At 56.5% G+C, this 54,375-nt stretch carries 64 protein-coding genes and 1 pseudogene (2 of these 65 running past the window's edge); 37 read left to right on the plus strand and 28 right to left on the minus strand.

Going from position 1 to position 54,375, the window contains the following annotated elements:
• The 13 genes and pseudogenes from ACWFVE_RS06355 to rho form a co-directional block, all read left to right on the plus strand.
• A protein-coding gene (locus tag ACWFVE_RS06355; protein ID WP_447528438.1) for a cobyrinate a,c-diamide synthase crosses the window boundary here: on the plus strand, positions 1-702 show its 3' portion. 615 nt of this gene lie to the left of the window's left edge; only the last 702 of its 1,317 coding nucleotides appear in the window; the start codon falls outside the window, past its left edge; its stop codon occupies positions 700-702.
• 91 nt (positions 703-793) lie between these two features.
• Positions 794-1,234, plus strand: a complete 441-nt coding sequence (locus tag ACWFVE_RS06360) for a YtoQ family protein (RefSeq protein WP_447528439.1) — start codon at positions 794-796, stop codon at positions 1,232-1,234.
• A 531-nt stretch (positions 1,235-1,765) separates the two neighbouring features.
• A complete protein-coding gene (locus ACWFVE_RS06365) occupies positions 1,766-3,049 on the plus strand; it encodes a hypothetical protein (protein ID WP_447528440.1) in 1,284 nt (427 codons plus the stop codon).
• Positions 3,050-3,150: 101 nt separating this feature from the next.
• Positions 3,151-3,654 (plus strand): superinfection exclusion B family protein, encoded by a 504-nt coding sequence (locus ACWFVE_RS06370; RefSeq protein ID WP_447528441.1) that lies wholly within the window; start codon positions 3,151-3,153, stop codon positions 3,652-3,654.
• A gap of 141 nt (positions 3,655-3,795) precedes the next feature.
• Positions 3,796-4,464, plus strand: coding sequence for a hypothetical protein (locus ACWFVE_RS06375; RefSeq protein WP_447528442.1), 669 nt, complete (start codon positions 3,796-3,798; stop codon positions 4,462-4,464).
• 416 nt (positions 4,465-4,880) lie between these two features.
• Positions 4,881-6,016 (plus strand): IS3 family transposase gene (locus ACWFVE_RS06380; protein WP_447528443.1). Its coding sequence is split into 2 segments (ribosomal slippage): positions 4,881-5,121 and positions 5,121-6,016, totalling 1,137 coding nucleotides; the frame shifts between segments, so codons are not numbered across the junction.
• Positions 6,017-6,242: 226 nt separating this feature from the next.
• Complete coding sequence (locus ACWFVE_RS06385) at positions 6,243-6,650, plus strand: hypothetical protein (protein WP_447528444.1); 408 nt, start codon at positions 6,243-6,245, stop codon at positions 6,648-6,650.
• Between the two features lie 475 nt (positions 6,651-7,125).
• Positions 7,126-7,278: a hypothetical protein gene (locus ACWFVE_RS06390; protein ID WP_447528445.1), complete on the plus strand. Its 153-nt coding sequence runs from the start codon at positions 7,126-7,128 to the stop codon at positions 7,276-7,278.
• Positions 7,279-7,567: 289 nt separating this feature from the next.
• On the plus strand, positions 7,568-7,894 hold the full coding sequence (locus ACWFVE_RS06395) for a hypothetical protein (RefSeq protein ID WP_447528446.1): 327 nt from the start codon (positions 7,568-7,570) through the stop codon (positions 7,892-7,894).
• 915 nt (positions 7,895-8,809) lie between these two features.
• Entirely contained in the window at positions 8,810-9,328 is a 519-nt protein-coding gene (locus ACWFVE_RS06400; protein WP_447528447.1) for a hypothetical protein, read from the plus strand.
• 245 nt (positions 9,329-9,573) lie between these two features.
• The gene (locus tag ACWFVE_RS06405; protein WP_447530506.1) at positions 9,574-9,711 is read left to right on the plus strand and encodes a hypothetical protein; all 138 of its coding nucleotides are present in this window, start codon (positions 9,574-9,576) and stop codon (positions 9,709-9,711) included.
• A 228-nt stretch (positions 9,712-9,939) separates the two neighbouring features.
• Positions 9,940-10,191 (plus strand): annotated as a pseudogene (locus ACWFVE_RS06410) (TIGR03643 family protein).
• A 324-nt stretch (positions 10,192-10,515) separates the two neighbouring features.
• Entirely contained in the window at positions 10,516-11,469 is a 954-nt protein-coding gene (gene rho, locus ACWFVE_RS06415) for a transcription termination factor Rho (protein WP_447528448.1), read from the plus strand.
• Positions 11,470-11,595: 126 nt separating this feature from the next.
• Here rho and ACWFVE_RS06420 read toward each other — a convergent pair whose 3' ends face one another.
• Complete coding sequence (locus ACWFVE_RS06420; protein WP_447528449.1) at positions 11,596-12,792, minus strand: DEAD/DEAH box helicase; 1,197 nt, start codon at positions 12,790-12,792, stop codon at positions 11,596-11,598.
• Between the two features lie 348 nt (positions 12,793-13,140).
• Here ACWFVE_RS06420 and ACWFVE_RS06425 point away from each other — a divergent pair, with 348 nt between their 5' ends.
• The gene (locus ACWFVE_RS06425; RefSeq protein ID WP_447528450.1) at positions 13,141-13,422 is read left to right on the plus strand and encodes a hypothetical protein; all 282 of its coding nucleotides are present in this window, start codon (positions 13,141-13,143) and stop codon (positions 13,420-13,422) included.
• Between the two features lie 55 nt (positions 13,423-13,477).
• The gene (locus tag ACWFVE_RS06430; protein WP_447528451.1) at positions 13,478-13,798 is read left to right on the plus strand and encodes a hypothetical protein; all 321 of its coding nucleotides are present in this window, start codon (positions 13,478-13,480) and stop codon (positions 13,796-13,798) included.
• Between the two features lie 15 nt (positions 13,799-13,813).
• On the opposite strand, the gene ACWFVE_RS06435 is transcribed toward ACWFVE_RS06430, so the two are convergent.
• Positions 13,814-14,314 (minus strand): hypothetical protein, encoded by a 501-nt coding sequence (locus ACWFVE_RS06435; RefSeq protein WP_447528452.1) that lies wholly within the window; start codon positions 14,312-14,314, stop codon positions 13,814-13,816.
• Positions 14,315-14,562: 248 nt separating this feature from the next.
• Here ACWFVE_RS06435 and ACWFVE_RS06440 point away from each other — a divergent pair, with 248 nt between their 5' ends.
• The 3 genes from ACWFVE_RS06440 to sugE all read left to right on the plus strand — a co-directional run bounded on the left by ACWFVE_RS06440 (position 14,563) and on the right by sugE (position 15,949).
• Entirely contained in the window at positions 14,563-15,114 is a 552-nt protein-coding gene (locus tag ACWFVE_RS06440; RefSeq protein WP_447528453.1) for a GNAT family N-acetyltransferase, read from the plus strand.
• 90 nt (positions 15,115-15,204) lie between these two features.
• Positions 15,205-15,510: an NIPSNAP family protein gene (locus ACWFVE_RS06445; protein ID WP_447528454.1), complete on the plus strand. Its 306-nt coding sequence runs from the start codon at positions 15,205-15,207 to the stop codon at positions 15,508-15,510.
• A gap of 121 nt (positions 15,511-15,631) precedes the next feature.
• On the plus strand, positions 15,632-15,949 hold the full coding sequence (sugE, locus tag ACWFVE_RS06450) for a quaternary ammonium compound efflux SMR transporter SugE (RefSeq protein ID WP_447528455.1): 318 nt from the start codon (positions 15,632-15,634) through the stop codon (positions 15,947-15,949).
• Positions 15,950-15,982: 33 nt separating this feature from the next.
• Here sugE and ACWFVE_RS06455 read toward each other — a convergent pair whose 3' ends face one another.
• From ACWFVE_RS06455 to ACWFVE_RS06465, 3 genes are all read right to left on the minus strand, one after another.
• Positions 15,983-16,525, minus strand: a complete 543-nt coding sequence (locus ACWFVE_RS06455) for a carbapenem self-resistance protein CarG family protein (RefSeq protein WP_447528456.1) — start codon at positions 16,523-16,525, stop codon at positions 15,983-15,985.
• Complete coding sequence (locus tag ACWFVE_RS06460) at positions 16,518-17,384, minus strand: SUMF1/EgtB/PvdO family nonheme iron enzyme (protein ID WP_447528457.1); 867 nt, start codon at positions 17,382-17,384, stop codon at positions 16,518-16,520. The genes ACWFVE_RS06455 and ACWFVE_RS06460 overlap by 8 nt, the downstream gene beginning before the upstream one ends.
• Before the next feature lie 165 nt (positions 17,385-17,549).
• On the minus strand, positions 17,550-18,230 hold the full coding sequence (locus tag ACWFVE_RS06465) for a class I SAM-dependent methyltransferase (protein WP_447528458.1): 681 nt from the start codon (positions 18,228-18,230) through the stop codon (positions 17,550-17,552).
• A gap of 422 nt (positions 18,231-18,652) precedes the next feature.
• Between ACWFVE_RS06465 and ACWFVE_RS06470 the strand changes: the two genes are divergently transcribed.
• The 3 genes from ACWFVE_RS06470 (at position 18,653) to ACWFVE_RS06480 (ending at position 20,693) form a co-directional block, all read left to right on the plus strand.
• On the plus strand, positions 18,653-19,570 hold the full coding sequence (locus ACWFVE_RS06470; protein ID WP_447528459.1) for an MBL fold metallo-hydrolase: 918 nt from the start codon (positions 18,653-18,655) through the stop codon (positions 19,568-19,570).
• A gap of 207 nt (positions 19,571-19,777) precedes the next feature.
• Positions 19,778-20,320, plus strand: a complete 543-nt coding sequence (locus ACWFVE_RS06475) for a GNAT family N-acetyltransferase (RefSeq protein WP_447528460.1) — start codon at positions 19,778-19,780, stop codon at positions 20,318-20,320.
• Entirely contained in the window at positions 20,259-20,693 is a 435-nt protein-coding gene (locus ACWFVE_RS06480; protein ID WP_447528461.1) for a GFA family protein, read from the plus strand. Before ACWFVE_RS06475 ends, ACWFVE_RS06480 begins: the two co-directional genes overlap by 62 nt.
• A 42-nt stretch (positions 20,694-20,735) precedes the next feature.
• Here ACWFVE_RS06480 and ACWFVE_RS06485 read toward each other — a convergent pair whose 3' ends face one another.
• Positions 20,736-20,987, minus strand: coding sequence for a LysR substrate-binding domain-containing protein (locus ACWFVE_RS06485; protein ID WP_447528462.1), 252 nt, complete (start codon positions 20,985-20,987; stop codon positions 20,736-20,738).
• A gap of 45 nt (positions 20,988-21,032) precedes the next feature.
• On the minus strand, positions 21,033-22,499 hold the full coding sequence (locus ACWFVE_RS06490; protein ID WP_447528463.1) for a mechanosensitive ion channel domain-containing protein: 1,467 nt from the start codon (positions 22,497-22,499) through the stop codon (positions 21,033-21,035).
• A gap of 195 nt (positions 22,500-22,694) precedes the next feature.
• Here ACWFVE_RS06490 and ACWFVE_RS06495 point away from each other — a divergent pair, with 195 nt between their 5' ends.
• Complete coding sequence (locus ACWFVE_RS06495) at positions 22,695-23,072, plus strand: VOC family protein (RefSeq protein ID WP_447528464.1); 378 nt, start codon at positions 22,695-22,697, stop codon at positions 23,070-23,072.
• A 127-nt stretch (positions 23,073-23,199) separates the two neighbouring features.
• The gene (locus ACWFVE_RS06500; protein WP_447528465.1) at positions 23,200-23,805 is read left to right on the plus strand and encodes a pyridoxamine 5'-phosphate oxidase family protein; all 606 of its coding nucleotides are present in this window, start codon (positions 23,200-23,202) and stop codon (positions 23,803-23,805) included.
• A gap of 74 nt (positions 23,806-23,879) precedes the next feature.
• Here ACWFVE_RS06500 and ACWFVE_RS06505 read toward each other — a convergent pair whose 3' ends face one another.
• Positions 23,880-25,148, minus strand: coding sequence for a glycosyl hydrolase (locus tag ACWFVE_RS06505; protein WP_447528466.1), 1,269 nt, complete (start codon positions 25,146-25,148; stop codon positions 23,880-23,882).
• Between the two features lie 193 nt (positions 25,149-25,341).
• On the opposite strand from ACWFVE_RS06505, the gene ACWFVE_RS06510 reads away from it, so the two are divergent.
• The 4 genes from ACWFVE_RS06510 to ACWFVE_RS06525 all read left to right on the plus strand — a co-directional run bounded on the left by ACWFVE_RS06510 (position 25,342) and on the right by ACWFVE_RS06525 (position 26,919).
• Complete coding sequence (locus ACWFVE_RS06510) at positions 25,342-25,473, plus strand: SDR family oxidoreductase (RefSeq protein WP_447528467.1); 132 nt, start codon at positions 25,342-25,344, stop codon at positions 25,471-25,473.
• Between the two features lie 46 nt (positions 25,474-25,519).
• On the plus strand, positions 25,520-25,918 hold the full coding sequence (gene fos / locus ACWFVE_RS06515) for a fosfomycin resistance glutathione transferase (RefSeq protein ID WP_447528468.1): 399 nt from the start codon (positions 25,520-25,522) through the stop codon (positions 25,916-25,918).
• 82 nt (positions 25,919-26,000) lie between these two features.
• Positions 26,001-26,423, plus strand: a complete 423-nt coding sequence (locus ACWFVE_RS06520) for a tetratricopeptide repeat protein (RefSeq protein ID WP_447528469.1) — start codon at positions 26,001-26,003, stop codon at positions 26,421-26,423.
• A gap of 10 nt (positions 26,424-26,433) precedes the next feature.
• Entirely contained in the window at positions 26,434-26,919 is a 486-nt protein-coding gene (locus ACWFVE_RS06525) for a DUF1456 family protein (protein ID WP_447528470.1), read from the plus strand.
• 86 nt (positions 26,920-27,005) lie between these two features.
• Here ACWFVE_RS06525 and ACWFVE_RS06530 read toward each other — a convergent pair whose 3' ends face one another.
• Positions 27,006-28,445: a hypothetical protein gene (locus ACWFVE_RS06530; protein ID WP_447528471.1), complete on the minus strand. Its 1,440-nt coding sequence runs from the start codon at positions 28,443-28,445 to the stop codon at positions 27,006-27,008.
• 291 nt (positions 28,446-28,736) lie between these two features.
• Between ACWFVE_RS06530 and ACWFVE_RS06535 the strand changes: the two genes are divergently transcribed.
• Positions 28,737-29,138 carry a DUF4019 domain-containing protein gene (locus ACWFVE_RS06535; RefSeq protein ID WP_447528472.1) on the plus strand — a complete coding sequence of 134 codons (402 nt, stop codon included), beginning with the start codon at positions 28,737-28,739 and terminating at the stop codon, positions 29,136-29,138.
• Between the two features lie 97 nt (positions 29,139-29,235).
• On the opposite strand, the gene ACWFVE_RS06540 is transcribed toward ACWFVE_RS06535, so the two are convergent.
• The 3 genes from ACWFVE_RS06540 to ACWFVE_RS06550 form a co-directional block, all read right to left on the minus strand.
• Positions 29,236-29,979, minus strand: a complete 744-nt coding sequence (locus ACWFVE_RS06540) for a class I SAM-dependent DNA methyltransferase (protein WP_447528473.1) — start codon at positions 29,977-29,979, stop codon at positions 29,236-29,238.
• Between the two features lie 107 nt (positions 29,980-30,086).
• Positions 30,087-30,548, minus strand: coding sequence for a carboxymuconolactone decarboxylase family protein (locus ACWFVE_RS06545; protein WP_447528474.1), 462 nt, complete (start codon positions 30,546-30,548; stop codon positions 30,087-30,089).
• 52 nt (positions 30,549-30,600) lie between these two features.
• A complete protein-coding gene (locus tag ACWFVE_RS06550) occupies positions 30,601-31,401 on the minus strand; it encodes a helix-turn-helix domain-containing protein (protein WP_447528475.1) in 801 nt (266 codons plus the stop codon).
• 177 nt (positions 31,402-31,578) lie between these two features.
• On the opposite strand from ACWFVE_RS06550, the gene ACWFVE_RS06555 reads away from it, so the two are divergent.
• Positions 31,579-32,001, plus strand: a complete 423-nt coding sequence (locus tag ACWFVE_RS06555) for an MAPEG family protein (protein ID WP_447528476.1) — start codon at positions 31,579-31,581, stop codon at positions 31,999-32,001.
• On the opposite strand, the gene ACWFVE_RS06560 is transcribed toward ACWFVE_RS06555, so the two are convergent.
• Positions 31,977-33,008 (minus strand): GlxA family transcriptional regulator, encoded by a 1,032-nt coding sequence (locus ACWFVE_RS06560; RefSeq protein ID WP_447528477.1) that lies wholly within the window; start codon positions 33,006-33,008, stop codon positions 31,977-31,979. The genes ACWFVE_RS06555 and ACWFVE_RS06560 overlap by 25 nt on opposite strands.
• Positions 32,998-33,567, minus strand: a complete 570-nt coding sequence (locus ACWFVE_RS06565) for an isochorismatase family protein (RefSeq protein ID WP_447528478.1) — start codon at positions 33,565-33,567, stop codon at positions 32,998-33,000. The genes ACWFVE_RS06560 and ACWFVE_RS06565 overlap by 11 nt, the downstream gene beginning before the upstream one ends.
• A gap of 195 nt (positions 33,568-33,762) precedes the next feature.
• Between ACWFVE_RS06565 and ACWFVE_RS06570 the strand changes: the two genes are divergently transcribed.
• The gene (locus tag ACWFVE_RS06570; protein WP_447528479.1) at positions 33,763-34,080 is read left to right on the plus strand and encodes an antibiotic biosynthesis monooxygenase family protein; all 318 of its coding nucleotides are present in this window, start codon (positions 33,763-33,765) and stop codon (positions 34,078-34,080) included.
• Between the two features lie 42 nt (positions 34,081-34,122).
• Here the strand turns inward: ACWFVE_RS06570 and ACWFVE_RS06575 are convergent, their stop codons facing one another.
• Together ACWFVE_RS06575 and ACWFVE_RS06580 are read right to left on the minus strand one after the other, a co-directional pair.
• Positions 34,123-34,725: a YqaA family protein gene (locus tag ACWFVE_RS06575; protein WP_447528480.1), complete on the minus strand. Its 603-nt coding sequence runs from the start codon at positions 34,723-34,725 to the stop codon at positions 34,123-34,125.
• A 3-nt stretch (positions 34,726-34,728) separates the two neighbouring features.
• Positions 34,729-35,550, minus strand: coding sequence for a DUF1206 domain-containing protein (locus ACWFVE_RS06580; RefSeq protein ID WP_447528481.1), 822 nt, complete (start codon positions 35,548-35,550; stop codon positions 34,729-34,731).
• A gap of 278 nt (positions 35,551-35,828) precedes the next feature.
• Here ACWFVE_RS06580 and ACWFVE_RS06585 point away from each other — a divergent pair, with 278 nt between their 5' ends.
• Positions 35,829-36,692, plus strand: coding sequence for a methylated-DNA--[protein]-cysteine S-methyltransferase (locus ACWFVE_RS06585; RefSeq protein ID WP_447528482.1), 864 nt, complete (start codon positions 35,829-35,831; stop codon positions 36,690-36,692).
• 3 nt (positions 36,693-36,695) lie between these two features.
• A complete protein-coding gene (locus ACWFVE_RS06590) occupies positions 36,696-37,223 on the plus strand; it encodes an O-acetyl-ADP-ribose deacetylase (RefSeq protein WP_447528483.1) in 528 nt (175 codons plus the stop codon).
• Between the two features lie 13 nt (positions 37,224-37,236).
• Here the strand turns inward: ACWFVE_RS06590 and ACWFVE_RS06595 are convergent, their stop codons facing one another.
• The gene (locus ACWFVE_RS06595; protein WP_447528484.1) at positions 37,237-38,157 is read right to left on the minus strand and encodes a glutaminase; all 921 of its coding nucleotides are present in this window, start codon (positions 38,155-38,157) and stop codon (positions 37,237-37,239) included.
• 154 nt (positions 38,158-38,311) lie between these two features.
• Between ACWFVE_RS06595 and ACWFVE_RS06600 the strand changes: the two genes are divergently transcribed.
• Positions 38,312-39,784 carry a cobyric acid synthase gene (locus ACWFVE_RS06600; protein WP_447528485.1) on the plus strand — a complete coding sequence of 491 codons (1,473 nt, stop codon included), beginning with the start codon at positions 38,312-38,314 and terminating at the stop codon, positions 39,782-39,784.
• Between the two features lie 22 nt (positions 39,785-39,806).
• Here the strand turns inward: ACWFVE_RS06600 and ACWFVE_RS06605 are convergent, their stop codons facing one another.
• Positions 39,807-40,244, minus strand: a complete 438-nt coding sequence (locus tag ACWFVE_RS06605) for a RidA family protein (RefSeq protein WP_447528486.1) — start codon at positions 40,242-40,244, stop codon at positions 39,807-39,809.
• A 177-nt stretch (positions 40,245-40,421) separates the two neighbouring features.
• Here ACWFVE_RS06605 and ACWFVE_RS06610 point away from each other — a divergent pair, with 177 nt between their 5' ends.
• Entirely contained in the window at positions 40,422-40,982 is a 561-nt protein-coding gene (locus ACWFVE_RS06610) for a hypothetical protein (RefSeq protein WP_447528487.1), read from the plus strand.
• Positions 40,983-41,014: 32 nt separating this feature from the next.
• Here ACWFVE_RS06610 and ACWFVE_RS06615 read toward each other — a convergent pair whose 3' ends face one another.
• Entirely contained in the window at positions 41,015-42,193 is a 1,179-nt protein-coding gene (locus ACWFVE_RS06615) for a vWA domain-containing protein (RefSeq protein ID WP_447528488.1), read from the minus strand.
• A gap of 3 nt (positions 42,194-42,196) precedes the next feature.
• The gene (locus tag ACWFVE_RS06620) at positions 42,197-43,051 is read right to left on the minus strand and encodes an AAA family ATPase (protein ID WP_447528489.1); all 855 of its coding nucleotides are present in this window, start codon (positions 43,049-43,051) and stop codon (positions 42,197-42,199) included.
• Positions 43,052-43,622: 571 nt separating this feature from the next.
• Here ACWFVE_RS06620 and ACWFVE_RS06625 point away from each other — a divergent pair.
• Entirely contained in the window at positions 43,623-44,237 is a 615-nt protein-coding gene (locus ACWFVE_RS06625; RefSeq protein ID WP_447528490.1) for an OmpW/AlkL family protein, read from the plus strand.
• 110 nt (positions 44,238-44,347) lie between these two features.
• Positions 44,348-45,169, plus strand: coding sequence for a TatD family hydrolase (locus ACWFVE_RS06630; protein WP_447528491.1), 822 nt, complete (start codon positions 44,348-44,350; stop codon positions 45,167-45,169).
• A gap of 72 nt (positions 45,170-45,241) precedes the next feature.
• On the opposite strand, the gene pepQ is transcribed toward ACWFVE_RS06630, so the two are convergent.
• The 8 genes from pepQ to ACWFVE_RS06670 form a co-directional block, all read right to left on the minus strand.
• The gene (gene pepQ, locus ACWFVE_RS06635; protein WP_447528492.1) at positions 45,242-46,540 is read right to left on the minus strand and encodes a Xaa-Pro dipeptidase; all 1,299 of its coding nucleotides are present in this window, start codon (positions 46,538-46,540) and stop codon (positions 45,242-45,244) included.
• 10 nt (positions 46,541-46,550) lie between these two features.
• Complete coding sequence (locus tag ACWFVE_RS06640; protein WP_447528493.1) at positions 46,551-47,462, minus strand: LysR family transcriptional regulator; 912 nt, start codon at positions 47,460-47,462, stop codon at positions 46,551-46,553.
• Positions 47,463-47,511: 49 nt separating this feature from the next.
• Complete coding sequence (locus tag ACWFVE_RS06645) at positions 47,512-48,594, minus strand: ABC transporter ATP-binding protein (protein ID WP_447528494.1); 1,083 nt, start codon at positions 48,592-48,594, stop codon at positions 47,512-47,514.
• Positions 48,591-49,607, minus strand: coding sequence for an ABC transporter ATP-binding protein (locus ACWFVE_RS06650; protein ID WP_447528495.1), 1,017 nt, complete (start codon positions 49,605-49,607; stop codon positions 48,591-48,593). Before ACWFVE_RS06650 ends, ACWFVE_RS06645 begins: the two co-directional genes overlap by 4 nt.
• A 6-nt stretch (positions 49,608-49,613) precedes the next feature.
• On the minus strand, positions 49,614-50,549 hold the full coding sequence (locus ACWFVE_RS06655; protein WP_447528496.1) for an ABC transporter permease: 936 nt from the start codon (positions 50,547-50,549) through the stop codon (positions 49,614-49,616).
• Positions 50,546-51,595: an ABC transporter permease gene (locus ACWFVE_RS06660; protein WP_447528497.1), complete on the minus strand. Its 1,050-nt coding sequence runs from the start codon at positions 51,593-51,595 to the stop codon at positions 50,546-50,548. Before ACWFVE_RS06660 ends, ACWFVE_RS06655 begins: the two co-directional genes overlap by 4 nt.
• Before the next feature lie 161 nt (positions 51,596-51,756).
• Entirely contained in the window at positions 51,757-53,328 is a 1,572-nt protein-coding gene (locus tag ACWFVE_RS06665) for an ABC transporter substrate-binding protein (protein ID WP_447528498.1), read from the minus strand.
• A gap of 399 nt (positions 53,329-53,727) precedes the next feature.
• Positions 53,728-54,114, minus strand: coding sequence for a glutaredoxin family protein (locus ACWFVE_RS06670; protein ID WP_447528499.1), 387 nt, complete (start codon positions 54,112-54,114; stop codon positions 53,728-53,730).
• A gap of 219 nt (positions 54,115-54,333) precedes the next feature.
• Here ACWFVE_RS06670 and mpl point away from each other — a divergent pair, with 219 nt between their 5' ends.
• Positions 54,334-54,375, plus strand: partial view of a UDP-N-acetylmuramate:L-alanyl-gamma-D-glutamyl-meso-diaminopimelate ligase gene (gene mpl / locus ACWFVE_RS06675; protein ID WP_447528500.1) — the 5' portion only. The gene runs 1,335 nt beyond the window's last position; the window shows 42 of its 1,377 coding nt (coding positions 1-42); the start codon lies at positions 54,334-54,336; the stop codon falls past the right edge of the window.

A 54,375-nucleotide genomic window follows, 5' to 3' on the forward strand; every position in this document is an offset into this window, starting at 1 on the left:
GGGGCCCGCGCCATCGCCGAAAGCGGCCTCGCCCAGGCGCTACTCGCCCAGCCCCCGGTAGCGTTCAGCGCGCCCATTCACGCGGGCACCGAGCCCCCGGTGGTACTGGCCGGGCGTACCATCGGCATCGCCCGGGACGCCGCCTTCAGCTTCATCTACCCGGCCAACCTGGAAGCGCTGACCCGGATGGGCGCTTCGCTTCGCTTTTTCTCACCGCTTGAGGATACCCGCCTGCCGGAATGCAACGCCCTATGGCTACCCGGCGGCTACCCGGAGCTTCACAGCCAGCGTTTGGCCGACAACATATCGCTCAAGGCGGAGTTGAAGCGCTTTTTCGAGCAGGACCGCCCCATACTCGCCGAGTGCGGCGGCATGCTCTACTGCATGCAAACCCTGGCGGGCCTCGGGCAGTCATCCCAGCCTATGCTCGGCCTGCTGTCCGGCCACGGCATCATGCGCGACAGGGGCGGCTGCCAGGGTATGCAGACCGCCGTGCTTCCCGAAGGCGAGATTCGCGGCCACGCCCACCACCGCTCCCGAGTGGAAGGCGCGCCCATGCCCGTGGCGGCCGCCCAACGCCAACGCCACCCGGCCCTGGGCGAGCCCATCTATCGCGAGCGCGGGCTAACGGCCACCTACCTTCACCTCTATTTTCCCAATAACCCTGCCGCCATCGCGAGGCTCCTGGGCGGGGCAGAGTAGGGGAGAGCCACCGGCGGCCTTCGCCGGTATGAAAGTGGAAGGTTTTTCCATAAAATAAGAGCTCCTTCCCAAACCCTTCCAGGGAGCACTCATGAGCTTTTACGTCTACCTCTCCGGCGAGATCCACACCGACTGGCGCGACGAGATTCAGCGCGGCGCCGACGCGGCGGGACTCGACATCGTCTTCACCGCCCCGGTCACCGACCACGACGCCAGTGACGCAGCCGGCGACCACCTGGGCAAGCCGGAAACCGGCTTCTGGCGCGATCACCAGTCGTCGAAAGTCAACGCCATCCGCACCCGCACGATGATCGAGCAGGCTGATTTGGTCGTCGTGCGCTTTGGCGACAAGTACAAACAGTGGAACGCCGCGTTTGACGCGGGCTACTGCTCGGCACTCGCCAAGCCCTACATCACGCTGCACGCAGAGGATATCGTTCATCCGCTGAAGGAAGTGGATGCCGGAGCGCAAGCCTGGTGCACCACCACCGAGCAGGTTGTGGAAACGCTAAAATACGTGCTGAAAGACTAAGCAGCCAGCGCCTCCCGCAACCGCACACCGCTAAGGTCTTGTGGGAGGGCGCTTAAGCGCGCGAATACTCAGCCACATAAGTAATTCAGCCACCCCGTAGCGCGGCGTAACGATTTGGCGAGGCACGAGCCAATGAGGCACCCGCGAAGCGTAGCGCCAGCTGCCCCGATACCGCCACAGACCACACTTACCGCAATCCCCCGTCATCCCTCCCAAAGCATCACCTACCTGAATTTCACGCAGGCCTATGACCTATTGCTGACCACTGTCATGAAATTACCACGTGACCGAAGGTGAATTTGTGAATAGAGTATGATTGAAATGAGCAAAACGAGCGGCACGCGAATAATTAATATGCTGCCTAATAGTTTTGAGAAGCTATTTGAAACAGTGAGTTATGATTTTTATTGAAGCTGTATAGCATCCATGAATGTGCTGGCGCGTTTATTGATGTTATGCAGCCGGCTATATAATCACTGTTAGGCGAAAACCCACCGTCCGAAGTGGCATGGACGAAATTTAGAGGCTACCGTGAATACCATTCTCTTGGTTGCAGTTATTATTCTAGCAGCAGTGTTTATTTTATTTTTTTTACTTCGCCGTAAAAATGCGAATGATTCCGCCGGCATAATTTCGCCGGAATGTGCCGACCTTACATCAGATAAAACCTTAGGAATGATAAGTGATCCTGGGTACAGTCTCACAATATTCGATGACAACGGGCTCAAAGTGCTTGAGTCAAGAGAGATAGAAAAAATACCAGCGCGGGCTTATATGGTTGATTCATCAAGTAGCGCAATTGATCGTGTCAAGCACCTTTCAGCCGATCTATTTAAAGGTGCGGGTAGCATTCCAAACAAGACTGTAGAAGTGATTTTCAAGCCTGAGATCCATCGAGGTTTAGTTGATGGAACGTACACTTTGATGAAAACAAAAACAGGAGAAGTCCTGGCAGATGCGGTTGATGCGTCAAATAAATTAGTCGGAAAAGCTCGCTTAATTCAAGGTGGAAAGGCGAAGCAAATTGCCGGAGGCGCCTTTCAGCTTGTAAGCATTGCCGTTGCTCAGTCACACTTAGCAGACATTGAAAGAAGTTTAAGCGCCGTCAAAGGCTCAATATACGAGATTCTTGAAAGGCAAGAGAATGAAGACAAGGCAAGGATTACTGGTGCATTTGACTATTTACGCGAAATCGCCGCGCACATGAAAGAATTGCGTTGTCCTGATGAGCTACCCCAACAAAAGAGGAATGCGATTGAAGGGATCATCAAGGACTCATACTCTTGGCGCAACAAGCTAGAAGAAGACATGATGTCATTAGTCAATCAAATATCAAGCCTCACCGATCTAGATACTTTCGGAACTGGTGATACATTTGAAAGGTTGAAAAGCTTAATCGAGAGGATACGGCCGCTCTTGAAACGACGCGAGCTGTTCCTTAATCTTGCTTCAGCTATAAGCTTTGTTACAGCTTATCTTGATCCTGCAAGACGCGATTATTCTAGGGTTAACGTCAACGAGGGGCGTTGGGCAGACCTGATCGACCAATTCAAAAATTCTGTTCTTAGTCGAGAATCTGCGCTCATGGGAACATCTTTCTGGAATTCAAATGAAACTTTACACTTGCGCAAAGATAAGCTTAGAGCATTGTCTTCTGATTACCATAGATCTGGAAATGATCAGCAAATCGAGTACTTAGCATTGCAAAGTTCACTTGCAGAGAGCATGTCTCGGTTTATTGACTCTAGCGGTAATGTGCGCATTGCAATCTCATATGATGATCAGGGGAACGTTGGCGGCGCAGCGATACTTTAGCGCGACTTTTCGAATTTCGCCTAATTATTCATTCAAGCCGACGCCGCCTCGCGGCGCGGCTGAGTTCATGCGTTAGCGAGTCACTGTGAGGAGCGACTTTTTTGGATTTTAGTAAATATACAGATTGGCTAAAGCTTCCAACAAAAACCTTGGCAGCGCTTTGCATTGTCGCTGGTATCCTTCTTTTCTCTGGTGACGAGCTTCTTTCTACAATTGGCCTTTCAGGTATAGTAAACGCTTATCGCGGGTACATCGGAGGTGCATTCTTAATCACCCTCGCTCTAGTGGTGGTTAATACGATATCTTCCATTTGGAGGTTCTCTAAGCCTTGGGTCGTCCAAGAGTATTGGATCTGGCAAGGTAAGAAACGTCTTAAGTCTCTTACCCCTGATGAGAAAGCGATATTGCGATTTTACATCGAAAACCAAACCAGAAGCCAAAGCCTGGATATAAAAAGTGGTACCGTTAACTCCCTGGCAAAAGAGAGGATAATTTACCGAGGAAGTAGCCTGGGGACAATGCATGGCTTCGATTATATTATTCAGCCATGGTCATGGACGTTTCTTAATAAACATCCTGAGCTGCTAGACATTAGTGGCAAATAAGGCGCTAACAATCCAAGGCAGTGGGAAATATTTTGTTACGCTGCGCTCAAAACACAAAATATTCCCCTGCTTGGGGCGTTAGGCTGCGTTTCCGTTCGGGATTGGAATGAAGACTTCTTGCATCGATAGTTGGGGGGTAGCATGGATTCTCGAGATTTGGTGAATGAGCTGCGGCGACGTTATAAAGAGCCAAACAATCGACTTTTGGCAGAACATCTAGGCATTTCTTACGAAACCATCAACAAATGGCACAGTTCACCCGTAGAGCTAACGGTGAAGCAGGTGTGTAACCTAGTCAACAAGGCGAAGCAGGCTGGAACGCGCGAAGCTCACTTGTCCTCCATTCGCCCGATTGTCGAGTACTACCCGATCGAGGCTAGTGAATCGCGGCAGGGGGCTGCTTGGGAGTTGTTCGATTCAGAGCTGTCAGGAAATAAACGACAGGAGAAGTTGAAGGAGGTTCTGAGAACCTCCAATGGCGTTTACGTTTTTTATGATTCACGCGGCACGCCTTTGTACGTTGGTAAGGCGAAAGATCAGAGTCTCTGGGACGAAATGAAGAGCGCGTTCAATCGGGATCGACAAACGCAGAAAATACGCACGGTCCCTCATCCTTATACAGGAACCGGCTTCAGTCCCGCGTATGAGTCGCCACGGAAGATCGAGTGGACGCATCTCCAATTATGTGATCTGGCGACGTATTTCTCGGCCTATGAGGCGCACGCTGACATGATCAACAGGGTTGAGGCCCTTTTGATTAGGGCGTTTGCGAACGGTATCCTGAATTCTCGTATGGAGACGTTTCCATAGGTGCCATAGACTATGCCTGACTTTATGTCGGTGATATGAACAAGCATGTGCTTAGGCCAGCATAAACGAGAGCCCAACGAGGCGCTTCAGCCGACGGCTTCGCCGCGGCTGAGCTGGAACGTTAGAGGGGGAAATTCATCTACATGGAAGCGTATTGTTGGCCGCTTATAGCTCTGATTTTTCTATTAGTTTTCGGGAGAATCCTGATCCCTTGGCAGGCTAGCTCTACTAAAGATAAAGGACATGATACAAGTGGCCATAGTAGACGTGTTTACACTGATTACGATCTATACATAAAAGTGATGATTGCTTTGATTGATCTGCCCCGCTAAAAACGGACACTCGGTTAAGCACTGTCGGACTGCCCTGTGTTCTCCGGACACTTCTAGCCTATTATTTGAGCATAGGAGGGAGTGATGAGTAACCAACGATATTCACCCGAATTCAAAGACGAAGCGGTCCGGCAGATCGTCGAAAGGGGATACCCGGTAAGCGAGGTATCGAAACGACTCGGCGTCTCTGCCCACAGCCTTCACAAATGGGTTAAGGCCATTAAACCGAGTAAATCCGATGAACAGGTCTCAGAGCTCAACAACGCAAAGAAGCAAATTCTGAAACTGCGCGCCCAGCTCCGACGAACCGAGGAGGAGCGAGATATCTTAAAAAAGGCCGCTCGGTACTTCGCAAGCCAGCCCGAGTGAAGTACCGGTTTGTTGCAGACCACAGTGACGAGTTCCCGGTGCGTACCATGTGCAACCTGCTTGATATCTCGCGAAGCGGCTATTACGAATGGCGTTTCCGGCCCTTGTCCGACAGGGCTATCGAAGATGCTCGGCTGCTGCCTTTGATACATGCTTCTTACGGTGCCAGCTTTGGCGTCTACGGCTATCGTCGAATATCAATGGACCTGAAGGAGGTTGGTGAAACGTGCGGTAAGCACAAAGTCTATCGCATCATGAAAGCCCACAATATCAAAGCGATACATGGTTATAAAAAACCAGTAGTTGTGAACGGCCGCCCATCGATCCTGGCGCCTAATACGCTTAACCGGGAGTTCAAGGTGAGCACACCCAACACCGTTTGGGTAACCGACATTACCTACATCAGGACATGGCAAGGATGGCTGTACCTGGCGGTTGTTTGGGATCTGTTCTCGCGCAGAGTAGTAGGTTGGTCCATGAAGCCGACGCTAGCACGCGAGATCGTTTTAGACGCACTCATGATGGCTGTCTGGCGTCGCAAGCCTCGTAGCAGGGTACTGGTTCACTCAGATCAAGGGTCTCAGTATGGAAGCGACGACTGGAGACGATTCTGTCTTCACCACAATCTTGAACCCAGTATGAGTCGGCGCGGCAATTGCTGGGACAATGCTGTTGCGGAGTCATTTTTTAGTAGTTTGAAAAAAGAGCGAATTAAAAAGCGCATCTACAAAACCAGAGACCTGGCTCGAGCAGATATCTTCGATTACATCGAAGTATTCTATAATCGAAATCGGCGCCACAGCCATCTGGGCGGTTTGAGCCCAGAGGCCTTCGAGGCTGCCTCAGCGTGAGGCTTCTGAAGTGTCCATAAAGCCGGGGCATTCCAAACCTATCCAAGGCCAGAAGCGCATACCCTGCGCGAACTGATCAAAGTGTTCAGAAAGTTGAGGGACCTGGCTTTAGATTTTGAGCGAGCAGCCAGATAAAAAGTGCTAACAAGGCGCTGCTTTCTGAAAAAATTTCCGCTGCCTACAAGTTTGCCGCAGAGCGCGACATTAGCAGTTGATGGAGTATCAAATGAAGCCACCGCTAAAGATCTTGCTGCTCATGGAAGTAATAATCTGCTTTGGCCCGGCATTGTTGATATTGGTTATGGGGTTTGTCGTTATTCCGGTAGCATTTCAGTCTCTGGTTGATGGACATGCGACTGGTGCCTATATACTAGCTATGCTTATCGGTGGTTGTTTCGGTATGGCTGCGCTAATTTCGCTGGTGGTTAAGATATTGGAGCCTGACTTGCGCACTTTATTGCCCAGAAAAATATTGCTGTTTATGTCTTTCGGCATGTTGGCTCTTATAGGCTTCTTGATCATGGCTGGCAAGGGAGGCGTTAGTTGGCAACTGGGTATAGCGTCTTTGCCCCTTGTCGCATCAATTCACCTTATATATGTGGGGCGTGGTTATGTTTTTGGTAAAAACTGCTAACAAAACGCAACAATACGCGGCCGCTGAACGTCCCTGACGAGCCGCTACTGTGCTTCGCATTGAGGCTTTAAAAACTTCACTGATGCCCATGTTTTGATAGGATCTAGAAAACAGACGAGGAGTGGTCAGCATACCGCGCTTCAAAGCTTATAACTGCGATCAGAACGCCGCGGTGGTGCTCAACTACCAAAGCCAGCAAAAGTAAAAGTCAGTAGCAGCTTTACTGCTGAGTGCACATTATTGAGAAATTGCCGAATTAGGGCCACATGACAGTGTCCTAAAGGACTAAGAACGGGATGGGTTGTTTCATAAATACGTCATATTCATGCTAGATGGTAGTAGACCTTTAACTATTGACTGAATATTTATATTGATATTTTTCAGCCAAGTGGCTGGCTAGATAAAAGATATAGAATAACAGGTGGTAAGTGTTGCTCGAAATCGAGTTTTTCTATAGCCTTTATAAGGATAATGTATGGCATTAATATCTAGTGATTACATAAATCTAAATATTAGATACGATTTATCTGATAAAGTATGCGGGAAAGTAGAATCAATCTACTCCTCGATGGAGGAGTGGGTTGGTTTTGGTGATGTGGTGCATGGTTTTAAAGGCATGCCGTATTGATTCAGCTTTGACCACAGCGAAAAATCTATTTCTGCATCGGTCGAACCATCAGGACTTCAGCTTTATGCTACCAATATAGATGAAACTGAACGGTAAAGTTGGCTTAGAAAGGTTAAATCGGTAGCAACAGATGTGTTGGGGAACTTGAACTAGGTGAAGTTGATTACGAAATAAAGTGGTTAAAGTAGTGCTCTTAAAAAAGAATTGTTATTCAGCCCCATAATCCCTGCTTCGCAAGTGGGCTTCTGGCTCGTAAACTAGCCGCAAAATAACGGCGTTAAGTATCGATATGACATCCAGCAATCCAATAGATCTTAAGTTTAGTAAACAGAATCTTGTCACTTTGCTGAAGCATGGTTTGAAGCCTGACGAATCACCATATACCCACAAGCAGATAGCTGAATGGGCCGAGCGCTTTTGGAACACGTTTAGTGAGGTTGATGCCGCCGATGAAATTGAGAATATCATGCCGATACTGGCCGACATCGAAACCCAGCGGGATTTATACCTTGCCAGTATTTCCTCTAGCGAAGGGATTGGTCAAGACGAGCTTGACGAGGTGCGGTTGCCCACGAAGTGGTTCGAAACTTGGGCGTCGGAGGTCGAGAGTGTTTAACAATACGCAGCATCGGACGCTACGCCCGTGACGCTTATATGCTTCTCGCTCAAAGTCCGGAAGGTTAAGTTTGAAAAGGACTGGATATGAAAACTTCTCAGTGCGATGAGTGTGCTAGCAACTACTTTTATTTGTCTTCAGAAATGAAAGGCCTGTGTCCAGAATGCGCACACCATTTATACGGGTACCAAGCATGCGACCACAAGTTTGCTGGGCAACGCTGTGTTAAGTGCCACTGGGATGGTTCTTCATCACCGTTTGTGGAAAAGCTTAGAAAGGAGAGAGGAAGGTGACATCGTATTTTAACTATTCATTTAATTACGTTACGATCCTAGCGGGCCTCCCACGGACTGCTTTTGCGCCGCGGTAAGCCTCTGATCCGGTCGCTTAATATCGGCATCAAGAGTACATCACAGTGCACGATTACCCCCCCGACTCGAATACATCATGTCTTGCTACTACCACCAAAATTGGATACGTGATGTGGGCAGTTCGGATGAAAGGGTTTTGTGGAAATTTTACTTTGATGAAGAAGGGCTCGTTCGAGACAACGAGCTGGAACGTGACATCGAAGACCTTCTGCTGACAAATGAGAACACGATTTACCAAAAATTACTTGAGTATCAAAGCATGGGCAGGATTTGGAAAAGCCCTCAAGACGCCAGAGAGTGGCTTAAGGAGCTGTACCTATATGTAAGTTCGAAAAAGATCTAGATAACCGGTAAAGGGGTTGTTAGCTCTAATACGTGGCTCACTATATTTTGGATAGGTATAAAAAATTATACCCAAAGCTTGGTTCGACGAATGATTGATACGGGGCTAAAAAACTCAGGCACAGCAACACTTTGCATTGCGGCTTCGTCTCCATTCCGCAGCCGCGCGTACTGGGAGACAATAGCATCTATGGAGTGTTCAATGGAAAAGTATGAAAATGTGATTAGCCAGCATCTTAATCAATACAGCAATAGGTGCATTTCAATATTGGTACGCTTCATCGAAGCTTATGAGAAAGAATTGAGTGAGTGCGAGTTAACTTTGGAGTGTATCTGCGAAGTCTATGACAAATTTTCCCTGTCACTAACTTTTTTGAATTTTCCTGATATGGCGAATTATGGCCAAATTCTTGAGGATAATGATAAAGATTTTATGCGTAAGCCACAATTCATGAAAACGTCCTATAGAGATTGGCTCCAGAAGGAAATCAGAGAATATATCATTGAGAATGATGTTGATGAGGATGAATCCGAGGCATATGACGAAATTATGTCACTTGTGGTACCGAAATGGTTAAGAGAATGTTGGTTGCAAGCAAATAAGCAAAAGGGAACTGCATATAATTTGTTCTATTTTGTTCACCGTTATTTTAATGAGAAACCTATTAACCTACTAAATAATGAGGGCGTTTGGCTTGAAAATATTGCAGAGCAATGCTAATAAGCGCTTCGCTAAATTTATTCAAGCCGGTACCGCTTTTCGGCGCGGCTTAATTGAAGCGTGAAATGATTATAAGCGAGATATACCTCAGCAACCCCACAAATCGCGACTTTGCGAACCTCGAAGGAAGAGCGATGGGTGTTATTCGAACCAACGGATCAAATTTCGAGCTCACCAATGCTTCCTTGAAGAGCATTTCAAAGATAATTGGCCTTTGAGAGCTTGATTTAGAATGGGCAACAGGGATTAATGACACAGGTCTACAATGGCTTCATAACCTCTGTTACTTGGAATACGTTGATTTATCTTTCTGCCATTGGGTAAATGATGCCGGTATCAGTGACTTGCGGGCAGTGTTACCCAGGTGCAAGGTTGGTAGATAATCAGGCGATACGACGACTGATTTCCACCTCTTAGCGGCTCCAAACCGGTTAATTTCGGGCTTTGACCCGGTATCGACGTCCAGGAGGAGTACATCGTTGAGAGTAGATCAAATGTCTTCTTCAAAAGTGCCGATGTACACCGCCATGATGCCCCGAGTACCCTTCAATCGCTTTGCACCCGTTCATGACGCTACCCTTGCTTTTTATTCATCGCCTGAGTAAACAGAAATGACGTTAACCCAAGAGACTGAATCCAGAATCATCGAAATGGCCTCGGAAGACCGCACGCCGTTTGAAGCCATAGAGCTGTAGTTTGGCTTGAGTGAGCCTGACGTCATTGCCTTCATGCGCCGCCATTTAAAACCCGGTAGCTTCAGGCTTTGGCGTTCTCGGGTTTCCGGCCGAGCCACGAAACATTCAAAGCTGCGTCGTTCGGATTTTATGAGGGACTATTGCCCCACTCAGTATAAGCAGCGCTAAACCAGGGGCGCACATCGCCAATTCAGCATGCAAGGCATTTTGGTGCACACGAGCCGGTCATCTACGTCAGCTGGGCGGTGCTTGATATCCGGTTGTTTGGGAAGCCAATGCTGCGTTCCTGGCTCGTGCCATGATGAGTCGTCATCTCTAATGGTCTATCGGCGTGACGGGTCAAGCTTTCCCGCTAACAAACAGTCCATTCGCTTGTCAGCATCATGCAACACGCCCAGCCGTAACATAAAGCGGTGCTGTGCACTCTCACGATTTTCTAAACATGATGGTTATTCCCCCCATTCAGTTGATTCAAGGCGATACAACGACCCCATGACGAGACAAATTCTAGGTTTAAAAGTCAAAAGGCAGCCAGAAGCCACGCCGACCGATGAGCCTGCCGAGCAGTGCTCCGATGACCCCGAAAAACGTTTTCTAAACGGCGTCGCCATCCATCCTTCCCCGCGCATTGATTTAGAGTCTGGTTCCAGTGAGCGAACCATACGCGCAATGGATTTGATCACGCCCATCGGGATGGGCCAACGCGGGTTGATCGTCGCACCGCCAGGCTCTGGCAAAACGACGATGCTCAAGCATATCTGCCAGGCCGTGGCCGAGGCGCACCCGGCCATCAAGCTGTACGCTTTGCTGATCGATGAGCGTCCGGAAGAAGTGACCGATTTTAAGCGCAGCGTGTCGGCCGAGGTGCATGCCTCTTCCTCTGACGAAAACTACACCCACCACGTGCGCATGGCCGATCAGCTCTTGGCAACAGCGCGCAAGCAAGCGGGCGAAGGCCACGATGTGATGATCGTGATCGACTCGTTAACCAGGCTTTCGCGCGTGCATAACGCCGAGCAGCGGGGCGGCGGGCGTACCATGTCCGGCGGGCTGGATAGCCGGGCGATGGAAATACCCCGAAAGCTGTTTGGTGCGGCGCGAAAGATCGAAAACGGTGGGTCGCTGACGATTCTGGCCACGGTGTTGGTGGATACGGGCAGCCGTATGGATCAGGTGATTTTCGAGGAGTTCAAGGGCACGGGCAATATGGAGCTGGTGTTATCGCGCGACGTGGCCAGCCAACGGATTTTCCCGGCGATCGATATTGCCAAAAGCAGTACCCGCCGGGAAGAGCTGTTGATCGAGGCCAAAGACATTGAAAAAGTACGTACGCTGCGTCGCGCGTTGACCCCGCTTAAGCCAGTCGAAGGCGCGCAGAAGCTGCTTACGCTGTTGGAGAAATACCCCACCAACGCCGAGCTATTGGATGCGTTTTCACCTGCTTGATTTTAGAAGAGGGCGCTGACCGCCACAGGGCTTACTCGGCTTTTGCCAAAGCGGCTTTCATCGCAAAATATCGAGTAGAGAAGCTCACCGTTTATACGTTCAAGCGGTGAGCTTCTTCGTGACGCGTTAGCGTTTGCCTTTTTTCACGTGGTTCAAGTTGGAAGCGGGGACGGTTTTGTTAACCGGGAAGCCTTCGATTTCCCTGCGCTCGATCACCGCGTTCAAGCGCCGCTCGATGGCGCACAGGTTTTTAAAGTCGCTGATGTCGACCAGCGAGATGGCTTCACCCGAGGCGCTCGCCCGGCCGGTGCGGCCAATACGGTGGATGTAGTCTTCCGGCTGAAAAGGCAAGTCGTAGTTCACCACGCGGCTCAGTTCATCGATATCCAGCCCCCGCGCGGCCACGCCGGTGGCGACCAGGTACTTGAGCTCGCCGGATTTGAACTGCGCCAACACGCTTTCGCGCATCGCCTGGCTTCGCCCGCCGTGAATGGAATCCGCCTTGATGCCGCGTTTTTCCAGCTGGGCGACAAGCTTGGCCGCGCTGTGTTTTTTCTCGACGAAAATCAGCGCCTGATCCCACCCGTTCTCGTTGATCAAATGGCTCAGCAGGGCAGACTTGGTGTCCTTATCGACCGTGATGAGCCACTGCTTGATATTGGCGGCGGCGCGAACGCTTGGCGTAATAGAGATATCTGCCGCCAGGTCGGCCATCTTGCTGTCGCTAAAGCCGTAGGCCAGCGCGCGCACGTCACCGCTCATGGTGGCGGAAAACAGCAGGTTCTGACGCTTTTCCGGCAGGCGGACGATGATCTTATGGATATCGTCGACAAAGCCCATGTCGACCATGCGGTCCGCTTCGTCCAACACCAGGGCTTCGAGTTCATCGAAATGCACCGCCCGCTGGTGGGCCAAATCCAGCAGCCGGCCAGGTGTGGCGACCAGAATATCGACCCCTTCGATCAGCCGCTCTTTTTGCGGGGCGGTATCCACCCCGCCGTACACGGCCATGGACGTTAAAGCCAGGTGCCTGGCGTATTGCGCCACGTTGGCTTCGACCTGAATCGCAAGCTCCCGGGTGGGCACCAGTATCAGCGCGCGTATGCGTTTGCCGCGCAGCGGTCCCGCGTTGCTGAACCGTTCAAGCAGCGGCAGCACGAAGGCCCCGGTTTTGCCGGTGCCGGTCTGCGCGGTGGCGATCAGGTCTTTACCCGAGAGAATGGCGGGAATCGCTTGTTCTTGGATGGGCGTGGGCGTTTGGTAACCGAGGTCGGTAATCGCTTGAACCAGCGGGCTGGATAAGCCGAGTTTTGCAAAGGGCATGGGAAGCTCTGACGATGTGTCGTAAAGGGGGCGAAAATAAAAAAGTGGTGCAGTATAACGGAAAAGCCGCTATTCGATATTCAAAGTGTGAAAGGGTAACCTGATTGAAACCAAGCCGCTGATTTACTGGGGGCAGGCTTCATCTTGTTTAGGCAGGTCATCCTTTATGGCCTCTATTTCCAGGTACCTGTTAGCTAGACGCTTTTTCAGCCTGTGGTTTTCAGTTCCAGGTAGCGCCAATGGCCGGCTTTTCGGTATCGCGTGGTTTTTTCCTGGTGAGGCCTTGGCTCGCCAGGGTTAGCTGAAACGCACATGGAACTGACGGTATAAATGGTGGGGGATAGGATATTGGACGAGTTGGCCGATGGTTTTTTAAAAGCGGTGCTCCGCTTGTTCGGCGTCGTGGTGCGCACGCTGATTTGGCTAATCTGGGAGCTGTTTTTTCTGACGCTGGCCTGGTATATCGATTGGCCGATATGTCGAGCGCTCACGCTTAATCACTTTCCCCGGCCATTCATCACGGATGAGGATGAAGCGTCCGATTTAGCGCATACCACGGTATCGTTGGTGGGGCTGATGGCGTTATTAGGGGCAGCCATCGTGATCGCCAAGCTGGTCGGCTCTGGCTGATCTGGCTGGTAGAAAAGGGTGGCAGGCGGGTACAAGAAACGGATGGGGAGTGAGAGTGCAACAAAACGACTATGTTCTGGGCGGCCAGTACGAAGTGATCACTACTCCCCATGAAATGCGTATGTCGCTCTGGGTCTACTCGCCGGTCGTGGTGGAATGCGCCACGCAGAAGGCCGTGCTCGATCTCTCGGGCAGCCGGTGTGATCTGCGCCGGGTCACCGAGGGGAACGGGCGAATCATCATGATGCTTGCGCGCTACCCGGAGGGCGACCGGGAGTACCTCATCGAGGTGGACCCGGCCAACGCGACCGCCGTCGTCGAAGGCGTCGCGCATCCGCTTGCCGATATCGAAACCGCTTTGAGCGCTATCGCCTAACGGTTGTGCCCTTCATTACCAGCCACAGGCATCACGCACTGGGTCGATCATCGTTTCGATACCTTCGACATTGAAGTACATCGCGATGGGCTCGCCCTCGGTCGGGGTGACGGTCATGCTCAGCGTTTGCGTACCGAACAGGCTTTCAATGAAGGCAGTGGCGTCTTCACTTTCCCAGAAGCCTACCGCGTGGCCGTCATCGATGGCTTCCATCGCGTAGCTCTCGGGTTCGTGGTCGTCCAGCTGTAGCGTAACGTCGTCGTATTCGTAGGTACCGCTTTCGTCCTGATCGAACAGGTTGAAGTAGGCAACGGTAGTGTCCTCGAAGCAGCGAAAAACGACCGTGGGCACCGCGAGCCCGGTAGCATGGGTTTTGAGCACGACGAAGTGTAAATCCAGCTCGTCGTCATGGTGCTCTTCCGTTTCCCATTGCGACGTGGCGGGGGCGTCTTGGGCCAGGCCCATACCGGGTAAAAGGAGGAACATGGCCAGCAGCAATGTCTTGTCGATGTTCATTCTCTATCCTTTGAAAACTTTTTTGCGAACCTGGGTCTTTCACCGCTCGTGCGAGACAAACGATAGCATGTTGAGCGCCGAGGGGGCTGTTGCGTTCGAAAAACGCGTCATGGCGTATAGTCATCCGAACCCATTCGATGACAAGGTTATGTGAGGTAGCGCCACACCAGGTTTAACCCTCGCCAAAATGATGTGCCGCACGTGCTATTCAGCCGTGGGTGCGGCGTTAGCTTGAAAAGGAGGCATGAATGTCGCAAGCGCTTTTTTCACCGGTCATCGAAACCGAGCGCTTAACGCTGAAGCCCTTGGTCGCTGATGATGCCGATAGCCTGCTGGATATTTTCTCCGACCCCGAGGTGATGCGGTACTGGAATACGCCGCCCTGGTCCTCACGTCAGCACGCGCTTGATTTTATCGATGACGCGAATGCTTCGATGCAACGCGAAGAGTTAATCACACTGGGCGTGTATATGAAGGCGACAGGCGTGCTGGTGGGCAAGTGCATGCTATTTGATTGCCACAAGACGTCCAAACGGGCCGAGATCGGTTTTGGATTGGGCCGCTCCTACTGGGGAAAAGGGTATATCAACGAGGCGGCACAAGCGCTGATTCATTACGGATTTGAGACCCTGGGGCTTCGCCGCATTGAAGCGGAAATCGATCCAGCCAATCAGGCTTCAGCGAAAGCGTTGGAGAAGCTTGGCTTCTCGAGAGAAGGCCTTTTAAGGCAGCGTTGGGAAATCAATGGGCGCGTCTCGGATTCGGCCCTGTATGGAAGGCTGGCAAGCGATAAGGGATAACGAACGGCTAATACTCGAAGCGTTGTACTTGCTCGAAACGGAAAGCGCGCTGCGCCTCTATGAATCACTCAAATATCAAGGTTCGAACCAATGATCACTTGCCACGTGAAGTACGTCATCGATCCCAAAAAGGTCAATGAATTCGAAAAATACGCCAGAATGTGGATCCCGCTGGTCGAGAAATTTGGCGGCCAACACAACGGTTATTACTTGCCGGCGGAAGGGGCCAATAACATTGCGCTGGCCCTGTTCACCTTCGAAAGCCTGGCGGCTTACGAGCAGTATCGGATCGACTCGCTGAACGACCCGGAGTGCATCAAGGCGTTCGAGTTTGCCGAGCAAGTCGATTGCATCGTTAGTTACGAGCGTAGCTTTTTCAGGCCCGTACTGGGGTAGTGGCTAGAAGCTGTTTCTCTTCCGGACGGTTTGAAAAGTGAATAAGTAACTACGACGAAGTGAGGACGGCCTCACCGCTCGATTTTCGTTAGGGGACGGCCCCAGCGTTTGAGAGACGTGCATGAGTTGGATCATTTTGTTTATCGCAGGGCTTCTGGAAGTGGGCTGGGCCATTGGATTGAAGTACTCCGAGGGCTTTACGAAGCTTTGGCCCACCGTTTGGACGCTGTTCTCGCTGGTGGTGAGCTTTCTACTGCTGGGCCTGGCGCTTAAAACCCTGCCCGTGGGTACCGCCTACGCTATCTGGGTGGGTATCGGGGCGGTGGGCACGGCGCTGCTGGGTATCTTCCTGTTCGGTGAGCCTACCGGCACGCTCAAGCTGGTGAGTTTGTCGCTGATCGTGGCCGGTCTTGTCGGGCTCAAGCTTTCCAGTGCCTAAATGGGGCATACGAACGAGCGCGGGAAAGGCGACTCAATCGCTACCGTGCTCCAGCGCATTTGCGTCGATTTCCTGGTAAGCCTGTTCGGAAGAGTCGTGATGCTTTGCGGATTCAAACGTCTTCAGTAGCGACCATTGATAAAGCGGGGTGCCGGGGTGTTGGCTGAACTGGCGCACGCCGTAAATCTCGAACGTAAAAGGCCCGGGCCCGAACAAATCCGCGTTTTCGGTGTGTTTTTTGGCCACCACCAGGAAAACCTCGCCGCCGGACTCGAAAAGGCGATTATCCCGCACCGTAATCGCGCCCGAGAAAATCCGGTGGTCGAGCCAGGTGAACGTATCGCGATCCGCTGCCGGCATGATGCCAAGCTCATCGTTGGGCAGGCGAATGAAGAAGGTGAGCGTATGGTTGCTATAGGACATGTTCCTGTCATATACCGACGCAATGACGTAATCCGGGCGGCCGTTTTGGTTGAGATTGATACGGTTGACGCCTTCGCTTAATTCGATCTGCGAAAAGGCCAGGGCAGGCGTGCTAAAAAGCGCCGCCAGCAGGCAAAGCAGCCGTTTAATCATTGGCCGCTCTGATCAGTCGAAAACCGATATCGGGCATGCCAAACCCCGGCGAATGCACGTCGCAGCCGGATAACACGTCTTTTACGGCTTGCTCAAAACTGCCACCGCAAACGTAATACATGGGCACTCCCTGGGCGTAGTGGTTTCGTTCGTCGATCCACTCCGCCGCGTTACCGCTCATATCGTAAAGTCCCAGCGCATTGGAGTGCAGGGAGGCTACGGGCAGTGTGCCCGAGCCGGAACCCCTCGGTGTGGGGAAATTGGCGACCGCTTCCGGTTGTGGGCTACCGGCATGCGGGTAGCCGTAGGAGCCGTCCGCAAGCCCTTCATGAGCGCCTCTTGCAGCGACATGCCACTCGACCATATCCGGTAAACGGTAGCCGGCTGCTTCAGGCGCTCTTTTTATGGCGGAGCTGTCGTCGCTGTCCGGTATCGCTTTTAGCGGCTCCCCCTCAAAGGTGAGGTAGTAGGGAGACAGCCCCTGGTGCTCGCTTAACGCGTTGGCAAACATCATGGCGTCCCACCAGGTAACATTCACGGCGGGGTGGTGGCCTTCATCCTGATCGTCCGGCCGGCAGCCGCCAGGGGTGGCGCCATTGCAGGCATCGCCCAGTGCGTAACCGTGTTGGAGGGCCCAGGGCTGCACTTGCTTATAGAGCTGGTACGGCACTTCCGTTTTCATTATCCAGAAGGAGGCGGTGGAAAGGTTGGCGTTGTCTGTGTAGTTTTCATCGCCAAATACCGTGCCGACGTAGAAGCTACCGCCATTGACTTTAGCCTCGTCCGGTAAGTGAAGGCTATTCTGTGCAAGCGCCGGTGTGCTCAAAAGAAAGCACAAAATCCCCATGGCATTTTTCAAACCCGTGTCCTCGAAATCAGTACTGCTTAGCCATTTTTAAACATCTTTTTTGAGCCAGTTATCGTATTGATTGATGTTTTTCTTTACAAGAAATAGCTAATACGTTTTCTCACGACAGGCTCACCCGAAGACCACCTGATCTTTTCCACGTGCGCTGTTGGCTTATCAGGTATCCCGAGCTACCGCGCCTATGAAAATGACGGAGGCCGGTTTTTGCGTTTTCGGATGAACGGGCTCGCGCATCTCGAGTAACCGAAAGCCATTATCCGAGAATAGCGTTACCCAGCTTTCCAGCGTTCTAAAGTACCAAGGCGCCGGGTCGCTAAAGTCGGAACCGAAACCCGCCCAGGAACCTTCACGCCAACCATCGGCGTAGGGCGTCACATCGACCGCCACGGGATGCAGCGTTTGCACGATGAAAACGCCCCCGGGAGTCAGAAGCGCGGGGGCGGCGCGCAACAGTGCCTCGACCGATTCCTTACCTAGCAACGAGAAATTGCAAACGACCGCATCGAAGCGTTCCTCGATCGCGCCCGCCGCAATCGCTTCATAGGATGAAACACGAAAGTGCCCATTACCCGCGGCCTGGGCCTTCTCTATGAGCGCGGGCACGACATCGATCCCCACCCGGTGGCCAACGTGGGGCGCGAGTTCACGTACGAGCCACCCTTCACCGCACCCGATATCGAGCATGGATTTGGGAGACCGGTTTAGAACGGCCTCGACGACGGCCTGGTCGGTGACCAGCTTACGGCTTTCGATATGCCCATTGCGTATCACATCGGTCCAGGGTGAGGCGTTCTTCTCCCAAGAATCGACAATTTTTTCATCACTAAAGGGGTTCATGGAGCCATCCATAGGGCGTGGTGTAGATGCATCGAGTGTATCAATAAACTGATTTGGGCAATTAATTTCCCGCAGTCCGCACCTCACAGCCTCATCAATAAGGGCGCATCGCTTTTGCCCAGCTCCAGCGCCGCGTGGCAAAGTCTGATTGAGGAAAGCAGACGCGCAATGCCGTGCGCCATTATGAGATAGTTGAATAGGTGAGTATTTGAATAGTTGAATTGGCTAAGTAATAAAGTGCCTGGGCAGAATGAAGGTAGAAGGCGTGTATCTATCCATAAGGTTCTCGACCTTTTAGCTGTCAATTTCTGCTCTCAATCTTTAAGTCTAATGCCGGCTTTTGAATGAACTTGCTAGTATATAACGTGAAAACGTACTTTTGTTCGTATAGCGAGTTTTAGCTTTGATATCAAGGTGACATAATGGGGATTAACAACAAGAAGCTCTTACTGGCCACCGCTTTCGGAATGGCATTCACTTTTCCTTTAATGGCGAGCGCCGACACCCAGGTCGTCATGCTCGGCACAGGAACTCCAGTACCCAATGGGGAGCGCGCGGGCGCTGGCATTGCCGTGGTTCATAATGGCCAAGCCTATTTATTCGATATCGGCGCAGGTGTCACCCAGCGGGCGATACAGGCGTATGAACGGTATGATATCGAAGCCTTGTATCCCCCTAATATTAATCATGTGTTTTTGACCCACCTGCATAGTGATCACATTCTCGATTTCCCTGAATTGCTGGGTACCTACTGGTGGCGTAGAGAGACGCCTATCAGTCTTTTTGGGCCGGTTGGCTCTGAGGCTATGACCGAAGGGGTTTACCAGTTTCTTGCCCTGGATACCGAAACACGCCTTGCCGACAAGAGCCCGGTGACCAATCCCGAAGCGGCAAGAGCCAATGTGACCGAGTTCGAGAGCCCTGGGCTTGTGTATGAAGAAGACGATATTCAGATAGAGGCGTTTGCCGTTAGCCATGGTGATTGGGAGGCGGCGTATGGTTACAAGGTGACCACTCCGGATAAGATCATCGTTATCTCCGGTGATACGTCAGCCAATCGCGAGATTGCCCGTCAAGCCGAAGGCGCTGATATTTTGCTTCACGAAGTGATCAGTCACGAAGGATGGAGCGATCTTTCCGAAGAGTGGCAGGCCTACCATCAGTATGCCCACACGCTAACCACAGAGCTTGCCGAGATTGCCACCGAGGCCAACCCCGAGCTGCTCGTGCTCTATCACGTACTCCACTATGGGGCGCCTATCGAAGGTGTGGTCGATGAGGTCAAGGCAGGGTATGACGGGGACGTCGTTCTGGCGAATGACCTCGATACTTTCGAGTAGACCCCGAAACGCTAAATACAAGGATCAACGATGCCAGTAGATCAGAAGCTGGTCGATGCCGCCAAATAACAAGCGATATCTTGCTTCTCTACTGGTGAGGCAGACCAATGGCGCCCACCCTTTTTGAAGACATATACCCGCACTGCCGGGCAGATGCGTTTACCTGAACGTTATCAAGCACCCTGAAATAATAAGGAGAGAGCGTTGTTGATTAGCGAGTCCGTCGAGTTAAGGCTGCTCGGCATGGAACACCGGGATGAGGTATTCGAGCTGGTCGATCAAAACCGGGCGCATTTGCGCGCGTGGCTGCCCTGGATCGATGCCAATCAGTCGCCAGCGAACACCGAAGCTTTTTTGACGTCGGTTATCAAGCAGTACGAGGCGGGCAAGGGCCCGCAGTACGGCGTTTTTTATAATGGGTCGGCCTGCGGCGTATGCGGCTTTCATCCCTTCGATACGACGAACCGCCGGGCGGGTATCGGGTACTGGATGAGCGAGAGCTATACAGGCAAAGGCATCATGACCCAGGCCGTTAAAGCGCTGGTCGACGTCGGTTTTCGCGAACACGGCTTGAACCGCATCGAAATTGCCTGCGCGACGGAAAACGTCAAAAGCCGGGCCATTGCCGAGCGGCTGGCGTTCACGTTCGAGGGCGTCCTGCGCGAGCGCGAGTATCTCTACGGCCACTATGTCGACCACGCCATTTATTCAATGCTGGCCCGCGAGTTCGCTAATAACGATAAGCGTTAACCCAACTGGGCGTCATGAAAAGGGAGTGCCTGTGAAGGTTACCTGCCACTGTGGAAATGTCGAAATCACCGCCGCTCACTTTCCGGAAGAGATCGGTAAGTGTAACTGTTCGATTTGCCGCCGGTATGCGGCGCTCTGGGCTTACTATTCACCCAACCTCGTCACGATAAACTGTCGCCATTCAAAGACGGTGTTCTATAGCTGGGGGGATAAAGAAGCCGAATTTCATTGGTGCACGACGTGCGGTTGTACTACTCATTACCAAACCACCGAGCGGTGTGATGAATCCATCGTCGCTATCAATATGCGCCTCGCGGATGAGGCCAGCGTTGCGGAAATACCTGTAAGGAACATCAACGGCGCAGCATCCTGAACGACTGTACTACGACGTATGCGACCCACTGGCGACCGCCTATCAATTCCCAAAGGCCTCCACCGCAAAGTCGATGAAGCTGCGCAGTTTGGGCGAGCGGTAGTGGTCCTGATGGTAGAGAAGATGCATCGGGCGCTGGGGCAGCGAGTAATCTGCCAACAAAGGGACTAGCCGCCCGGCGCGGATATCCTCGCTGATCTGCACGTTGGGCAGCATCGCAATGCCGATGCCCGCCAGCGCGGCCCCTGGGCGTGATTCACGTCGATACGGCTTAAATAAAGCCTTGGCGGGCAATGATTCATGGCTGGGTCAAGGCATAGCGCGCAGGGTAGTGACACACTATTCACGTGCCGCGTGCTTGCTCAACAAATCCGTTTCCTGGCTATTTTGCGCGATCTCCTGCTCCACTTTTTCTATCAGCTTTTCGTCAGGGCGGGCATCGAGCAGATCCTCGGCTTTGGGCTGGCGTCTGCCTTCGGCAGTCTTTGGCAGCGCTTTTCCACTCGAATTCGCCGCAAAGGCGGGCGGCTCTTGCTCGGTGCCAGATTGGGGGCTGCCGGTTTGAACACGGGTGAGCGCTCGTTCGAGCTCAGGAGTAAAGCACAGGCGATAAATCGGCTCCGGTAGGCTGAATCCTTGGCTTTCAAGGGCGTGCTTGGTTTCCCGAATGGCAATGCTTCGAGCCTTGCCGAAGTCGGTCATCGACTGATTGACCCACCCCTGGAACGCCAGCACGATGTTGGAATCGCCTACGTGGGTGATGATGCCCACGGCCTTGGGCTCATCGAGTACGAACGCCAAGGCCTGAAGGGCCGTCAAGCCCGCCTTGATCGCGGCTAGCGGATCATCGTTGGCATCTACCCCCAGTTCGAAATCAAAACGGCGCTCCGGGTTTTGGGTGTAGTTGAGGATGATGCCCTTGAAGACCTCGGCGTTGGGGATGCGTAGCTGGTTCCCCTCCAGGGTCATGAGGATGGTCGCGCGGGAGGTCAGGCGTACCACGATGCCTTCTCTGTCGTTGATCACCACGTGATCGCGAGCCTGAAAGGGTTGGCGGATGCTGAGCATTAATGATGCGATGTAGTTTTCGATCGTATCCTTAACGGCAAAGCCGATGGCGATACCGATGACGCCGGCACCGCCCAGCAGGGTGCCGATGATCGTTTCGGCGCCTATCAAGCTTAGCGCCATGATTAGCCCCACAATGATGAAAGCGACTTTGACGCTTTGGGCTACCAGTTCGGCCACGAAGGGGTTGGGCGTCAGCCGTTGCCACAGCTTCTTGCGGTTGGAAAGCCACGCGCCGAACCAAGCCACCAGGGCAAATATCAAAAAGCCTACCAGGAAAAGCGGCAGTGCCCTGAGCAGGCTCTGGCCCCGGGCCCGCAAGCCTTGGTAGGCCGTGGCGACGTTATCCTGAACGTCGAGAGTGCGCTCGATTTGGTCGCCCACCGTGACCACATCGGTTAGCCGGTTGGCTAACCCCACCGCCTGTTGGGCTTTTCTATCGTTGGCGGTTTCACCGGCTAACGTCACCACCCCTTGGCTGACGCTGACATCGACCTCACCTAGCCCGTCGATTTCCGAAAAAATGCCGCTAATGCGCTGGCGAATTTCCTCATCCTTGAGCGGTGACGGCGTGGTTTCTATGTGTGAATTATCGGAGCCAGTAGCATCGGCTTCGATGTCGCCTGGGGCACTTCCTTCGGCGGCGCACACTCCTCCTCCCAGTAGCATCGTCAGCAGTAACAGTAACGAACCCAACGCTTTTAGCACCTTGCGCAAACGTGAACGAGAAGCGGCCATATTCTTCCTTGTTTATCTGCTGATTGGCGACGTGATGTCTCGCTTCAGTTTAGTGCGTTTTCTTGTAGTGGCGCGTGATGGCGATGTGATCGAATCATTAGACCAGAGTAGCGATTCTTCGATAGGGAGCGTCTACCCGAAAGGGCAGGGTTCGCGTATTAAAGTAGGTGTAAATCTTCATCAAAGGAGCAGGCAGTGATCGATCATACCGGTATCAACGTATCTAGCATCGCGTTGAGTAAAAAATTCTACGAGGAAGTGCTTAAAACGCTCGGCTATAGGGTTTGCCAAGAGGTTGGCACGGCGGTTGGCTTTGGCGCGCAGCAAAGCCAACGTGACGACCCCGGCGGCGACTTCTGGATTTCAGAAGGCCCGCCACACTCGCCGAGAAGCCATATTGCTTTTCGCGCCAATAACCAGGCACAGGTAAGGGCGTTTTATGAGATGGCCGTGAAATGTGGCGGCGTATGTAACGGCGCACCTGGCTTTAGAAAAAATTATCACCCCAATTACTATGCCGCCTTTATCGTGGAGCCCGATGGCTACAATATCGAAGCGGTTTGTCATGAATGAGAAGGGGCCTCATGCTCTTTGGGGAGTGTGATTGCAGACTGCCGTGGTATCGACTTAACGCTTTAGTAACCTGCCAATGATACTGTAATAGGCTTTTTATATAGGCGTATTTTGTTCAAGGTAGGATATGTACATCGAATCCAAAGAAGAGCTGAGGGCACTTTATGCTCAACCCAAGCAGCGCGCCCTGGATAAACAGCTAGTCTCTCTGGAACCGCATTCCAGGCGTTTCATTAACTACTCGCCGTTTGTTCTTCTCTCTACCTATTCAACCGAGGGAGCTGTCGACTGCTCGCCTCGCGGAGGAAGCGCGGGCTTTGTGAAGGTCATCGATGACCGCCGCATCGTGATACCCGATAGCAAAGGCAATAATCGGCTGGATAGCATGCTGAATATTGTGGAAACGGGAAGGATAGGGGGTCTTTTCTTGATACCGGGCGTTGACGAGACGCTCAGGCTCAATGGGCAGGCGCGGGTTTCGACCCGTGGCGATTATCTGGCGCTTTTTGCCGACGATAAGAACCCGCCCAAGGCCTGTATCGAAATCGTGGTTGAGGAGGTCTTTTTACACTGTGCCAAGGCCTTGATGCGCTCGAAGCTTTGGTCGCCTGAGGCGCTTATTGACCGCGACCGGTTGCCAACGCTTGGGCGTATGATCAACGACCAGCTCGGCCTAAACGAAGCTGTCGAATCGCAAGCGGCCATGGAAGCTCGTTACCAACAGGATCTCTAATACTGCATGGTCAAAAAAAGCGAAGGTCGTGTGTATGAACGACCTCCCCGCACTCTGGGCGCGCGGAGTATTCACTACTCCTGAAAACTTAGCCATTCGAAGTTGGGGCGGCCACTGAGTACGCGCAGGCTGAGCCGGTGCGGCCCGGCGGGCAACGAAAACGCCAGGCTGTGCTGCGCCCAATAGTAGGTATTGCCCGTATCGGGAAGCGTGATGATTTGTTCGTCGTGGTCGTCAACGCGCACCGCTATCCGGGCATCGCCGGCAGTGGCGTACTTCAATGTCCAGCGGTAGATGCTTTGTTGGGCAGAGACAACGTTGAACTGCATCAGCGCATCGTCGGCGTCGCTAAAAAGCTGAATGAGGCGGCGGCCCGCCTCGGTGGTCGTGCGATGATGAAAACCACGAATTTGATGGGCGTGTTCCGCCTCGATACGGCCGGGAAGCGTAAAGTGGTGCACGTTGCCTGGAATACCCTGGTAGAGCTGGCCCAGGGCGGTCCACTGGTTGTCGGCGCTGAGTAAGTCGGAAGAGGTGTTGCCGCGGCCCAAAAACCAGGCGTAGTGAGTGACGTAGTCCTGCGCCTCCATCCAGCGGGTGGTGTCGGCAAGAAAGTCCATCTGCGCCTCTGTAGAAAGCGCCTCGCCCCCGCGGTCCAGGTTCCATTCGGTCACCCAGATTGGCTTTTGGTAGCGTTCGTGGAACTGCGCTATGTAATCCTTGAAGTACTCGGGTGCGGCCATGTAGCCATGCACTCCGATGGCATCCACCCGGCACTGGGTGCAGGCTTGAAAGAACGCGTCCAGGTAGGCAAACGGGCTGCCGTTGTCGTCGGTACCGGGGATATCGACCCCGCCCGGGCTGTAGTTCACCGAAGGACCTACGATCTTGAGCGAGTACGCATCGGCAATGGACTCGATTTGGGGCCAGCGATCCGCTGCCTGCTGGGGTGTCAGGTTGGCCTGGCTTACAAAGTTGGGTTCATTGAAGCCAAGGATGTATTCGACTTCCGGATGCTGGTCCAGATAACGTCGCAACGCCTCTTCATCAAGCGTCGAGCCCCATACCATGGGCACGAAGGGGGCGTCTTGCTGGGTGTCGCGTTGGCTCACCGCTTCGCCGGGTAGCGCCGACCAGTTATACCACCAGCTAATGCCTTCGGCGGCGGTTTGCAGATCGGCAGGTGTCAGCTCGGGGGAGACCAAGCCACGCTTGGTGGACGTGGCCGCATCCGCCGTCAAGCTAAACGTTATCCAGCCAATAGCCAAAAGGGCCACGAGCGTTTTTTGAAGGGGATGACCCTGATGGCGAATGGCATGGCTGGCGAACGAATGAATCTTCAAACGAAACCTCTTTTTCAATTGACCCTACAGGTAACCTGCAACGTACTATTTTGATAAGCCGGCTCGAAGGAGCAATACTGGCCAAGTCATGAGGTATCGATTAAAGGCGAGTTGACTAATTTTGTATACCTTGACGGTCATTTTCCCGGTTCAAAAGTACTAGATTTCATTATCCGCCATGTTGGAAAAACGCTTGGCTGGCGCCGCAGATTCCGCTGGCCGTGGCACCACCCCCGAAGAGATCGCCCAGGGCATTGCTTGGCTTTTATCCGACGAGGCCTCTTACGTGACCGGCGCGTTTATCGATATGGCGGGGGGTAAGTAGTCCCCAGCGCCTTATCATTAAAAGTAGATACTCAAGGTGGAAAGCCATGATCAAGGGTTTGAACCATATTACGTTAGCCGTTAGCGACCTCGAGCGCTCACTCCACTTTTATACCCACGTGCTGGGGCTTGCCGGTCACGTGAAGTGGGACAATGGCGCTTACCTTTCGGCAGGAGATCTATGGTTGTGCCTCTCTTGCGATACCCCTTGTGCGAAAGAGGATTACACCCATATCGCGTTCGATATCGAAAAGGCCGATTTCGACGCCTTTTGCACCCGGCTCAAAGCGCTGAATGTACGTCAATGGAAAGAGAACACCAGCGAAGGAGCGTCTATCTATATACTGGACCCGGACGAACACAAACTGGAAATTCACGCGGGTGGTTTGGCAAGCCGGTTGGCCTCGCTTAATTCGAAACCTTACAGCGGGCTCGTTTGGCTTTAAACTGGCTGCGTAAAGGTGTAGCGTCACGCGCAAACACGCCAGCGGCAGGTTCCGATTTTTATTCAAGAGACGTTTTGACGTAATGATTAACACCAAAATCTACAAGGCCGTGTATGAGCTGGCCGAGAAGCTGATGAAGGCGGCGCACAAGGACGACCGCGAAAGCTTCGATGTGCTGTACGCCGAGCTCGAAGCTATCTGTATCGATAACGAATACACCGAGAAAGACCACCCGGAGCAATGGGAAACGCTGGCCGACTTTAGCGAAGAGCTGGACGAGGCGCTGGTGATTTACCAAAAAGCGCTGGATAAAGCCGTCGCTATACCCTCCCAGGATCATATCGCTTCGATCGGTTTCTCGATGGCAACGCTGCAGGTAGAGCGGGACGACATCGACGACGCCATTAAAAGCCTGCGCCAAGCCAAAGCCGGCGCAGCCAACATTCAAGATGATGAACTGAAAGCAGAGATCGACGCGCTGCTGACCTCGCTCACTACTCGTTAGGACCCTCACGTTGACCAATAACGATATTTTACGCCGCATCCGTTACACCTTCGATTTGAAAGACACTGCCATCGTGGCCATTTTCAAGCTGGCCGATGTGGACGTTGCTTTAGAGCAGGTAACGGCCTGGTTGAAAAAGGACGACGACGAGGCCTTTGAGGCGATGAAGGACAAGGATCTGGCGGCGTTTTTGAACGGCTTTATCAGCTACAAGCGTGGCAAGCGTGAAGGCCCGGCGCCCACGCCGGAAACCAGCCTCAATAACAACAAGGTGTTCCAAAAGCTGCGTATCGCCTTGAACATGCAGGCCGACGATATTATCGCGGTGTTCGAGCGCGAGGGTCTGCCGTTAAGCCACCATGAACTGAGCGCGTTTTTCCGTAAGCCCGGTCACAAGAATTACCGTGAGTGCAAGGATCAAATGCTGCGTAATTTTCTGATGGGCCTGCAGAACCAGTATCGCCCGGCGCAGGTAAACGGCGCTGCGAAGGCGTAAGCCTACCGCTCTTGCACGGCGTTTTAAACGAAGTGTTGCAAACTAAAAAGGCCCCTTTGGGGCCTTTTTGCTACGCGGGGTGCGGTTTAGAACTCGAAACCGAAGTTGGTGAGAAACGCCGTATTCCAGCCGTTGTCGACCGGCGAGCCGAAGTAATTCAAACCGTTTTTGTTGCTCACGATATCGAACCAGGCAAAGAACGGGCCGGCGGTCATTTGTACCCCCAGGTCGTTGACCATGGGGTTTTGTTGATCGCCGAAGCCGCCATTGATGGCGCTGTAGTCGCCGGAGGGGTCGATGACGCTGAAGTCGTTGAAGAAGAACAGGTTGTCGACCGGGCCCCAATCCACTTCCAGGTTGTAGCCCACGCTTGCCGAGTAGATTTCGCCCTTGGCGGGGATCAGGTAGTTGAAGTTGAAGGCGCCGATTTGCAGGCCGTTATCGGAAATACCCGATTCACTTTCCGCCGGGTTCTTGGCGCTGTACTCGTAGGTCGTGGCCTGAGCGAGCGTGCGCCAGTTGCCGTAGCTTCCGTCTACGCCCAGGGCGGCGGACCAGTTATCGCCGCTGCGCTCGGTGTTGCGGTTATAAAGTTGGCCGCCTTTGGCCGACACGTTCACTTGGGTGGTGTAGTCGGTGTCGTAACCAAAGGTATAGCCCACTCGCGCGGCGACCTGGTTCTCTTCGCTGTTACCCTGAGCGCTGTCGCCCACGGCGTTGGCGCCGTAGTGCTCGTTGTCGTTACTCAAGCTGTCGCTTTTGAAAAAGGCCAGCGACGTATCCCAGGCCCCGGCAGAGCGGTCCCACTTGATACCGGCGTTCTGGTTATCGTTGAAGCCCGCCAGGTACCCCAGGTTGCCATAGTAGCCCAGGTAGCCGTAATCCATGTTGCCGAACGGGGTTTGTACCAGCCCCAACTGAATGGAATCTTCTTCGGTGGGGTTATAGCCGACCCAGCCGTGCTGCAGGAAGTGGTAGTCGTCGTAGAAGCGGTAGGCCAGGGAATAATCGATATTGCCGGTTTCGCCCTCGACGGTGAAAACGAGCTTGCCGAAGTCGAGATCGCCAACGGTATCCTTGCTCTGGTCATCCCAGTCGTTTGCGCTGCCGCTAAACTCTATCAGTCCGCCGAATTCGACCTGCTGCATCTCTTCGAGTGTACTTTGGTTTTCTTGGGCCAGTTCTTGTCCGTCGCGGGAGGAGGAGCCTTCGACGCCCGTATCACCGGATGAGCTTTGATCCGTATAGCCCTGGCTTGAAGAGCCTCGATTCGATGAGCCCTGGTTCGCATCCTGACTCGTATAGCCCTGATTGGAGTAGCCTTGGGAGGTCGTGCCTGACTGAGCGGCGGTGCCTTGCTGGCTTTCCAACCGTTCGAGACGCTGCTGCATCTGATTGAGCTGTGAGCGCAGCTCTTCGATGGTTTGCTGGTCACTGGTTTGCGCTGCCGCGCTCGAGATCATGGCTGCGGAAACGCTAAGCCCTAGTGCCAGCTTGTTGAACTGGCATACGCGTAGGTATGACATGAAGTTTTCCTTGCTAGTGTCGTTTTATATGCCTTTTTAATTATTAAAAGCCGGCTGGGTTAAATACCGCCCCGAAAAGAGGCCGGTATGAAAGGCAGGGTGAGACGCGTGCCCAGCCATTACACTAGTACAATCGCGCGCTAAAGCAACTACCTACCGGTGAGCCTCGGGCCGGCAGTGGGCTATAATCGGGACAACCGGCCAATGGGGCGGCGTTAAAGTCGGAGGGCGATTGACCGATATAAGGTATGGATAGCAAAGCAAACGTTTTTCAACCATTGCGAGCCCTACATGCCCACCACGCTGCGTGCCCTAATGGCCGCCCTCGTTTTTTCCGTACTTCCCGCCAGCGCCCAAGCGGACGCCGCCGAAACAGCGGTGATGGCTTGGCTGCAAAGTATCGATAACGGTGAGTTCGAGAAAGCCTGGGAAAACGCTTCACCGCTTTTACAGCGCCCGCTTTCGCCCAGCATGCTGGCGCGTACCATCGAGCTTGCCCGCCAGGACGTAGGCGAGATGAAGTCCCGCCGCCGCCTGCGCGTGATCAGCGAGACTTCGATGCCCGGCGCCCCGCGGGGGGACTACAAGATATTTACCTTCCAGACCAACTTCGCCAACCGGCTGCTCACCGAAACCGTTACCCCGCATTTCGAAGACGGCGCCTGGCGGGTCAGCGGCTACTATGTTCAATAGAGACCAGGTTCAATAAATACTGGGTTCAATAGAGACCGGATCAATAGCGGCAGCGGCCAGGCTTCATCGCGCCGCTTGGCCCGTCTGATTGCGTCCGTCAGGCTTTGATGCAGACGAATATCGCGTTGCCCGAGGTGGTGTTCCAGGGCGTAATGGCCCCGTAGTCGTGCTCGAAAACCTGCACGGTGAAGTAGGGGATAAGCAGCGCCGTGAGTTCGGCGAAACTGACGGCGACCATGGCGTGTTCATCGTCCCAGCGCTCAACGCCGCTTCCCCGACTTTTTTCGATACTTAGCTTGAGTGACTGCTTTTCGCCACTGCCCGGGTAGTGCCAGCCCGAACGAAACGCGAACTCGTCATCTCCCTTGCGCACCTTGTGTCCGACCAGAAGCGCATTGTCGATCTTTTCCCTGTCCACGGCGTTGAAACAAAACATGCCGCCGCTTTCAAGCGCGCGGTAGGCGCTTTGGATACACGCCTTTAGCCGCGCTACGCCGTCGCTGTAGTGAATCGAGTAGAGAAAGCAGGTGATCAGGTCTTGGGGTTCGCTAACGCTGAAATCCCCCATGTCCTGGCGGCTGAACTGTGCCTCGGGGCAGCGGGCGGCGGCCAATGCCAGCATGGGTGGGTTGATATCCAGGCCGCTGCTTGTAAAGCCCGCATCCAAAAAGTGGCGCACGTGCGGGCCGGTGCCGCAGGCCAGGTCCAGATGCCGGCGACCGCCGTTACCCAGCACATGATGAAGGCGCTGCACGCCGCGGCTCTGCTCCGGGTAGTCGATGTCCTCGCACATCAAGTCGTAATAGTGAGAAAGGTCGGTATAAAGTGCGTTGACGGACATGGCAGGGCGGCGCTCGTAAGGGGGTGGCGCATGGTAAACGAGCGCTCTGAATTTTAGAAGCGATGCCGTGGCTCCTTTAAAAGGCCACGGGCAGAGAGCTGTGGCCTTTACGAAGAGGCCGTCATGTCAGGAACGAACTGCATACTAATGGCCACCCTGTTCCAGCTATTCATTGCAAGAATGACGGCGGTCAGCTCCATAAGATCGCGCTCACCAAACGCATCCAGCGCTTGCTGATAGGTGGGGTCATCCACCCGCTGTCGATTGACCAGCGTCAAAGCTTCAGCCCATGCCAGAGCGGCGCGCTCCTGGACATTGAAGCAGGGCGCTTCGCGCCAGCCAGGCAGAACGTCGAGACGCCTTTGATGCTCGCCACTCTCGCGTGCTTGTTCGGCATGCTTATGTTGGCAAAAACAGCACTGGTTTAGCTGGGAAACACGTAGCTCGACCAGGTGCACGATCATGGGTGTCACAGCACTATCCGAGCTTGTATTGGCCAGTGCGACGAGGTGTTTGGGGATACGCGGATTGAGCGTGTAAACCGATTGCCGGGAGAGGCGTGTGTTCATGGTGCAGGCCTGTGTCGTTTAAGAAAGGCCTTAATTTAAAGCGGCGGGCCGACTACGCCTTGTAACTTTGCGACAATTTGCGCTGGCGGTACATGCTTGGGGTTTCCAGGGCAAATTTTTTGAAGGCGTGGGTAAAATGGGCCTGATCATGGAAGCCACAGCCAAGCGCTATATCGGCCAGTGGCCTCCTGGTTTCGATCAATGCGTGACGCGCGCGGTGAAGACGGGCGAAGTTAACCAACTGGCTGGGAGAAGCCCCCACTTCGCGTTTGAGTTTGCGCTCCAGCGTGCGCCGGGTGAAACCCAAGTGGGCACCTAACTGGCCAGGCAAAAGCTTTGACGTACTAAGCGTATCGACGAGCAGAGGCAGGCGACTTTGTATGTCCGACGCGCCATTCAAAAGCCCCAATAACCAGCTTTCCAGCAGGTTCATACCTGCTGGGCCGTCTAGTGGGTAAAGCGAATCGATGGTGGGCATTAGGCTCGCCAACCACGCCGGTTGGCTGGCGCTTTCAAGCCGATGATAAAAATCCACATGGGCGTCAGCAGCCAATCCCATCAGGCAGTACATACCTGCGGGTTTGAAGCGCACTCCCATACGCGCAGTGGACGCGTCCAGCGTTTCCACCAGGGTGTGTTTGTTGAAACAGAGCGTAATGACGGGTTGGGCCTTATCAAGGTGAATGGTAAGGCTTGCCCCACCATCGGGATAAAGTTTCTCGATTCGGGAAGGTCCCGCGTCGCCCCCGCCCAGTGACCACAAACACTGCACCCAGCGCCTTAGCCGGTAATGGGGTGGGCGCTGCTGAAAATTTAGCGGCAACGCGCTGTCTGGCAGAATAATCGCATCCATATCCTCTACCTGCATAAGAACAACCGATTGCCTTTTACGCTTTATCAAACGTCGCGTACGTCAAAAACGTAACGCCCCAAGACGAATCCCGCAATTTATCGGTGTCATTTTGTGTGTCGGCTATGCTTAGCCGGGTGAGTCATGCAAGCCACAACGCCACCGAGAAAAGGAGCGATCATGGAAGAGCCCGTTTACTGGTACGCCGTTGCCACGGTACTGCTGTTCGTGAAAATGTGGGCGACGGGTCTCTACCAGGGATTTCATCGCATCACCAAAATGACCTTTAAAACGCCGGAAGATGCGCGCATGGCGGGCAAGGAGCCTGCCCAGGAGGAGCTGCCCCAGGTACAGCAGGCAAGCAAAGCCTGGTCGAACGACCTTGAAAATATCCCCATTTTCCTGGGGCTGGGAGTGGCCTACGTAATGGTGGGGGCGGCGCCCGGGCTTGCCATGTGGCTGTTCATGATTTTTACCGCTGCGCGCTACTGCCACACGCTTTGTTACCTGGCCGCGCTTCAGCCCTGGCGCACCATCGCCTATGGCGTGGGTATGCTGTGCATGGTGGTGATGTGTGTTCAGATCGTACTCGCGCTGCCCTGATCGAAATCGGCCATACCCGGTTGAACGCGGCGCCATACACTGGGCGGGTGCTTTTCCTCCTGGGACCAGCGCCGGCGCAGCTGGCGCTCGTCGCCAAAGCCCGTCTCTTCGGCAATGCGAGCGAGACTCCATGGGGTTTCGATCATTAGCGCCCTGGCCCGCTGCAGGCGCAGGCCGCTAATGTAGTCGCCGACCTGCAGGCCGGTAAGGTGTTTGAACTGGCGCCGGAAGTGGCGCTCGCTCATGGCCGCTTGTGCGGCCAGCGCTTCGCTGCGCCAGGGGTGGGCGGGTGCCGCGCAAATGGCGTCTTGTACCCGGTGAATCCGCTCGTCCACGTGGTTGCGCCCCTCGAGCCAGGCACCCAACTGGGGTTCCTGGCCGCTGCGGCGAAGATACAGCACCATCTCCCGAGCCACCGCCAGTGCCAGCCCATGGCCCCCTACGCGGGTGAGCCAGTGCAGCATGGTGTCGATCCCTGTGGAAATGCCCGCGCTGGTCAGGTAGCGGCCATCTTCGCTAAAAATACAGTCGCCCTGAACGCGGGCCCGAGGTGCTTTGGCGCGCAGTTGCTCGAGTAGCGTGTGGTGGGTGGTGCAGCGCCGCCCATCGAGCAGCCCGGCATCCGCCAATAGCAGTGTCCCGGAGCACACGGTCATCAGCGTATCCGCGCAGGCCGCGTTGGCCTTTAGCCAGCCGATGCACTCCCGCTGAGCCTCAACGTCCAGGTGGCGGCGGTACTGGCCTGGAATCAGCAGCAGGTGCTGGTGGGGGAGTTCATCCGGTAGCGGCGCTATGCCGGAGAGCGTTAGCGGCCCCAGCCATTCAAGGGCGGCGCTGGGGCCGATGTAGCTAACGTCGATCTCCATCCTCAAGTGGCTGGCGCACTGCAATACCTGAAGCGGACCCACCAGATCCAGCGGTACCTGTCCGGGCATCATCAATACCGCCACCCCTAGGGTGTTGCCCCTTGGGGTGGGCGGCTGGCTTGGCGGGGGGCTATTCGTCACGTATGTTTCGCCACTCGTCGATCAAATCGTGAGTGTCGATAATACGCGCAAAGCGGTCTTCCAGCACGAGCTCCGTGCGCGCCTTGATATCCTCGGCGGACCAGGTGACGCCCTGGCGCGTCATGGGGAACGTAAGCGTAGCATCGCTTACAAAATCGACCACGAAGCCGAGATCCGAGGCCACGCGTGCGGTGGTTTCGCAGCACTGTTCGGTACGGATGCCGCTGATGGCCAAGCGTGAAATAGACCGCTCGCGTAGCCAGCGCTCGAGCCCCGTATCGCTGAACGCGTTATGCACGCGCTTGTGAAACGTGGCCGCAGCGGCGTCATCGAACCCTTCAAGCGGACGAATCAGGCCGTTTACTGGGTCGAACGGGCCCTGGCTTGCCGGCGCTTCATGAAAAATTCGCACCATGGGTAGGCCGTGTTGTTGGGCGGCGTCGAGCAGGGCGCGCTGGCGGGGGCGCCAGGTGTCGGCAAGGGCCTCGACCCAGTACGCCTTGGCGGGAAAAGAGGCCTGAACGTCGATCATCAGCAGGGCGGTCGTCGGGTTTTTCATGGTGAGCCTCGTGGGTCATGGAGGCTATAGCGTAAGGGGAGGGCGTGAGGCCTGCGATACACCCCGCGGCCACGAAGCGGACAGATTCGGACATTATGGCGTTGACGCTAAAAAAGTCGTTTTCGGGTCGACAACGCTTGGCAAGGACTTAGGATAAAAGGCTCGAATTTAGCCAACCTGCCCGAGTGAGCGACCATGACCGCCATTGCTGCAACCCCTAAGCCCCCATACTACGCCGTGGTATTTACCTCGATACGCACGGATGACGAACAAGGTTACGCCGAGATGGCCGCGCGAATGATGGAGCTTGCCGCCGAGCAGCCGGGGTTTTTGGGCGTGGAGTCGGCGCGGGAGGAGGTCGGGGTGACGGTGTCTTACTGGGCGGACATCGAGTCGATCAAGGCGTGGAAGGCCCACGCCGAGCATCAGGAGGCGCAGCGATTGGGCCATGCAAAGTGGTATGCGCAGTTTAAAACGCGCATCGCTAAAGTGGAGCGGGATTACGCGGGGTGATTGGTTGGCCCGGTGGGCGCGGGCATGAAGCCGCCGGGCCCTTTACAAGAGGCGGCTGGCCAGCGTTTGCATGAGCAGCCCCAGCATCAGCAACAAAACCCCGGCCACGATGCTGGTTTTTACCGCGTGGCGCTGCCACATGCGCTCTACTTCATGGCCAAAGCGGTAAACGAGCCAGGCGATGCCGTAGTAACGAAAGCCCCGGGCCAAAACGGCCGCCAGCCCGAAAAGCAGAATAGGGTAGCCGGAAAGCCCGGCGGTGATCATGGCCACCTGAAAGGGGACCGGCAGAATGCCGATGGCCAGAATCGCCGCGAACCCGTACTGGCCAAAAAACGTCTGAAACGCCTGGTAGCTTTGTTCGATCCCCATGAAGCCGATCAGCCAAGTACCTACGGACTGAAACAGCAGCATGCCCACCCCGTAACCCACCAGCGAGCCAAGCAGGCAGCCAAACGTCACCACGGTCGCCATGGCCCAAATGCGCGCCCGGTTGGACGCCATCAGCGGTATGATGATGAGCTCCAGCGGTACCGGCAAAATGATCGTTTCGAGAAACGAGAGCGTGCCCAGCAGCCAAAGCATGTACCGGGAGTGATTGAGACGCTCGAGCCACTGCTTTTGACCCGCCGAGAGAAGCTTCATGGCCTACATCGCCGGGTCTATGCGGCGGTAGAGTGATGCCAGTACGCTGTAAGCCCCAAAGGCAAAAAGCCCGAGCGCGACAAAGGCCAACAGCCACTGACCGTAGGCTTGGCTGCGTAGCGCGCTGAAGACTTCTTCGGTGCCGCCCGCTTCGCCGGGGCTGACCTGGTAGGCAGCGATCAAGAAGAAACTGCCCACAATGATGAAGACCCCGCCGCGGATCACTAGCCCAAAGCGGCATACCGGGTAGGCCCATTTTTTGGTCGCTTCAGCCATGCTGAAGTGCTTGTCGAACTTCGCCTTGTAGCCTTTGAAGGCATGAGAAATACCGGCCCCGATAATGGCAAGCCCCACCGCGCCGACGATCCAACGGCCCAGCGGCTGCTGAAGTAGCCAGCTCACCGCACCTTGCGAGCCGCCGGAGCCGCCGGATGACGAGGCGCCCAAGCGAAAAATCAGGCTGGCCGCGTAAAAGGCCAGCAGCGTATGAGTAATGGCACTGACCATGAGCCCGGCGCGAATCGCGACTCCCTTGGTATCGTTGCCGTGGTGGTCGGCATCCTTCAAGGCCTGAATAGAGCGCCACATGGCGTAGCCGAGTAGGCCAAGAGCGATGATGGCCAGCAGGACCTTACCAAAGGGTGCGCCCAGCACGCTTTCCAGGGCCCCCCGGCTCCCTTCGGTTTGCCCGCCCTGGCCGAACGCGGCCATGGCGGCAAGACCGCCGACCAGCAAGTACACGACACCCCGCGAGGCGTAGCCCATACGGGCGTATAACTGGATCGCGTCTTTATGGTCGGGCTTATTGGGAGATGATGGGGTCACGTAGTCCTCCTGATGAAAGGGTATGGCTCAACCGTCCAGTATGAGCCAACGCCAAAATAGGCGCTTGAAACAGTACTGTGTAAAGTAGGTGATGATACGCAAAAGACCTAGCGTCTGCGGAGTTTATTAACGTTTAAGCCTTGAGGAAAACCTTGTGATGAACGCATCGACCACGCCGGTGTTTTGGCGTATTGCAAAAATTGATGCCGGGCGCGCAGGATTCGGGTCGCCGCCCTGGGCTTGCACGCTTAAGCTTTAAAAAAACCGAGGACGAGGCGATGGACGACTACGCGCGTATCGAAAAGGCGATGGCCTATATGGTGGATAACGTTACCCGCCAGCCAGATTTGGCTACGGTGGCCGGGCACGTGCATTTAAGCCCCAGTCACTTTCAGCGGCTTTTTACTCGTTATGCCGGGGTATCGCCCAAGCGCTTTTTACAGGCACTGACCCTCGAGCGTGCCAAGCGCATCATGACCGCCACCGAACCGCTTTTGGACGCCGCCCACGCGGTCGGTTTGAGCGGGGGCTCGCGCCTTTATGATCACTTCGTCACCCTCGAGGCCGTTACACCCGGCGAATACAAGCGCCAGGGCGAGGGGCTTACCATCGAGTACGGCCTGCACCCAAGCCCGTTTGGCGAGGTGCTGGTGGCCATTACCCGGCGGGGAATTTGCCGCATGGGCTTCACCGGCGCGGTCAGCGCAAACGAGCAATTGGCAACGCTACGTGCCCAGTGGCCCGGCAGCGCGTTGGTCGAATCCGTGGAGGCCACCCGGTACGCCGTAGAGGGGCTTTTTGATTGCCGCCGCCCAGGCGAGGCCGGGCTTGCGCTACACGTGGCGGGCACTAACTTTCAAATCGCGGTATGGCGGGCGCTGCTCGCGATCCCCGAGGGGCGGCTTGCAAGCTACGGCCAGCTTGCCCTGGCGCTTGGCAAGCCCGGTGCCTCGCGGGCGGTGGGCAGCGCCGTCGGGGCTAACCCGGTGGCGCTTTGGATACCCTGCCACCGGGTCATTCAGCAAAGCGGGGCGCTGGGCGGTTACCGCTGGGGCGTGGCGCGAAAACAGATGGTGCAGGCCTGGGAGAGCAGCCAGTCGCATCTTGAAGCGCGCGAACAGGGCCTGGCGCTGATAGAGTGATGCATGAACCAACACAAGGAGCGCACCATGGAGATCAAGGCACTGCAGGCGGATATCACGACCCTCAACGTGGATGCGATCGTCAACGCCGCGAACCAGTCGCTTCTGGGCGGCGGCGGCGTGGACGGCGCCATTCATCGCGCCGCCGGGCGCGAACTGGTCGAGGCGTGTCGTAAGCTCAACGGCTGCGCCACCGGCGATGCCAAGCTGACCGAGGGGTTCAACCTGCCGGCGCGCTATGTGATCCACGCGGTAGGCCCGGTGTGGCACGGCGGCGAGCGTGGCGAGGCTGACAAACTCGCCGGCTGCTACCGGCGCGCGCTCGAACTGGCCGAGTCCGTCGATGCGCGCTCCATCGCCTTTCCCAGTATCAGCACCGGCGTCTACCGCTTTCCCATCGAGCAGGCCGCCGGGGTCGCCGTCGCCACGGTGAAAGAAGCGCTGAAGGCGGGCTCTTCGGTCGAGTCGGTCACGTTTTGCTGCTTCTCCGCGGATGATCTGGCGGTGTACGAGGCCGCGCTAGAGGCTTGAGCGCCTTGCCCGGTCAGTGCCCAAAGACCGACCACTCGGTGCGCTGAACGAATAGCTCGAGCGCCCGGGCGCCGAGCAGGCTGTTGCCGAACTCATCGAGGCCTGGTGACCACACCGCCAGGGCGCCGCGGCCCGGGGCGATGGCGAGAATGCCGCCGCCCACGCCGCTTTTACCCGGTAAGCCCACGCGGAACGCGAACTCGCCGGAGGCGTCGTAGTGGCCGCACATCATCATCAGCGAGTTGATACGCCGCGCCCGCTGGGGGGACACCACGCGAATATTGCGTGGCCGGTTGACGCCGTCGGAGGCGAGGAAAAGCCCTGCCCGGGCGAGCTGCTCGCAGCTCATGGCGATGGCGCACTGATGGAAATAGGTGCCCAGTACCTTGTCGACGTCATGGCGCAGCCGCCCAAAGGCTTTCATGAAGTGGGCAAGTGACGCATTGCGATCCTTGTGCGCCATCTCCGAGGCGGCGACCTGGTGATCGAAGAAGATGCTGGCGTCGTCGGCAAGATAGCGCACGAAGTTGAGGATCTCGGCCAGCGACACCCTGGGTTCGTGGCCCATCATGATGGCATCGACCACCGCAATCGCCCCGGCGTTGATGAACGGGTTGCGCGGCTTTCCACCTTCGTGTTCGAGCTGAACGATGGAGTTGAACGGGTCGCCCGACGGCTCGCGGCCCACGTTGGCCCACAGGCCGTCGCCGAGCTTGCCAAGCGCCATGGTCAGCGTGAAGAGCTTGGAAATACTTTGAATCGAGAAGGGGGTCGAGGCGCTTCCTGCCGAGAATGTTTCGCCCTCCACGGTGGCCAGGCTGATGCCGAACTGATGCGGGTCTACGCCGGCAAGCTGGGGAATGTAGTCGGCGACTTGGCCTCGCTCGGTCTCGAGGGCAAGTTGTTCGGCAATGTCGTTTAAAAGCGATTGCATAAAGCGGCGGTCGTTTGTCGTGAAAGGCTGGCAACCCTAGCGGAAAAAGCGGCCCTTGTCCTTCGATCTTGCGCTTTGATGGCTTTGCCGGTTTTGGGCGTTGCGCCGCCTGGCGTCGAGCGCTAGAGTTCGCCCTTTTGTTTGAGGCGCCGCGATGGCCACGTTGATGATTCAAGGGACCACCTCGGATGCGGGTAAAAGCACCGTCGTGGCCGGGCTTTGCCGTGTGCTGAAGCGCCGCGGGTTTTCCGTGGCGCCGTTCAAACCCCAGAACATGGCGCTCAATAGCGCGGTCACAGTCGACGGTGGCGAGATTGGCCGCTCCACGGCGCTTCAGGCCCAGGCCGCGGGGGTGGCGCCCCATAGCGACATGAACCCGGTGCTTTTAAAGCCCGAGAGCGAGCGCGGCGCCCAGGTGATTCTGCGTGGCCAGGTTCACGGCCCTATGCAGGCGCTGGATTACCACGCCTTCAAGCAGGTGGCCAGGCAAAGCGTGATGGCCGCCTGGCAGGATTTGAGCGCCCGCTTCGATGTCATCATCGCCGAAGGCGCGGGCAGCCCGGCCGAGATCAACCTGCGTCAAGGCGATATTGCCAACATGGGTTTTGCCGAAGCCGCCGATTGCCCGGTGCTGCTGGTGGGGGACATCGACCGTGGCGGAGTTTTCGCTCAACTGGTGGGCACCCTCGAGCTTTTGAGCGAGAGCGAACGCGCCCGCACCCAAGGGTTCATCGTCAACCGTTTTCGCGGCGATATCGCGCTTTTGAACCCAGGGCTTGCGTGGCTCGAGGCGCGCACGGCCAGGCCGGTATTGGGGACGCTGCCGTTCGTGCCCGGGCTGCTGCTGGACGCCGAGGACAGCATCGGGAAGGTCAACGCCGAGAAGCACGCCCAAACGCTCAATATCGTGATGCCGCGCCTGCCGCGTATCAGTAACCACACCGATTTCGACGCCCTGCGCCTGCACCCCCAGGTCTCGCTTACGTTTATTGGCGAAGGCCAGCCGATTCCACCCGCGGACGTCATCCTCCTGCCCGGCAGTAAAAGCACGCTAAGTGATCTGGCCTGGCTTAAACGCCACGGTTGGGCGCAGGCGATTACGCGTCATTTGCGCTACGGCGGACGGGTGCTGGGTATCTGCGGCGGTTTTCAAATGCTCGGCCAGTGGGTCGAGGACCCGGAGGGGCTGGAGGGCGAAGCGGGGCGAGCAAAGGGGCTTGGCCTGCTCGAACTCACCACGCGCATGGTCAAAGGCAAGCAGCTTCGCAATGTAGCAGGTGTCATGGTTGCGGAAGGGGTAAGTGTGACGGGTTACGAGATCCATAACGGGGTCAGCAGCGGTGCGGCACTCGAGCAGCCGCTGTTCGATTTGGGAACCCACCGGGACGGCGCGATAAGCGACGATGGCCAGGTGCTCGGCACCTACCTGCACGGCGTGTTCGATAGTAGCGACACCTGCCGGGCGCTGCTTAAGCGCTTGGGGCTCAGTGAACCGGTCGTCGTCGATTACCGAGCCCACCGCGAGCGCGAACTGGAGCGCCTGGCGGACACTTTAGAAGCTCATTTGGATATCGAGCGCATCACCGCGCTACTCGGCGTCAGGCCCCCAGCCACGGGCAGTGACTGAGGGCGTTTCTGACCAAGAGGTGTTACTCGCTGCCGGTATCCGCGTCGGGCTGGGTCGGCGCAGCGTCGCTTGCGGGGCGCTGGCGGCTCGCCATCAGGGTGATTTCGACGTTGCTGCCACCGCAAAGGCGGCTGGCCTCGGTGCAGGTGCGCGCCGGATAGCGGCCGGCTTCGAAAAATTCGGCGTAAACGCTGTTCATTTTCTGAATCTCGCCCAGATCCGTGAGATGGATATCCACGCGTACCACATCGCCCCAGTCGAGCTCTTCCTGGCGCAGCATCCGCTCTAGCTCGCGCATGACGCGGTGGGTCTCCTTGCTCACATCCCCCAGCACCGGTTCTTCCTCGGCGATGTCGGCGATGGTCAAACCGGAAATGAAGACGTAATGGTCGTCGACGACCATGTGGCTACCGGGAAAATCGGGCTTGGGCAGGGTCGGGTCGTTGATGAACTGTGGCATGGGCTCTCCTTGGCGGCCTGGATGAATCTTAAACGTTACATGTATCACGTCATGGGACCAGCCTGGCACATTAGGGTTCAATCCGCTTAACCCGCTGGCACCACACGTCTTAATGCTCTAGGCTTGCGGGCTTTGATGCCCGCGGGCCCTTTAAAACAGGTGCAACGAGAGAGCTTAATGAAGGTCGTTCAGATTAAAGACCCTAACGTGCGCAGCGCGTGCCTGGCAACGTTGTGCGCCAAGGTGTATGGGCAAAGTGCGGGGCTGACGCCGCTGGTGGTATTTACCGGCACCCAGAACGTGCTGTTCGAGCAGGAAGCGGCGCGGCTGGTGGGCGGTGTTGGCGCTGATGACGAGCTATTGGCGCTGGCGCTTTTGGTATTGGATGAGAAAGGCGAGGGCATGACGCTAAGCCTTGCCTGGGAGCAGGCGGAAGGCGCGAAGGCGCGACTGATCAGCGAGTTGAGCTTGAACGTGCCGCTCAAGGTAGTCGCCGATGACCCGGGCCAGGTGCCTTTTTACCAAGGGTGTGGCATCAAGCGCTGGTTCGAGGGGGAAAACGGCGAGCAAATTGGCCTTAATGCCCGCCATCCGGCCGAAAGTCTCGAGGCGGTATCGCCGACCTTGACGCTGGATCACGCGCTCATTCTGCGCCGCTTCAAGCACGACCCCAAGGCCTTTGAACGTGCCAAGCAGGCCTTTCTGGAAGGGCTCGAGAACGTGCCCAAAACGCTTTGACGCCGACTACCCATTGATGGCGACTAGCCAGGTTAGCGTGCCAGTTCGCGCATGGCCTGCTCCAGCCCTTCGACGGTCGTTGGATACATGCGCCCTTCGGTGATTTCCTGAACCAGCCGGGTAGAGTAGGTGTACTCCCAGGCGCGCGGCGGCGCAGGGTTTAGCCAAACGAGCTTTGGGAAATGCGCGGTCAAACGCTCGAGCCACACCCCGCCTGGCTCTTCGTTGAAGTGCTCGACGCTGCCGCCGGGGTGGGTGATCTCATAAGGCGACATGGCCGCATCGCCCACCACGACCACCTGGTAGTCCGCCCCGTAGGTGCGTAAAAGCTCTTCGGTGGGCAGGCGCTCGCTTGCCCGGCGGGCGTTGTTCTTCCACACGCCTTCGTATACGCAGTTGTGAAAGTAGTAGTACTCCAGCTGCTTGAACTCCGAACGCGCCGCCGAAAAGAGCTCTTCGCAAACGCGGATGTGGTCATCCATCGAACCGCCCACGTCCAAAAACAGCAGCACTTTAACGCTATTGTGTCGCTCTGGTCGCATCTGCACGTTGAGCAGCCCCGCATCGCGGGCGGTTTCGCGAATAGTCCCGGTAATGTCGAACTCCGAGCGCGCCCCCTGGCGGGCGAACTTGCGCAGCCGCCGCAGCGCCATTTTGATGTTACGGGTGCCGAGTGCCAGGCTGTCGTCGTAGTCGCGAAAGCGGCGCTCGTCCCACACCTTGGTGGCGCGACGATGGCGCGAGCCGTCCTGGCCGATGCGGATACCCTCGGGGTTGTAGCCGTTGGCGCCAAACGGGCTTGTGCCGCCGGTACCGATCCACTTGTTGCCACCGGCGTGGCGCTCTTTTTGCTCCTCGAGGCGCTTTTTGAAGGTTTCGATCAGCGCCTCGAGCCCGCCCAGCGACTCAATTTTGGCTTTCTCTTCATCGCTTAGCTGACGCTCGAACTCGCGGCGCAGCCACTCGTCGGGTATCAGTGCCTCGATACCGGCGTCCACACTCTCAAGACCCTCGAACCAGGCGGCGAAGGCGCGATCGAAGCGGTCGAAGTAGCGCTCGTCCTTGACCATGACCGTGCGCGCGGCGTGGTAAAAGGCATCGATATCGGCGAACACTACGCCGCGCTCGGCCACCGCGTGTAGATCCAAAAGCTCGCGAAGCGACACCGGCACACCGGCGCGCTTTAACGTTTCGAATAGGCCGATGAACATGGCTTAGCGCCCCGTGCCTTTTTGGCGGCGGAGCATGAAGGCCAGCCGCTCGAGAAGATGGGTGTCCTGCTCGTTTTTAACCAGCGCCCCGGCCATCGGCGGCAGCGCCCTGGCCGGGTCGCGGTTATAAAGCGCTTCCTGGGAGAGCTCGTCGCTCATTAAAAGCTTCAGCCAGTCCACCAACTCCGAGGTCGAGGGCTTTTTCTTGAGCCCCGGCGCATCGCGCAGCTCGAAAAAGACGTTGAGCGCCTCGGACACGAGCCTGGGGGCGATATCGGGGAAGTGCACATCGACGATGGCCTGGAGCGTGGCGCGGTCAGGAAAATCGATATAGTGGAAAAAGCAGCGGCGTAGAAAGGCGTCCGGCAGCTCCTTTTCATTGTTCGAGGTAATGATGATGATAGGGCGGTGCTCAGCGCGAATGGTCTCGCCGGTCTCGTAAACGTGGAACTCCATGCGATCCAGCTCCTGGAGCAGGTCGTTGGGGAATTCGATATCCGCTTTGTCGATCTCGTCGATCAAAAGCACCACGCGCTCGTCGGCGCTAAACGCCTCCCAAAGCTTGCCCGGGCGAATATAGTTGGCCACGTTTTCCACGCCCTCGACGCCCAACTGAGAGTCGCGCAGGCGGCTGACCGCGTCATATTCGTAAAGCCCCTGGGCGGCCTTGGTGCTGGACTTGATATGCCAGGTGATCAGCCTGGTGGAGAGCGAGCGGGCCAGCTCCTCGGCCAGTAGCGTCTTGCCCGTGCCCGGTTCACCCTTGATCAGAAGCGGGCGTTGTAGCATGACCGCGGCGTTGACCGCCTGCTTGAGCGCGTCGGTGGCGATGTATGAGGAGGTTGAATCGAACGCCATGGAGGCTCCTTTAAGAAAGTTCGTTCAAATGCGTTGAGGGCAGTTTACGTCAGCCACGAAGCGGCTACCACGGGTTAGCCGCCCGGAAAGCAGCAATGCTTTGTAAATTAAGCAGAAAGTAGCGCTTGGCTACGACTTTAGTGCTGCTTAATGAAGCGAGAAGCGCTTTTTTTGCGCGCTGTTGGTGCAGTACAGGGCGCGCTAAGGCGGCTGGCTGAAAGTTTTACCAGGCTTGTTTTTTTAAATGCATGATTTTTATATATTTTATTAATATTGGCACGTACCTCGCAATATATTAGGCAAGAAGCAGCTGAACAGAGTCACCGCTTAAACGACTCTCCCTTTACTGCTACGCCGCCCGAGCCGGGCGGCACACTGAGTGAGCTGGCGTGCTCCACCTGGGCCCCCTTCGGGGGGCCTTTTTTTTGTGCTTAAAAAAGCAGTCGTCATGTAAAAATATTATAAATATGTTCTACGCTTTATTTGGAAACAGTGTTCGATTGGTATATATTGTATAAGTAAGCCGGTCGAACCGGCGCCAATCCCTGGCAAAAGATAAAGGATGACTCCTATGAACAGCGTTAAAACGATTTCTGCCGCCGTGATTTCCGCCAGCGTCTTGATGGCGAGCCAAGCGGCTTTCGCAAGCCAGAACGAGGCGGGCGACATCTTCGTTCGCGGTGGTTTCGCCCAGACGGATACCGGCTCCAGTAACGGTAACGTGGCCGGTGATTCCCTGAACGTGCAAAGTGAAAACGGCTTCACCTTCGGTGCGGGCTACCTGTTCACGCCTAACGTCGGCCTCGAGCTCAACAGCTCCGAAAAATTCGAGCACACTTTGAACACTGGCTCGGCGGGTAATATCGGCTCGATCGATCGTCTGCCGGTCAACCTGTTGGTCAACTACTACCCGCTGGGTGGTTTTGACTCTCCCGTACAGCCCTATGTAGGCGCGGGTCTTAACTACACGCGTTTCTCTGGCGAGCCCAGCGACGTTAGCGTCAAGCACAGCTACGGCGCCATCGGCCAGGCCGGTGTCGATCTGGCCGTCACCGACAACGTCATGCTCAACGGTTACGTAAGCTACTCCGATGTAGACTCCGACATTCGTGTCGGCGGCGAGACCGTTGGCGAAGTCGATATGAACCCCGTTACCGTTGGTGGCGGCGTTACCTACCGCTTCTAAGCCTTCGGGTGGACAACGCTAGATAAGCACCATGACGCTCGGCAAACGCCGGGCGTTTTTGTGTATGTCCGGTTTGCAACGACGCCGGTCACGGTTAAAGGAGTGCCGAGATGCCCGCACAGTCTGTTGATACCCACTTAGCTGATACCCCCTCAGTTGATACCCACTTCGTTGATACCCACTGTCACTTCGATTTTCCCCCGTTTTTCGGGAACGAAACCCAGAGCCTGGCGTTGGCACGAGACGCCGGGGTGGAAAAGATCATTGCGGTAGGTGTCTCGGCGCAGCGCTTCGACGGCGTCATGGCGCTGGCCGAGCGTTTCGAGCCGGTGTATGCCGCGCTCGGCATTCACCCCATGGCGGTAAAGGAGGTGGAAGAGGGCGATCTCGAGCAGCTCGAGGCGTGGCTTCAACAAAAGCCCGACAAGCTGGTGGCGATCGGGGAAATCGGCCTGGATCTTTTTATCGAAGACCCCCAGTTCGAAAAACAGGAGGCGGTGCTGACGGCCCAACTGCGCCTGGCCCGCCAGTTCGATTTGCCCGTGATACTTCACTCACGGCGCACCCACGATAAACTGGCGATGCATTTAAGGCGCCTCGAGCTTCCCAGGGCCGGCGTGGTGCACGGCTTTGCCGGCAGCGAGCAGCAGGCGCGAGCCTTTATCGAGGCGGGGTACTTCATTGGGGTGGGCGGTACCATGACCTACGAGCGCGCCACCAAAACCCGCCGCACCCTGTCTCGCCTGCCGCTTTCCTCGCTTTTGCTGGAAACTGACTCGCCGGATATGCCCGTGCAAGGGTTCCAGGGCGAGCCCAACCGCCCGGAGCGTATCCGCCACATTTGGCAGAGCCTTTGTGAGATCCGCGACGAGTCGCCTTCAGAAATTGCGGACACCATTCGCGACAATAGCCGCCGTCTGTTTCGTATCTGAGCGCCGGCGCCTTTGCGCGGCCGCCGGAGCAGCGGGCCGGTGTTTAAAAGCGCCGCTTAAAGGCGCAACGTTTTAAAGCGTCAGGTTCTCGAAGCCCGATTCGGTGACCGCTACGTTATCCTCGATACGAATCCCGCCGCAGTGCAGCAGTGACGCCACCAAGGGCCAATTGATGGCAACGTCCTGCGCCTTGAGCGGGTCCAGCAGCATGGGGATAAAGTAGAGCCCGGGTTCGATGGTCACGACCATGCCGGGTTTGAGCGTGCGCGTCAGGCGTAGTGCCGGGTGCTCCTTCGGGGCGGGCATCGGGGTGCCGTCGGCGGCTTTGAGCCCGCCGACATCGTGCACCTGCAGGCCGAGCGAGTGGCCCAACCCGTGGGGGCAGAAAGCGCGCGTCACCCCCAGGCGCACGGCGCTTTCAGCGGTGTCCTTGTAAAGATCGAAGCTCACCAGAATATCCGCCAAGCGTTTGTGCATCTTTTCGTGCAGCGTCAGGTATTCGACCCCCGGCCCAATGCTTTTGACCAGTTCGTTTTTTAGGCCGTGCATGGCGACCACCAGCGCGCCGAAGGTTTCCGGGGCATCCGGGCCGACGTGGGTGCGGGTGATATCCGCACAGTAACCCCGGAAGCGATGCCCGGCATCTACCAGCAGGCTATGGCGCAGTTGGGGCGGCGCTAAATCGTAGTGCTGGTAGTGGAGCACACCGGCGTGGTCGTTGAGGCCGATGATGTTTTGATAGGGCACCGCGGATTCGCGCTGACGGCTTGCGCCGAGATACGCCAACTGAATGTCGAGTTCGCTGCTGGCGCCGATAAACGCGGTCTTGGCGGCCTGGTGGCCGGCCAGAGCCAGCCGGTTGGCCTCGCGTAGGCAGGCAAGTTCGTAGTCGGTTTTATAAAGGCGGTTTTCGTCCAGCGCGTGAACCAGCGCCTCGGGCATCACCTGGCCTTCAAGCGCCTGGCGTCGGCCCTCGTCCAGGCGCTCGATGTCACCGATCAACGCGGCATTTTTGGAGAGCGTGGGGGTGGGGTGCTCGCGGCAAAGCGTGATGTCGAACGCCTCGACCCAGGGCTCTTCGGGAAGCGCGGCGGTCAGGTGCCAGAAGTCGCTCGGAGCAAAAAGAAGCAGTTTGGGCTTTTTACCCGGCTCGATCACCACCCAGCTGTGCTGGGCATCGCTTAGCCCCACCCAGTGCATGAAATGGCCGTAGGCCTGGAAGGCGGGGGCGTGATCGTCGGCGAAGAAATTATCGGCGTGGCCGCTGTAAATCGCGACGCTATCGAAGTCAGTGCGTTGTAACAGGTCGGCGTAAGTGCGCTCGAGATGCGCCAGGTGTGCTTTTTGCAGTAACAAGAGTGTGTCAGACATAACGATCCTTTTAAACGCGTAGCGAGGGCAGCTCGCTCCAGAGCCTTTCGAGCTCGGCGTGGTGCTTTTTCTGATGACGATATAGGCGAAGCTCCATCGTTACATCCCACTGGGTGCTGCCGGCGCGCATCAGTGTGCCGCTTTCAAGTTCGGTGGCGACGTTGCGCTCGGGTAGCCAGGCCATGCCGTAACCCAGCAGCACCAGCTCCTTGATATTCGCGGCAAACAGGTTTTCGCTCTGGGCGGTCAAGTAGCTGCTCTGGGAGAGCCGCGCCAGGTGCGCCTTCACTGCCGCGCCCAAAAGCCCGCGTTTGGGGTAGGCCAGCCAGCGTACGGGCTTGGCGGAGGTGCCGGGCAGTTGGGCGGCGGGCTCGCCCGCCGGGTTCAGCGCGGTCACCGGAATCAGCCGCTCCTTGCCGATCACCCGGTAGATGCAGCCGCTGGTGTCGATATCCAGATCGCAGCGCCCGGTGGGCCAGTAGCAGATCGCCAGATCGCACTCGGCCCGGGCCAGCGCCTGAAAGTAGTCGCCGGCCACCCAACCCGTCGCCCTTAGGTAGGGCTGAATGCGGTCCTGCCAGCCAATGTCGGAAAGCCATCGGGGCAGAAACTGGGGCAGCAGGCTTTGGGGGGTGGCCACCATGATCCGCCGCTGCTGACCGGCGCTGATTTCCTGAACCCGGTCGCGGGTCAGGCGCACTCGGTCGGTGATTTGCTCGCAGAGGGTCAAAAACTCCTCCCCGGCCGGTGTGAGTGACAGCGGCAGGGTTTGGCGGTTGATCAGCGTTGCGCCCATTTCCTCTTCGAGTAGCTTGATTCGCCGTGAAAAGGTGGGCTGGGTCACGTGCTGCTCGTCCGCCGCGCGGGAGAAGTGCCGGGTTCTGGCCAGGGCGATAAAATCTTCTAGCCAGCGAATTTCCATGCCTTACTCCGTGATGATGAAGGAGCGGCGCTAATCCGGTGGCTCGACATCATAATCGGCCTTCTTCAACGCCGTGGCAGGCCACCCGCGTGCCGTCGTCCTGGGTTCGTAGTACGGGAATCTCCTGCTTACAACGCGCATTGGCATAGGGGCAGCGGCCGTGGAACACGCAGCCGCTGGGCAAGTTCACCGGGGTCGGCACCTCGCCGGAAAGGCGAATGTGCTGGGGCCGGTCATCCTGCAAGCGCGGGATCGCCGATAACAGCGCCTGAGTATAGGGGTGGCGGGGCTTATCGAAAAGCGTGCCGGTGGTGGCTATTTCGCACACCGTCCCCAGGTACATGACCGCGACCCGGGTACCGAAGTGCTCGACCACGGCCAAATCGTGGGTGATGAACAGATACGTCAGGTTACGCTCGTGCTGGGCGTCCATCAAAAGATTCAGCACCTGGGCTTGAATGGAGACGTCCAGCGCCGAGATCGGCTCGTCGGCGACGATGAACTCCGGGTCCACCGCCAAAGCGCGGGCAATGGCGATACGCTGGCGCTGACCGCCGGAGAATTCGTGGCCAAAGCGCTTGCCCCAGTCCGGGTCGATGCCCACCGACTGCATCACCGACTGTACCTTGTCGGCCACCGCGTCACGGCCCCACTCTGGATGGTGAAAGCGCAGCGGCTCTTCCAGGGTTTGCTGGATGGTCATTCGCGGGTTGAGCGACGCGTAGGGGTTTTGAAAGATCATCTGCATGCGCTTGCGATACGGCAGCAGCTGGCGGGAACTCAAGTCGTCGATACGCTGACCGTCGAAATGAATTTCCCCCTCGGAAGGGCTCAAAAGCCCCATGACGGTGCGCGCCACGGTGGATTTGCCGCAGCCGGACTCGCCGACCACGCAAAGCGCTTCGCCGCGCTTGATATCCAGGTTCACGCCGTTGATGGCGTGAACGTACTCCTGATGGCGGACCAGTCGGCCCTTTTTAAAGCGCAGCTGATCGAGAAAATCGCCGGACAGCGAGAAGCGTTTTTTCAGGTCGCGAATTTGTAAAAGCGATTCGGGGCTTGGCTCGTTGACGCCAGGGGTGCTGGATGTCTCGAGCTCGCGAGCCGGGATCACGTTGGCCTCGGCACTCATGGGGTTTCCTCCTTCGCGCGGCGGTCTTCGAGCATTTCGGCCACCATATGGCAGGCGACGCGGCAGTTGCCGGTGTCGACAAAGCCTGGCACCTGTTCGGTACACGCCGTCCGGGGTTCGCCATTTGGGCGGACCCGGAACTCGCAGCGCGGATGAAACGCGCAGCCGCTGGGCAGATTGGAAAGCGACGGCATGCTGCCGGGAATCTGGTTTAGCTTCTCGCCGGGCGTGGCCATCTGCGGCAGGGCGTTGATCAGCCCTTGGGTGTACGGGTGCTGCGGGTCGTTGATGATCTCCCGGGTCGGGCCCTGTTCGATGACCCGGCCGGCGTACATGACCAGCATCCGCTGGGTGACCTGGCTGACCACCCCCAGATCGTGGGTGATCAGGATCAAACCGACGTTGTGCTGCTCGCATAGATCCAGCAATAGCGCCATGATTTCCGCCTGGATGGTGACATCGAGGGCGGTGGTGGGCTCGTCGGCAATGATGATGTCCGGGTCGAGCAGCAGGGCGATGGCGATGATGATGCGCTGGCGCATACCGCCAGAAAGCTCGTGCGGGTACTGGTCCAGGCGCTTCTCCGGCGAGGGAATCTGCACTTGCTGGAGCTTGTCCAGCGCAATGGCGCGGGCGGCCTTGCTGGAAATACGCCGGTGCGCCTTCAAACACTCGACCATCTGCTCGCCGATGGAAAGCACCGGGTTGAGCGTCATCATCGGGTCCTGGAAAATCATCGAGATACGGTTGCCGCGCACCTTGCGCAAGCCGCGCTCGGACATCTTGTTAAGCGTTTGACCCTCGAACGCGACGCTGCCGCCGGCGATGAAGCCGGGTTTGGAGATGAGGTTCAAAAGCGAAAACGCGGCCACCGACTTGCCGGCGCCGGACTCGCCGACGATCCCTAAGCGTTCGCCGCGGTCCAGGGTGAAGTTGATGTCGCGCAGGGCGTGTACTTCGCCCTGGCGTAGCGCAAAACGAACATCGAGCTGTGAAACTTCAAGTAGTGCCATGGTGTGTCACCCCTTGTAGAGCCGGGGGTTCATGACATCGCGAAGCCAATCACCCAGCAAATTGATAGAGAGCACCAGCACGACCAGTACCGCACCGGGGATCAGCGTAATCCACCAGGAGCCCGACTGAATATAGTCGAACCCGGCCTTGATCAGTGAACCAAGCGATGGGTGGGTTTCCGGCATCCCAAGGCCCAGAAACGAAAGCGCGGCCTCGGAAATGATCGCGTTGGCGATCTGTACGGTGGAGATGACGAAAATGGGCGACAGCGTATTGGGCAGCACGTGGCGAAACATGATGCGTTTGCTGCGAAGTCCCATGACCCGGGCGGCGTCGACGTACTCTTTGCTTCGCTCGGCCAGCACCGAGGCGCGCACGGTACGCGCGTACTGAGGCCACTCGGCCAGTCCAATGATCAGAATCAGCATGAGCACCGCGTACTGGCTGTAAAAAGCGCTGCCCATGGTGGCCTTGACCACCGCGCCCACCACGATCGCGACCATCAGGGTGGAAAACGAAAGCTGGATATCGGCCAGGCGCATTAGAATCGCATCGACGCGCCCGCCCAGGTAGCCGGCCATCAGGCCGAAGGTGACGCCGATCAGCGCCTGTAGCAGCACGGCGCCAAAGCCGATCAAAAGCGAGACGCGGGTACCGTAGAGAATGATCGACCATAGATCGCGCCCCTGGGCGTCGGTGCCCAGGCTGTAGCGCTCGTCGGCACCGTCTATCCAGAAGGGCGGAAGCTCGGAGTCGAGAATGTTGATCTGACGTAGATCGTAGGGGTCGGTTGGGGCCAAAAGCGGCGCCGAAAAGGCCGCGACCACCAAACAGATAAAAATGAACAGGCACAGTTGAGCGGTGCGGTCACGCTTGAAGCTGTACCACAGATAGGAGTCGCGTAGGCGCTCCCAGCGGCTTGGGGCGGTCGTGGTGGTCATGCGGGCTTACCTGTCAGTTTTACGGTGGGGTTAACGAAGCCGTAGATCAAATCCACGATCGTGTTCGTCACCACGAATATGACGCCGACGATCATCAAGTAGCTGACGATCAGCGGAATGTCGGCACGGTTGATCGCTTCCAGGAACATCAGTCCCATACCGGGCCATTGGAAAACGGTTTCGGTCAGAATGGTGTAGGCCACCATGGTGCCGATCTGCACGCCGCCCACGGTGATGACCGGCAGCATGGTGTTTTTCAGCGCGTGAACGAAGTAGATGCGCCGCATGGAAATACCCTTGGCGCGGGCGTACTTCACATACTCCGACTGCAATACTTCCATCATTTCCGCGCGAATCAGGCGGACGAACAGGGGCAGCATAATGGAGGCCAGCGAGATCGCGGGCAGCACCAGATGTTGGATACCGCTCCAGGTGAGTAAGTTGGTGTCCCAGTGGCCGGCGACATGGACCAGATCGTAGCCACGCCCGAAGGAGGGCATGTTGCCCGAGGTGGAAAGCAGGCCGTTGAGCCATGCCCCCCAGCCAGTGCCCTGGGGGAAGAGGGTGACGGTCACGCCGATCGAAAATATCTGGATCAACACGATCGCGGTCAAAAATACCGGGACCGAGATACCGATGATCGAGGCGCCCATAAAAAAGCGCGAGACCGGCGAGCGCGGCTTGATGGCGCTGTATACCCCAATGGGAACCGAGAACACCACGATGATGAGCGTTGCCGCAAAGACCAGCTCGAGGGTGGCGGGCAGGTGGCGGGCAATGACCTCGAGCGCGGGTTCACGATAGAAGTAGGATTGGCCGAAATCGCCCTGCACGGCGTTGGTGGCAAACCGCGCGTATTGCACCAGGAAGGGGTCGTTGAGCCCCATCCGCTCGCGCAGCGCCTCGCGCTCGCTTTCCGGAACGGACTGGCCCACCAGCTGTTGTACCGGGTCACCCAGGTTATCCTGGATGGCGAAGGCCAATACACTGATGACAAACATCACCAATACCGCGTGCATCAGCCGCTTGATTAAAAAAGCAATCATGGCGTACGCCACCTATGTAATCGTTGGTCAGGGGAGCAAAAGGGTGATTCGCAGCCGCAGCGGGCAGCCACGTAAAATGCTTCGCCCTCTCGGTCGAGAGAGCGAAGCATCCTTGCCTGCGGTGTAGTGCTGGGAACTAGCGGCTACGAAACGCGCAAGTATTAGCGGTCGATCACCAAGTCACCCAGGTACGGGAAGTCGATCGCGTTCACGACCGGCTCGATGTCGATACCCTCGGCGGCGGCGTAGGCCAGGTTCTGCCAGTGAAGCGTGATATAGCCGACGTCTTCGTAAAGCATGGCTTCGGCTTCCTGGAGCATCTCGGCGCGTTTTTCCAGATCGGTTTCGCTATCCGCTTCGGTAACCAGCGCGTCGATCTCTTCGTTGCAGTAGCTGCCGTAGTTGTATTGACCGGCACCGGTCTCTTCATCCGGGCAGAAAGTGAGGTACTGGAAGAGGTTGGCGGTATCTTCGGTATCGGAGTGCCAGCCGACCATCGCGATATCGGAGGTGCGCTCGTCGTACTCCGGCCAGTACTGGGCCAGCGGCATGGTGCGCAGGTTCACGTTGATATTGATTTGCGACAGCATGTTGGCGACCGCCTGAGCGATCTGGGCATCGTTCACGTAGCGGTTATTGGGCGCGATCATTTCGACGGTGAAGCCGTCTTCGAAGCCCGCTTCGTTCATCAGCTCCTGGGCCCGTTCGATATCGTAGCGCGGTACCAGATCCGGGTTGTAGCCAACGTAGCCTTCCGCGGAGAGCTGGCCGGCCGGGGTGGCGAAGCCACGCATCAAGCGATCAGCGATGCCTTCCTGGTTGATGGCCAGGTCGACGGCCTGGCGAACGCGGACGTCCTGGAAGGCTTCGACACGCTCTTCGTTGAGCTGAAAACCGATGATACGCGTGCCGGGCACCTCGATGAGGTCAACCCCCTGGGCGTCACGTACGCGGTCCAGGTCGTTGGGCGGCACGGCGTCGATGAAGTCGACCCCGCCGGACAGCAGCGCGGCGACGCGAGAAGCGTTTTCGGAAATCGGCGTCAACACGATTTCACTGACGTTACCTTCGCTTTCGGTGTCCCAGTAGTTATCGAAACGCGCGAAGTCGACCCGTACGCCTTGGCGGCGGCTGGTGACCTCGAAGGGGCCGGTACCGGAAACGTTGCGCGAGGCAAAGGAGTTGCCCGCTTTGACGATCTCGGATTTATCGTCGCCATCGTCGGTATCACCGGTATAAAACTGACTATCCATCGGGAAGACGTAGGTGGCGAGGTTGAGCATCAACGGATAAGGCTCGGTGGTGGTGATCTCGACGGTATAGTCGTCCACGGCCTCGACGCTTGCGATCGGCTCGAAGATTGCGCGGTAGTCCGGGCTCTGCTGCAGACGCTCGATGGTCCACACCACGTCCTTGGCGGTGAATTCGTTACCGGAGTGGAAGGTTACGCCTTCACGCAGCGTCATGCGCAGGTGGGTTTCGTCGACCTGTTCCCATTCGGTTGCCAGGCGCGGCTCGAACTCGAAATCCTTGGTCCAGCGTACCAGCGGGTCGAAAACGAGGTGAGAAAAGCGCAGCATGCCGCCGGAGAGCTGTTCGTGGATATCCAGGGTTTCCGGGTCGGCGGCGTAGCCGATACGCAGCGTTTCAGCGCTTGCGGTCAGGGGGAGTAGTGCAGTGCCCGCCAAAGCCGCGCCGATAACGGACGCGAGGATCGTTTTTTTAAGCTTCATGTATTGTTCCCGTTAGACATTAGTTATTGTTCAACTTTGTTGGCGCCTAGTGGAATAGGCGCCAACAAAGTAGACACGGTCAGCCCGTAAGCCATCTTAATAACATAGAGATTGCCCGTGACCAGGCACAATCGAAAAAATGACACGCTTCATTCATCTGCTGAATGAGTCGGCGCAAAGCCGCGTGGTGCCTTATTCATGAAATAAAACTAACGTATGATTCAAAGCCATGATGTATAAGAGGATGGCGATGAAGGCGCGTCCCAAAACGCCGCTAAAGCCGCCAGGCTAAGCGCCAACATGCATGGTCGCGCTTGCCGTGTCGTGGTGGCGTGTCGCGGCCGGGGCGATATAGCCTCGGCGGACTGCGGCGTTGCCGAACGCTTTCCCGCGAAGGGATTAGCCAAAGCGCTGGTGAAGCCAGCGGTTGATATCATCGGACTCATAAAGCCACTCGGTCTCGCCGTCGTCCCGCGCGATTTTAAGACACGGCACCTTGCCCCGGCCTCCACCTTGCAACAGCGCCTCCTTGTTGGCGGCGTCGTGCTGGGTATCCCGGGTTTCGATGTTGAGATTCAGTCGGGCGATCTCCTTGCGCACCTTGATACAAAAAGGGCAGGTGCGAAACTGATAAAGCGCCAGGTTCTCGCAGGCCTTGTCGGCCTCGGCCTGCGCCTCGGGTGTGCGCTCCATCCCCTTGGGTGTGGAGAGTTTCTCCGAGGCCAGCATGAAGGGAGACATCACCAAACGGACGCCGCGAAAGAAGGTGCGAATCACGCTACGCATCAGGTACTCCATAAGCGGGGGCTGCGCCGCTTGAAAAGGATGGGTCGGTTGAGTGGCTGCATCCTGCAACAAAGCGGGCGCGTTGTCACATTCATGCCACGAAATTGGCAGGCGAAGATGAGCCTGTCTTCAAGGCGTGCTAGTCTCAGCGACTGATTTTTTACGCTTTTTTGGAATCGCTCGGCCAAGCGGTGTCGCCAAGGGGAGGGGGTAAAACCCATGCGTCTGCATATTATCGGTATCTGTGGCACTTTTATGGGC

Source organism: Vreelandella mediterranea, from assembly GCF_970647075.1.

Excerpts from the sequence above, each read along its gene's own strand:
- ACWFVE_RS06360 (WP_447528439.1), top strand. The coding sequence starts at position 794 with ATGAGCTTTTACGTCTACCTCTCCGGCGAGATCCACACCGACTGGCGC.
- ACWFVE_RS06375 (WP_447528442.1), top strand. The coding sequence starts at position 3,796 with ATGGATTCTCGAGATTTGGTGAATGAGCTGCGGCGACGTTATAAAGAG.
- ACWFVE_RS06385 (WP_447528444.1), top strand. The coding sequence starts at position 6,243 with ATGAAGCCACCGCTAAAGATCTTGCTGCTCATGGAAGTAATAATCTGC.
- ACWFVE_RS06390 (WP_447528445.1), top strand. The coding sequence starts at position 7,126 with ATGGCATTAATATCTAGTGATTACATAAATCTAAATATTAGATACGAT.
- ACWFVE_RS06395 (WP_447528446.1), top strand. The coding sequence starts at position 7,568 with ATGACATCCAGCAATCCAATAGATCTTAAGTTTAGTAAACAGAATCTT.
- ACWFVE_RS06400 (WP_447528447.1), top strand. The coding sequence starts at position 8,810 with ATGGAAAAGTATGAAAATGTGATTAGCCAGCATCTTAATCAATACAGC.
- rho (WP_447528448.1), top strand. The coding sequence starts at position 10,516 with ATGACGAGACAAATTCTAGGTTTAAAAGTCAAAAGGCAGCCAGAAGCC.
- ACWFVE_RS06420 (WP_447528449.1), bottom strand. The coding sequence starts at position 12,792 with ATGCCCTTTGCAAAACTCGGCTTATCCAGCCCGCTGGTTCAAGCGATT.
- ACWFVE_RS06435 (WP_447528452.1), bottom strand. The coding sequence starts at position 14,314 with ATGAACATCGACAAGACATTGCTGCTGGCCATGTTCCTCCTTTTACCC.
- ACWFVE_RS06440 (WP_447528453.1), top strand. The coding sequence starts at position 14,563 with ATGTCGCAAGCGCTTTTTTCACCGGTCATCGAAACCGAGCGCTTAACG.
- ACWFVE_RS06445 (WP_447528454.1), top strand. The coding sequence starts at position 15,205 with ATGATCACTTGCCACGTGAAGTACGTCATCGATCCCAAAAAGGTCAAT.
- sugE (WP_447528455.1), top strand. The coding sequence starts at position 15,632 with ATGAGTTGGATCATTTTGTTTATCGCAGGGCTTCTGGAAGTGGGCTGG.
- ACWFVE_RS06455 (WP_447528456.1), bottom strand. The coding sequence starts at position 16,525 with ATGATTAAACGGCTGCTTTGCCTGCTGGCGGCGCTTTTTAGCACGCCT.
- ACWFVE_RS06465 (WP_447528458.1), bottom strand. The coding sequence starts at position 18,230 with ATGAACCCCTTTAGTGATGAAAAAATTGTCGATTCTTGGGAGAAGAAC.
- ACWFVE_RS06470 (WP_447528459.1), top strand. The coding sequence starts at position 18,653 with ATGGGGATTAACAACAAGAAGCTCTTACTGGCCACCGCTTTCGGAATG.
- ACWFVE_RS06480 (WP_447528461.1), top strand. The coding sequence starts at position 20,259 with ATGTCGACCACGCCATTTATTCAATGCTGGCCCGCGAGTTCGCTAATA.
- ACWFVE_RS06490 (WP_447528463.1), bottom strand. The coding sequence starts at position 22,499 with ATGGCCGCTTCTCGTTCACGTTTGCGCAAGGTGCTAAAAGCGTTGGGT.
- ACWFVE_RS06500 (WP_447528465.1), top strand. The coding sequence starts at position 23,200 with ATGTACATCGAATCCAAAGAAGAGCTGAGGGCACTTTATGCTCAACCC.
- fos (WP_447528468.1), top strand. The coding sequence starts at position 25,520 with ATGATCAAGGGTTTGAACCATATTACGTTAGCCGTTAGCGACCTCGAG.
- ACWFVE_RS06520 (WP_447528469.1), top strand. The coding sequence starts at position 26,001 with ATGATTAACACCAAAATCTACAAGGCCGTGTATGAGCTGGCCGAGAAG.
- ACWFVE_RS06530 (WP_447528471.1), bottom strand. The coding sequence starts at position 28,445 with ATGTCATACCTACGCGTATGCCAGTTCAACAAGCTGGCACTAGGGCTT.
- ACWFVE_RS06535 (WP_447528472.1), top strand. The coding sequence starts at position 28,737 with ATGCCCACCACGCTGCGTGCCCTAATGGCCGCCCTCGTTTTTTCCGTA.
- ACWFVE_RS06540 (WP_447528473.1), bottom strand. The coding sequence starts at position 29,979 with ATGTCCGTCAACGCACTTTATACCGACCTTTCTCACTATTACGACTTG.
- ACWFVE_RS06545 (WP_447528474.1), bottom strand. The coding sequence starts at position 30,548 with ATGAACACACGCCTCTCCCGGCAATCGGTTTACACGCTCAATCCGCGT.
- ACWFVE_RS06550 (WP_447528475.1), bottom strand. The coding sequence starts at position 31,401 with ATGGATGCGATTATTCTGCCAGACAGCGCGTTGCCGCTAAATTTTCAG.
- ACWFVE_RS06555 (WP_447528476.1), top strand. The coding sequence starts at position 31,579 with ATGGAAGAGCCCGTTTACTGGTACGCCGTTGCCACGGTACTGCTGTTC.
- ACWFVE_RS06565 (WP_447528478.1), bottom strand. The coding sequence starts at position 33,567 with ATGAAAAACCCGACGACCGCCCTGCTGATGATCGACGTTCAGGCCTCT.
- ACWFVE_RS06570 (WP_447528479.1), top strand. The coding sequence starts at position 33,763 with ATGACCGCCATTGCTGCAACCCCTAAGCCCCCATACTACGCCGTGGTA.
- ACWFVE_RS06575 (WP_447528480.1), bottom strand. The coding sequence starts at position 34,725 with ATGAAGCTTCTCTCGGCGGGTCAAAAGCAGTGGCTCGAGCGTCTCAAT.
- ACWFVE_RS06585 (WP_447528482.1), top strand. The coding sequence starts at position 35,829 with ATGGACGACTACGCGCGTATCGAAAAGGCGATGGCCTATATGGTGGAT.
- ACWFVE_RS06590 (WP_447528483.1), top strand. The coding sequence starts at position 36,696 with ATGAACCAACACAAGGAGCGCACCATGGAGATCAAGGCACTGCAGGCG.
- ACWFVE_RS06595 (WP_447528484.1), bottom strand. The coding sequence starts at position 38,157 with ATGCAATCGCTTTTAAACGACATTGCCGAACAACTTGCCCTCGAGACC.
- ACWFVE_RS06600 (WP_447528485.1), top strand. The coding sequence starts at position 38,312 with ATGGCCACGTTGATGATTCAAGGGACCACCTCGGATGCGGGTAAAAGC.
- ACWFVE_RS06605 (WP_447528486.1), bottom strand. The coding sequence starts at position 40,244 with ATGCCACAGTTCATCAACGACCCGACCCTGCCCAAGCCCGATTTTCCC.
- ACWFVE_RS06610 (WP_447528487.1), top strand. The coding sequence starts at position 40,422 with ATGAAGGTCGTTCAGATTAAAGACCCTAACGTGCGCAGCGCGTGCCTG.
- ACWFVE_RS06615 (WP_447528488.1), bottom strand. The coding sequence starts at position 42,193 with ATGTTCATCGGCCTATTCGAAACGTTAAAGCGCGCCGGTGTGCCGGTG.
- ACWFVE_RS06620 (WP_447528489.1), bottom strand. The coding sequence starts at position 43,051 with ATGGCGTTCGATTCAACCTCCTCATACATCGCCACCGACGCGCTCAAG.
- ACWFVE_RS06625 (WP_447528490.1), top strand. The coding sequence starts at position 43,623 with ATGAACAGCGTTAAAACGATTTCTGCCGCCGTGATTTCCGCCAGCGTC.
- ACWFVE_RS06630 (WP_447528491.1), top strand. The coding sequence starts at position 44,348 with ATGCCCGCACAGTCTGTTGATACCCACTTAGCTGATACCCCCTCAGTT.
- pepQ (WP_447528492.1), bottom strand. The coding sequence starts at position 46,540 with ATGTCTGACACACTCTTGTTACTGCAAAAAGCACACCTGGCGCATCTC.
- ACWFVE_RS06640 (WP_447528493.1), bottom strand. The coding sequence starts at position 47,462 with ATGGAAATTCGCTGGCTAGAAGATTTTATCGCCCTGGCCAGAACCCGG.
- ACWFVE_RS06645 (WP_447528494.1), bottom strand. The coding sequence starts at position 48,594 with ATGAGTGCCGAGGCCAACGTGATCCCGGCTCGCGAGCTCGAGACATCC.
- ACWFVE_RS06650 (WP_447528495.1), bottom strand. The coding sequence starts at position 49,607 with ATGGCACTACTTGAAGTTTCACAGCTCGATGTTCGTTTTGCGCTACGC.
- ACWFVE_RS06655 (WP_447528496.1), bottom strand. The coding sequence starts at position 50,549 with ATGACCACCACGACCGCCCCAAGCCGCTGGGAGCGCCTACGCGACTCC.
- ACWFVE_RS06660 (WP_447528497.1), bottom strand. The coding sequence starts at position 51,595 with ATGATTGCTTTTTTAATCAAGCGGCTGATGCACGCGGTATTGGTGATG.
- ACWFVE_RS06665 (WP_447528498.1), bottom strand. The coding sequence starts at position 53,328 with ATGAAGCTTAAAAAAACGATCCTCGCGTCCGTTATCGGCGCGGCTTTG.
- ACWFVE_RS06670 (WP_447528499.1), bottom strand. The coding sequence starts at position 54,114 with ATGCGTAGCGTGATTCGCACCTTCTTTCGCGGCGTCCGTTTGGTGATG.